Origin of the sequence: Polaribacter sp. 11A2H, assembly GCF_011379025.1 — a bacterium.
Classification (GTDB): domain Bacteria; phylum Bacteroidota; class Bacteroidia; order Flavobacteriales; family Flavobacteriaceae; genus Polaribacter.
Genome location: NZ_WTLD01000010.1, coordinates 59,709 through 117,379, shown reverse-complemented (window position 1 = coordinate 117,379; position 57,671 = coordinate 59,709). Strand labels below are relative to the sequence as shown.

The 57,671-nt window shown below is 31.0% G+C and carries 41 protein-coding genes (1 of these 41 only partly in view); 19 read left to right on the top strand and 22 right to left on the bottom strand.

Features of this window, described 5'->3' with window-relative positions; translation table 11 throughout:
• The 6 genes from GQS58_RS13255 to GQS58_RS13230 form a co-directional block, all read right to left on the bottom strand.
• Window positions 1-514: the 5' portion of an anthranilate synthase component I family protein gene (locus GQS58_RS13255; RefSeq protein WP_166386676.1), read on the bottom strand. It extends 878 nt beyond the left edge of the window; only the first 514 of its 1,392 coding nucleotides appear in the window; its start codon is at window positions 512-514; its stop codon lies off the left edge, out of view.
• Window positions 515-913: 399 nt separating this feature from the next.
• Window positions 914-1,459, bottom strand: coding sequence for a hypothetical protein (locus GQS58_RS13250; protein ID WP_166386674.1), 546 nt, complete (start codon window positions 1,457-1,459; stop codon window positions 914-916).
• Window positions 1,460-1,468: 9 nt separating this feature from the next.
• Window positions 1,469-2,662, bottom strand: coding sequence for an ImmA/IrrE family metallo-endopeptidase (locus tag GQS58_RS13245; RefSeq protein WP_166386672.1), 1,194 nt, complete (start codon window positions 2,660-2,662; stop codon window positions 1,469-1,471).
• A gap of 214 nt (window positions 2,663-2,876) precedes the next feature.
• Entirely contained in the window at window positions 2,877-6,212 is a 3,336-nt protein-coding gene (gene gatB/aspS / locus GQS58_RS13240; RefSeq protein WP_166386670.1) for a bifunctional amidotransferase subunit GatB/aspartate--tRNA ligase AspS, read from the bottom strand.
• Window positions 6,212-7,612 (bottom strand): amidase family protein, encoded by a 1,401-nt coding sequence (locus GQS58_RS13235; protein ID WP_166386653.1) that lies wholly within the window; start codon window positions 7,610-7,612, stop codon window positions 6,212-6,214. Before GQS58_RS13235 ends, gatB/aspS begins: the two co-directional genes overlap by 1 nt.
• 2 nt (window positions 7,613-7,614) lie before the next feature.
• A complete protein-coding gene (locus GQS58_RS13230; RefSeq protein WP_166386651.1) occupies window positions 7,615-7,881 on the bottom strand; it encodes a hypothetical protein in 267 nt (88 codons plus the stop codon).
• Between the two features lie 882 nt (window positions 7,882-8,763).
• On the opposite strand from GQS58_RS13230, the gene gyrB reads away from it, so the two are divergent.
• The 4 genes from gyrB (at window position 8,764) to recQ (ending at window position 15,425) form a co-directional block, all read left to right on the top strand.
• The gene (gyrB, locus tag GQS58_RS13225) at window positions 8,764-10,701 is read left to right on the top strand and encodes a DNA topoisomerase (ATP-hydrolyzing) subunit B (RefSeq protein WP_166386649.1); all 1,938 of its coding nucleotides are present in this window, start codon (window positions 8,764-8,766) and stop codon (window positions 10,699-10,701) included.
• Window positions 10,702-10,920: 219 nt separating this feature from the next.
• Complete coding sequence (locus GQS58_RS13220; RefSeq protein WP_166386647.1) at window positions 10,921-11,958, top strand: DUF6588 family protein; 1,038 nt, start codon at window positions 10,921-10,923, stop codon at window positions 11,956-11,958.
• 257 nt (window positions 11,959-12,215) lie between these two features.
• Window positions 12,216-13,142 (top strand): malate dehydrogenase, encoded by a 927-nt coding sequence (gene mdh, locus GQS58_RS13215; RefSeq protein ID WP_166386645.1) that lies wholly within the window; start codon window positions 12,216-12,218, stop codon window positions 13,140-13,142.
• A 171-nt stretch (window positions 13,143-13,313) separates the two neighbouring features.
• On the top strand, window positions 13,314-15,425 hold the full coding sequence (gene recQ / locus GQS58_RS13210; RefSeq protein WP_166386643.1) for a DNA helicase RecQ: 2,112 nt from the start codon (window positions 13,314-13,316) through the stop codon (window positions 15,423-15,425).
• A 114-nt stretch (window positions 15,426-15,539) separates the two neighbouring features.
• Here recQ and GQS58_RS13205 read toward each other — a convergent pair whose 3' ends face one another.
• On the bottom strand, window positions 15,540-17,216 hold the full coding sequence (locus GQS58_RS13205; protein ID WP_166386641.1) for a formate--tetrahydrofolate ligase: 1,677 nt from the start codon (window positions 17,214-17,216) through the stop codon (window positions 15,540-15,542).
• A 191-nt stretch (window positions 17,217-17,407) separates the two neighbouring features.
• Here GQS58_RS13205 and GQS58_RS13200 point away from each other — a divergent pair, with 191 nt between their 5' ends.
• From GQS58_RS13200 to obgE, 4 genes are all read left to right on the top strand, one after another.
• On the top strand, window positions 17,408-18,010 hold the full coding sequence (locus GQS58_RS13200) for a hypothetical protein (protein ID WP_166386639.1): 603 nt from the start codon (window positions 17,408-17,410) through the stop codon (window positions 18,008-18,010).
• A 155-nt stretch (window positions 18,011-18,165) separates the two neighbouring features.
• Window positions 18,166-21,141, top strand: a complete 2,976-nt coding sequence (gene secDF / locus GQS58_RS13195) for a protein translocase subunit SecDF (RefSeq protein WP_166386637.1) — start codon at window positions 18,166-18,168, stop codon at window positions 21,139-21,141.
• A gap of 98 nt (window positions 21,142-21,239) precedes the next feature.
• The gene (locus GQS58_RS13190; protein ID WP_166386635.1) at window positions 21,240-22,358 is read left to right on the top strand and encodes an adenylate kinase; all 1,119 of its coding nucleotides are present in this window, start codon (window positions 21,240-21,242) and stop codon (window positions 22,356-22,358) included.
• 97 nt (window positions 22,359-22,455) lie between these two features.
• Entirely contained in the window at window positions 22,456-23,445 is a 990-nt protein-coding gene (gene obgE, locus GQS58_RS13185) for a GTPase ObgE (RefSeq protein ID WP_166386633.1), read from the top strand.
• Window positions 23,446-23,839: 394 nt separating this feature from the next.
• On the opposite strand, the gene GQS58_RS13180 is transcribed toward obgE, so the two are convergent.
• From GQS58_RS13180 to GQS58_RS13170, 3 genes are all read right to left on the bottom strand, one after another.
• Complete coding sequence (locus GQS58_RS13180; protein WP_240914617.1) at window positions 23,840-24,286, bottom strand: hypothetical protein; 447 nt, start codon at window positions 24,284-24,286, stop codon at window positions 23,840-23,842.
• Between the two features lie 178 nt (window positions 24,287-24,464).
• Window positions 24,465-25,868 carry a M56 family metallopeptidase gene (locus GQS58_RS13175; RefSeq protein ID WP_166386629.1) on the bottom strand — a complete coding sequence of 468 codons (1,404 nt, stop codon included), beginning with the start codon at window positions 25,866-25,868 and terminating at the stop codon, window positions 24,465-24,467.
• Window positions 25,869-26,028: 160 nt separating this feature from the next.
• Window positions 26,029-26,391 carry a BlaI/MecI/CopY family transcriptional regulator gene (locus GQS58_RS13170; protein ID WP_166386627.1) on the bottom strand — a complete coding sequence of 121 codons (363 nt, stop codon included), beginning with the start codon at window positions 26,389-26,391 and terminating at the stop codon, window positions 26,029-26,031.
• A gap of 166 nt (window positions 26,392-26,557) precedes the next feature.
• Between GQS58_RS13170 and GQS58_RS13165 the strand changes: the two genes are divergently transcribed.
• The 9 genes from GQS58_RS13165 to GQS58_RS13125 all read left to right on the top strand — a co-directional run bounded on the left by GQS58_RS13165 (window position 26,558) and on the right by GQS58_RS13125 (window position 37,541).
• Window positions 26,558-27,058 carry a DUF456 domain-containing protein gene (locus tag GQS58_RS13165; protein ID WP_166386625.1) on the top strand — a complete coding sequence of 167 codons (501 nt, stop codon included), beginning with the start codon at window positions 26,558-26,560 and terminating at the stop codon, window positions 27,056-27,058.
• Between the two features lie 509 nt (window positions 27,059-27,567).
• Complete coding sequence (gene lysS / locus GQS58_RS13160; RefSeq protein WP_166386623.1) at window positions 27,568-29,262, top strand: lysine--tRNA ligase; 1,695 nt, start codon at window positions 27,568-27,570, stop codon at window positions 29,260-29,262.
• A gap of 521 nt (window positions 29,263-29,783) precedes the next feature.
• Window positions 29,784-30,674 carry a fructose bisphosphate aldolase gene (locus GQS58_RS13155; protein WP_166386621.1) on the top strand — a complete coding sequence of 297 codons (891 nt, stop codon included), beginning with the start codon at window positions 29,784-29,786 and terminating at the stop codon, window positions 30,672-30,674.
• Window positions 30,675-31,080: 406 nt separating this feature from the next.
• Window positions 31,081-31,575, top strand: coding sequence for an antitoxin Xre/MbcA/ParS toxin-binding domain-containing protein (locus tag GQS58_RS13150; protein WP_166386619.1), 495 nt, complete (start codon window positions 31,081-31,083; stop codon window positions 31,573-31,575).
• The gene (locus GQS58_RS13145; protein ID WP_166386617.1) at window positions 31,575-32,033 is read left to right on the top strand and encodes an RES family NAD+ phosphorylase; all 459 of its coding nucleotides are present in this window, start codon (window positions 31,575-31,577) and stop codon (window positions 32,031-32,033) included. Before GQS58_RS13150 ends, GQS58_RS13145 begins: the two co-directional genes overlap by 1 nt.
• Before the next feature lie 278 nt (window positions 32,034-32,311).
• Entirely contained in the window at window positions 32,312-33,229 is a 918-nt protein-coding gene (locus GQS58_RS13140) for a glutaminase (RefSeq protein ID WP_166386615.1), read from the top strand.
• A gap of 113 nt (window positions 33,230-33,342) precedes the next feature.
• The gene (locus GQS58_RS13135; protein WP_166386613.1) at window positions 33,343-34,254 is read left to right on the top strand and encodes an SMP-30/gluconolactonase/LRE family protein; all 912 of its coding nucleotides are present in this window, start codon (window positions 33,343-33,345) and stop codon (window positions 34,252-34,254) included.
• A gap of 193 nt (window positions 34,255-34,447) precedes the next feature.
• Complete coding sequence (pulA, locus tag GQS58_RS13130) at window positions 34,448-36,709, top strand: type I pullulanase (RefSeq protein ID WP_166386611.1); 2,262 nt, start codon at window positions 34,448-34,450, stop codon at window positions 36,707-36,709.
• A 130-nt stretch (window positions 36,710-36,839) separates the two neighbouring features.
• The gene (locus GQS58_RS13125; RefSeq protein WP_166386609.1) at window positions 36,840-37,541 is read left to right on the top strand and encodes a hypothetical protein; all 702 of its coding nucleotides are present in this window, start codon (window positions 36,840-36,842) and stop codon (window positions 37,539-37,541) included.
• 148 nt (window positions 37,542-37,689) lie between these two features.
• Here the strand turns inward: GQS58_RS13125 and rsmG are convergent, their stop codons facing one another.
• On the bottom strand, window positions 37,690-38,319 hold the full coding sequence (rsmG, locus tag GQS58_RS13120) for a 16S rRNA (guanine(527)-N(7))-methyltransferase RsmG (protein ID WP_166386606.1): 630 nt from the start codon (window positions 38,317-38,319) through the stop codon (window positions 37,690-37,692).
• 121 nt (window positions 38,320-38,440) lie between these two features.
• Here rsmG and GQS58_RS13115 point away from each other — a divergent pair, with 121 nt between their 5' ends.
• Together GQS58_RS13115 and GQS58_RS13110 are read left to right on the top strand one after the other, a co-directional pair.
• The gene (locus GQS58_RS13115) at window positions 38,441-39,532 is read left to right on the top strand and encodes a fatty acid desaturase family protein (RefSeq protein WP_166386604.1); all 1,092 of its coding nucleotides are present in this window, start codon (window positions 38,441-38,443) and stop codon (window positions 39,530-39,532) included.
• 26 nt (window positions 39,533-39,558) lie between these two features.
• Window positions 39,559-40,746: a pyridoxal phosphate-dependent aminotransferase gene (locus tag GQS58_RS13110; protein WP_205860434.1), complete on the top strand. Its 1,188-nt coding sequence runs from the start codon at window positions 39,559-39,561 to the stop codon at window positions 40,744-40,746.
• A 557-nt stretch (window positions 40,747-41,303) separates the two neighbouring features.
• On the opposite strand, the gene GQS58_RS13105 is transcribed toward GQS58_RS13110, so the two are convergent.
• The 11 genes from GQS58_RS13105 to GQS58_RS13055 all read right to left on the bottom strand — a co-directional run.
• Window positions 41,304-43,952 (bottom strand): T9SS type A sorting domain-containing protein, encoded by a 2,649-nt coding sequence (locus GQS58_RS13105; protein ID WP_166386602.1) that lies wholly within the window; start codon window positions 43,950-43,952, stop codon window positions 41,304-41,306.
• A 187-nt stretch (window positions 43,953-44,139) separates the two neighbouring features.
• A complete protein-coding gene (ftsZ, locus tag GQS58_RS13100; protein ID WP_166386600.1) occupies window positions 44,140-45,993 on the bottom strand; it encodes a cell division protein FtsZ in 1,854 nt (617 codons plus the stop codon).
• Between the two features lie 64 nt (window positions 45,994-46,057).
• Window positions 46,058-47,413 (bottom strand): cell division protein FtsA, encoded by a 1,356-nt coding sequence (gene ftsA, locus GQS58_RS13095; RefSeq protein WP_166386598.1) that lies wholly within the window; start codon window positions 47,411-47,413, stop codon window positions 46,058-46,060.
• A 6-nt stretch (window positions 47,414-47,419) separates the two neighbouring features.
• Window positions 47,420-48,145 (bottom strand): cell division protein FtsQ/DivIB, encoded by a 726-nt coding sequence (locus GQS58_RS13090; protein WP_166386596.1) that lies wholly within the window; start codon window positions 48,143-48,145, stop codon window positions 47,420-47,422.
• A complete protein-coding gene (gene murC / locus GQS58_RS13085) occupies window positions 48,135-49,517 on the bottom strand; it encodes a UDP-N-acetylmuramate--L-alanine ligase (protein ID WP_317168388.1) in 1,383 nt (460 codons plus the stop codon). Before murC ends, GQS58_RS13090 begins: the two co-directional genes overlap by 11 nt.
• A gap of 110 nt (window positions 49,518-49,627) precedes the next feature.
• Window positions 49,628-50,728 (bottom strand): undecaprenyldiphospho-muramoylpentapeptide beta-N-acetylglucosaminyltransferase, encoded by a 1,101-nt coding sequence (gene murG / locus GQS58_RS13080; RefSeq protein WP_166386594.1) that lies wholly within the window; start codon window positions 50,726-50,728, stop codon window positions 49,628-49,630.
• On the bottom strand, window positions 50,712-51,896 hold the full coding sequence (locus tag GQS58_RS13075) for an FtsW/RodA/SpoVE family cell cycle protein (protein WP_166386592.1): 1,185 nt from the start codon (window positions 51,894-51,896) through the stop codon (window positions 50,712-50,714). The genes murG and GQS58_RS13075 overlap by 17 nt, the downstream gene beginning before the upstream one ends.
• A 79-nt stretch (window positions 51,897-51,975) precedes the next feature.
• Window positions 51,976-53,310 carry a UDP-N-acetylmuramoyl-L-alanine--D-glutamate ligase gene (gene murD, locus GQS58_RS13070; protein ID WP_166386590.1) on the bottom strand — a complete coding sequence of 445 codons (1,335 nt, stop codon included), beginning with the start codon at window positions 53,308-53,310 and terminating at the stop codon, window positions 51,976-51,978.
• Window positions 53,311-54,537 (bottom strand): phospho-N-acetylmuramoyl-pentapeptide-transferase, encoded by a 1,227-nt coding sequence (gene mraY, locus GQS58_RS13065; RefSeq protein WP_166386588.1) that lies wholly within the window; start codon window positions 54,535-54,537, stop codon window positions 53,311-53,313.
• 2 nt (window positions 54,538-54,539) lie between these two features.
• A complete protein-coding gene (locus tag GQS58_RS13060; protein WP_166386698.1) occupies window positions 54,540-56,006 on the bottom strand; it encodes a UDP-N-acetylmuramoyl-L-alanyl-D-glutamate--2,6-diaminopimelate ligase in 1,467 nt (488 codons plus the stop codon).
• A gap of 1 nt (window position 56,007) precedes the next feature.
• On the bottom strand, window positions 56,008-57,671 hold a 1,664-nt coding region (locus GQS58_RS13055), incomplete at its 5' end, for a penicillin-binding protein (RefSeq protein WP_240914616.1).

The window sequence follows — 57,671 nt, the reverse complement described above, 5'->3', positions numbered from 1 at the left end:
GTATGCGAGATTCAGTTCCTTCTTCTATGTTTTCTATCAGTGTCATTTCATCATTAAAATGATTGATAACAATAACAAAACGATAAAAACTGTATTGCATTTCTGGTATTGCAGAAGGTGCTTTCTTATTTGTGAATTTTATATTCTCGAAATACTGAACTGAATCAAACGTTGTGTACCCGTATAATCCGTTGTAGCCTTTTAACTCGGCAGGACAATCTAATTCTAAAGTATTCTTGAAATTATCATATAATTCATAGAAGTTTTTATTGATAGGTTGCTCGTCAATTTGTGTTCCTTTGTGAGAAACTGTAAACTGATAATCATCTACTTTCATCGTTACAATTGGCTCTACGGCAATAAAAGAAAAACTTTCTTCTTTACTGTGATAATCGGAACCTTCTAACAAAAGCGTGTTAGCAAATTTATCTCTAAAACGTAAGTACAGCCCTACTGGAGTAACTGTATCTGCCATTTTTGTTTTATGAATTGTCTTAAATTGTAATTTTTTCATTTTACTTTTTATCTGGTCGAGCGCAGTCGAGACTTTTTTCGAACCTCTCGACTGCGCTCGAGGGGACATTTCTCTTATTTTTTTTCTTTGAATGATTAAAAAATCATCATAAAAAAAGGCTTATCGTGAGATAAGCCTTTTTTAATATATTGTATACATATAGGTTTCTTCTCACTTATGATATAAGAGAGTTCCACCAACCTGTATTTATTGTATTATTTTTCATTGTGAAACAAAAGTAAGATAGATTTTTAAAATAGGCAATGTTTAGATTGATTTTTATTTGGAATTTGTTAAAGTATCTATTTATATTAATAGTTTAATTTTAAAAAAATAGTTCATATATTTCATTTAAAAATCATTGATTTAATAAAAATATGCTTAATAATTTTTATGAAATTATTTCTCACTTAATTTAAACATAGCCTTAGCTACATTTAAAGCTGACTTATCATATTCCTCATGTCCATAACTATGTTTTTCGTTTAATTCATAAAATGATCGGTAAATATCAAATGGATTCTGTGATTTGGCAACCCAAGTAACAATAATATCAAGAATTTCATTCATAACAGGTTGAAAAGTCATTCTACCATCTCCTCCTCTAATGCCATTATTATCGGATTTACGTTTACCTAAATTTAAAAAAATATTTTTTTCATCGTATATGATATCTCGAACTTCCTTGAATTCTTTTCCTTTTGGAAGATAAGCCATTAATAAATTTCTAATTCCCTTATAATAAATATTATATTTCTCTTCTGGGTTTTCAAATTCTTTTCCAATTAACTCTCTCAATTCATCGACTTCCACAAGTTTTCCTTTCTCTGAATCAATAGACAATTGCTTTCCTACTTTTTCATTTGCTTTTTGTAACAACTCTAATCTTTCTATATCTGATTCAGAAAGTTCTACTTGCTTTTTCACTTTTTTATTCTCTTCCATATACCTATTTTAATTAATTTCTAAAATATGCTTTATTCTTTCCCCTACTAATTTTATACTTTCATCATTCCATGACAAAGGGCTCAATTTGCTTAAAGCTTCTTTATAATCTGGATAGAATTTATTAAAAGCACCATAATATTTTTTATCATATAAATTATCCTGATACCAAGTAAAAAATGAATAAACAACAGAAACATGAATTTCGTTTTCAATTGCAAATTTCGAAACTAAATAAGGATTATTTATATAATTTTTTATGTATATAAATTTTTCTTTTGGCATAAAAAAATCTCTAGCGAAAGAATCCGCTTTATCTTCTATTAAAAATAAATCAGCATCTCCAGATAAGTGAAAACTATTTGTTTTAATCAAATCGAAATCGAATAATACATGATGCAACTCATGCAAAAGAGTGAACCAAATTGTCGGGTAACTTTTATTAAAATCAGTAAGAACAATACAAGGTTTTTCATTAATAATAAACGTTCCTCCTCTTACTTGTGTTGTAGCTAGATAATCTTGAAACACAACAGTTACACCAATATTATATAATGCTTTACAAACAGTGAATAACCCGTTTTTTACATCTTGAGAATATGGTTTTATTTTTATAATTAAATCTTTTAATCTATTTCTATCATAATCGTTAGGATTATCAATAACCTTGAAAGTCTGATATGCTGACTTAACCCAAAAATCTTTCATCTTATCTGAAAAATTTCTTTTTGCGCTACTATATAAAGGTTTGTTAAGCTCTAATTGATAATCTTCAATAGAATTAAACCCAAAAAAAGATAAAATTTTGTAAACTAACTTATCGGGTTCATCTTTAACATTAAAAAAACCAAACTTAGTCAAAGTTTTTACATCAAAATTATCTAATAAAAACGTTGCTTTCCTTGCATTATCAATAGAACGTATATTTTCAGGGCTTTGATTACTTAAAACAGTTTCAATAAATTTATTGATAGGTATACCTAAAAACTCTGCGATTTTTACTATATGTATTAAATTAGGCTGCTTAGCACTACCATTTATTATCTGTTCAAAAACATCTTTATCAATTTTCAATAACCTTAAAGCCTTAGTTTTACTAATCTTATAAGATTCTAATTTATCATCAAACATTTCTCTAATATCCAAGCGGCTATCATTTGAAAAAATTGATTTTAATAAGTCATCGATATCTGAGTTAATCATAAAAAAAAGAGTATTTACTCTGCAAATATACAATTAAAATCGACTAAAACTAAAAATAAAGGGTAATTACCCTCAACAAAAATAAATGCATTTCTTTAAAACTAATATCTATAAAAACAGAAGGCTATTTAACCAAAAAAAAATCTCGCTTTCGCGAGATTTTTATATATAAAGCTAAACCTACAAGTTTTTAAAAACCTGTAGGTAAATTAAATTATTTCCTCATAATCTTTACATTCATCTCCTCCACTTTCTTATCACTTAAAATTGAAGGCGCATTAAATAATAAATCTTCAGAAGATCCTGTTTTAGGAAAAGCCATTACCTCTCTAATAGACGCTTTCTTCTCTAAAATCATCATTAAACGATCTACTCCCCAAGCAATTCCTCCGTGAGGTGGCGCTCCGTATTGGAAAGCTTTATACATCGTTCCAACACTTTTTAACATTCCTTCTTTATCATAACCCATATTTTTATAGGTTGCTTCTAAAATTTCGGCTTTGTGAGCACGAACAGAACCTCCACCAATTTCATAACCGTTTAAGATTAAATCGTATTGCTGCGCGATGATTGTACCTATCTCCTCACCTTCTCCAGTCATGTGCTTTTCTAAATCGTAGATTGCTGGCATAGAAAAAGGATTGTGAGTAAACGTCCAACGTCCTTCGTCTGTTTTTTCAAACATTGGAAAATCTACTACCCAAGCTGGTCTTAATTCTTTCGGATTGATCAACTTTAAAATACGTCCCATTTCTTGACGAACAGCATCTAATGCTTTGTTAGCGGTTGCATAATCTGCTGCTGAGAAAAAGACAACATCACCAACTTGTGCGTCAGTTGCTTTTATAATATTAGCCGCAATCTCTTCACCTAAAAACTTAATAATTGGCGATTGTAACTCATTTTCATTTACAAAAATATAAGCCAAACCTCCCAAGCCATTTTGCTGAGCAATACTTGTTAAACTCTCAATCTGACCTTTAGAAATTCTTTTTCCTCCTTGTTCTTCTGCAGAAACTTTAATACATTTTACAATTCCGCCGTCTTCAATTGGTTTACTAAAAACTTGGAATGTGGTATCTTTTACAATCTCGGTAATATCTTGCATTTGCAATCCATATCTTAAATCTGGTCTATCACAACCATATTTATCCATCGCATCTTTATACGTAATTACTTCAAACGGACGTAAAGTCCATTTTTTACCGTATATTTTTTGCACAATTTCATTAAACATTTTAGTGTTTAAATCGATAATTTGCTGCATACTTGCGTACGCCATTTCAATATCTAATTGTGTAAATTCTGGCTGTCTGTCTCCACGAGAATCTTCATCTCTAAAACAACGTGCAATCTGGAAATATTTTTCAAATCCACCAACCATTAACATTTGTTTAAATTGTTGCGGAGCTTGTGGTAATGTATAGAAAGAACCTGCTTGTTTACGTGTTGGCACAATAAATTCTCTTGCTCCTTCGTCTGTTCCGGCAGTTAAAATTGGCGTTTCTATTTCTAAAAACTCTTCTTCGTCTAAAATATCACGCATTAGCTTGATTACCCTATGACGATTTACAATTGCCTTACGAACCTCATCATTTCTATGATCTAAAAACTTGTATTGAAAACGAGTCGTTTCGTTCGTTTTCATGGCTCTTTTTATTTCAAAAGGAAGCGTTTTAGATAAATTTAAAATTTCTAATGCAGCTGTTTCTAATTCTAATTTTCCAGTTCTTAAACCTGCATTGTAGTCACTTTCATTACGTTGTACAACTTTACCGGTAACAGAAATAACAGATTCTGATTTTAATTTTACAAGTTCATCTAAATTAGGAAATGTTTCTTTACTTAAACGTACTTGAAAAACTTGGTTGCTAGAATCGCGTAAATCAATAAAAATTAATTCCCCATGATCCCTAACACTTGCAACCCAACCAGACAACGTAACTTCTTCATTTATTGAATCTTCTGATAATTCAGAGATTTTATGAGTTCTGTAGTTTTCCTTTATAATAATAGGAACTTTCGGCAATTCTTCTTCCGTTTTTGACTTTTCGCTATTAGCTACTTGCTTTTCTTCACTATTAGCTGTTGGCTCTTTAGTAACCGTTAATGACTCATTACTTATAGCATTTAAAATTCCAGTACGAATTACTTTTCCTGAAGCTCCTTTACCTATAATTGCAATTACTTTACCAACCAGAATACCAGCTTTACCTTGGTTTCCTGCTTTAATATCGTTAGCAATTGTTTCGTTGTCAGAAACTACTTTTAAAATAGCTTCTTCAATTTGTGCTTCTGAAATAGTATTCGCTTTAAAATAAGCTGTATAATCGAATTTAGCATCTTCTAACAACGATTTTATTGCGTTTTGCGCTAAAACAATCGTTACTTTATCTTCTTTTAATAAAGAGAAAATAGTACTTAAATCACCAATATTTTCAATACTTGTATATTCTTCTGGCTTAATATTATTTGTTAACGTTTTGGCTACAAAAGAAGCATCGTTAATTTTATTATTGATAGCTACAAATACTGCAGAACGTAAAGAATCTGCTGTAAAAAACTTTGCATCTTGTGGTAAAACGCCTCCATTTATCAAAATAGATTCTACTGCAAAAGGCAAAGAACTAACATCTACATCAATACTTTCTACTACTTTTTTAATGTTGACAAAAGGTAAATCTGGTTCAGATATAAAACGATAATCTGCTTCAAATTCCTTTTTACGCATGGTTTTGGTTTGCTTTAAATCTGCATCCCATAAAACCGTAGTTTGGTCTGGTCTAAACGCTTTATTTTCTACGTAATAATTTAATTGCTTTTCAATTTCTTCCTTTAAAGCATCTACCATAAACTTAAAAGAATTTAAGTTTTTGATTTCTGTTCTTGGGTTTAAATCTGCACTATTTATTTTTCTAAGTGATACAGAAACATCAGATTTAAACTCCCCTTTTTCAAGATTTGCTTCAGATATTTTTAAATTCTGAACAATTCTTTGAATATATTGTGCATAGGTTGATGCATCTTCTATATGACGAATACAAGGATCTGTTACAATCTCGATTAACGGAACACCTGCTTTGTTAAAATCGACTAAAGAAACTTTCTTTTCGTGCATCAATTTTGCAGCATCTTCCTCAATATGAGTTTGTGTTAAACTTACTGTAAACTGAGTTCCATCATTTCTATAACAAGAAACTTCTCCATCAGGAATTACAGGATTATGAAACTGTGTAATTTGAATATTCTTTGGGTTATCTGGATACTCATAATGTTTACGATCCCAAGAGATCACTTCATTAGAAAAAGTAGATTTTACCGCTTTTCCAAAATAAATAGCTTTTGTAATTGCTTCTTTATTAATAGAAGGCAAAACCCCCATTTGTCCGGTACAAACCGAACATATATTTTGATTTGGTTTTTCTATTTCTTGATTTGCACAAGAACAGAATAACTTTGATTTTGTATTTAATCGAACGTGTGTTTCAATACCGATTACTAACTCTAAGTCGTGCTTTTTAATAAGCTCATTTAATTGTTCCAGTTCCATTATATCGTATCTTTTAAGAAGTTAGCAAACTTCAAAACAAGTTCGTCATTATTTTTTGCTGCCGTAATTTGTAATCCTGTTTCTGTTCCTTGTGGCACTGTTAATGTTGGCAATTGCCCTAAACTAAAACCTACCGTATACGCATCTGACAAATACATTGCCAACGGATCTTTTAAACTATCACCTATTTTTGGTGGCGAATTTGGTGTTACAGGTGATAAAATAATATCAACTACTTTAAAATCTTTTTCAAAATTAGCTACAATTTTGTCTCTAACGTTTAATCCTTTTAAATAGATTTCATCAGAAAAACCTTGCGATAATACTTGATTTCCACCAACAATTCTACGTTTAGATTCTTCAGAAAAGTTTTCCGATCGTGTAATAGAATACGTATCTTTTAAATTATCGCCTTCTATTCTGTTTCCGTAATTGGTACCATCTAATCTAGAAAGATTTGATGCCGTTTCTGCCATTGCCAATGTATAATACGTAGAAACTAAGGTATCAGATTCAAAGAAATCTAATTCTTTAACTTCAATTCCTTTGGCTTTTATTTTTTCTATCGATGCTAAGAAATCTGCTTTTACTTTTGCATCAATTGCATCATTTTCGATGAAATTTTTAAAATAACCAACGGTTTTTATTGCATCAGCATTTAAAATAGTTTCTTCTGATATTACTTCTGATGGATAGGTAGTTTGGTCTTTAATATCTTTACCACTCATCACATTTAAAACAATTCGAATGTCTTCGATTGATTTTGCAATCGGCCCAACACAATCTGTAGATGATGCGTATGCCATTAATCCGAATCTAGAAATTCTTCCGTAGGTTGGTTTTAATCCGTATATTTTATTATAGCCTGCCGGTTGACGAACAGAACCTCCTGTGTCTCCACCAATTGAAAATACCGTAAAGTCTTTAGCAACATTTACTGCAGAACCTCCACTTGAACCTCCAGAAACTAAATCTGTATTGATTGCATTTTTAACAGCTCCGAAAATGGTGTTTTCTGATGAAGAACCATGTCCAAAAGAATCACAATTTTCTTTTACTAACGGAATAGCACCTGCATCAAATAATTTCTGAATGGCAGTTGCTGTATATGGCGATTTGTATTTTTTTAATAAATCTGAACTCGCCGTTGTTAAGGTTCCTTGCACCATGTACACATCTTTAATTCCGAATGGAATTCCCTCTAACAAACCAATTTCTTGTCCGTCGGCAATTTTAGCATCTACTTTTGCAGCCAGTTCTAACGCTAACGTATCTAAAAGTGAATTGACGGTATTGTGGGTGTTCGATTTTAATAAATCTAATCTTTCTTGCACTAATTTTGTACACGAAATTTCTTTGTTCACCAATTGCTGATGAATTTTACGTATTTGCGATTCCATAATTATTCTTCTATCACTTTAGAAACTACTAAAAATCCGTTTTTCTCTTTCGGGAAGTTTTCGATGATGATTTGTTTTTCCGCTTGCGGACTATCAATAACCACATCTTCTCTTAAATCATCTAAAGACACCGCATTATTATGATTGGTATTAAAAGTAGAATTTGATGTATTTGCCTTTTTAATTACTTCAAATAACTGATTCACCGATTCCGATGGTTTTGCTCCTTTAATGCTAGACAAAATGTCTACCGTCATTATTTTGCTCATGTTTTTAATTTTTAGATTCAAAAAAAAGCCTTCCAAAATTTGGAAGGCTTTATTTATATATTTCTAAACAACAACCTTCCTATCCTAACAATTAGGATTATTGAAATTACGATTGTTATTATTGTTTGTCATTTTTGTTATACTGATGACAAATATATACAGAAAAAATGGTACAAAAACCTCTTTTTTACGTTTTTATATAGCTGTTGAAGTATTTGTAAAATATTGATTGTTAATTACAGATACAATAAATTAAACTCAAAAAGCTCTCTTTAAATTAAAAAATTAGCGATACCTTAAATTTCTGCAACTCTATTTTATATTGGCTTTAGTAAAATTTTAATGCTAATTATAAAATTAATTTAAAAAGTAATCCTTTTTAAAAGACCTGTCTAGCTTTTAAAATAGAAGTTCAGAATACTTTTTTTAAACTTATATTTAACCACAGATTAATAAGGTTTTAGATAATATCGACTTTAGCCAAAAAATAATTTCTCCCTACAGGAGTTTTGATGCCTTATTCTTATTTTAGAATTTACCTTTAAAATTTAGTCTATTAGTTATATTATTCTCAAAAATATCTTGCTGAAATTAGCGTTTTTTAAACAATGAATAGCGAATCAAAAAAATCAAAACAAAAGCTTTAAGCTATTTTAAATAATTCTAATTTCAAGAACAAAACAAAAAACATCAAAATTAAATATAAAACCTATTTTAAGCGATTTAAAGCACTTTTTTAAAATTAACAAATATTCATATTTTTAAACGATAGTTACTAAAAAGCTTTTAAAACAACTTTATTAATTGTAAATTTGAGATTGTGAATTTCGCTTTTCAAAGCTGAATTTCATCAATCTAAAAAACATTAATTTACTTTATATAATGAGCGAAGAAATTAAAAAAGAATATGATGCGTCCAGTATTCAGGCACTGGAAGGGATGGAACATGTAAGAATGCGTCCTTCCATGTATATTGGAGACGTTGGCGTACGTGGTTTACACCATTTAGTATACGAGGTTGTAGATAACTCTATTGATGAAGCAATGGGAGGTTATTGTGACACTATTGACGTTACTATAAACGAAGATAATTCTGTTACAACTAAAGATAACGGACGTGGAATTCCTGTTGGAATGCACGAAAAAGAAGGCGTTTCTGCTTTACAAGTAGTAATGACAAAGATTGGTGCTGGTGGTAAATTCGACAAAGATTCTTATAAAGTTTCTGGTGGTTTACACGGTGTTGGTGTTTCTTGTGTAAACGCACTTTCTGATCTTTTAGTAGCTACAGTGCATAAAGATGGTAAGGTTTGGAGACAAGAATACTCTCAAGGTAAGGCATTATACCCTGTTAAAACTATTGGAGAAACAGACTTTAACGGTACAATTGTTACTTTCTTACCAGATAAAACAATTTTTAAACAAACTACCGAATTTAGTTACGATACGTTAGCAACTCGTATGCGTGAATTATCTTTCTTGAATAAAGGAATTACAATTACTTTAACAGATAGACGTGAAACGGATGATGAAGGAAACTTTATTTCTGAAATTTTTCATTCTGATGAAGGTTTACCAGAATTTATAAAATATTTAGATTCTACGCGCGAGCAATTAACATCGCAAGTAATTTCTATGGAAGGTGAGAAAAACGGAATTCCTGTAGAAGTTGCCATGGTTTATAATACTTCTTATGCAGAAAATTTACATTCTTATGTAAACAACATTAACACGCATGAGGGAGGAACGCATTTATCTGGTTTTAGACGTGGTTTAACAGGTACCTTAAAAAAGTATGCTGACGAATCTGGTTTATTAAAAAATGTAAAATTTGATATTGCTGGAGATGATTTCCGTGAGGGATTAACAGCAATTGTTTCTGTAAAAGTTGCAGAACCACAGTTTGAAGGGCAAACAAAAACAAAATTAGGAAACAGAGAAGTAACTTCGGCTGTATCTCAAGCAGTTTCAGAAATGTTAACTGACTATTTAGAGGAAAATCCTAATGACGCAAAAACAATTGTTCAGAAAGTAATTTTAGCAGCAACCGCAAGACACGCAGCACGTAAAGCCAGAGAAATGGTACAACGTAAAACGGTAATGTCTATTGGTGGTTTACCTGGTAAATTATCTGACTGTTCTGAAACAGACCCAGCACAATGTGAAATTTTCTTAGTTGAGGGAGATTCGGCAGGTGGAACGGCAAAACAAGGTAGAGATAGAAATTTTCAAGCAATTTTACCACTACGTGGAAAGATTTTGAACGTGGAAAAAGCAATGCAACATAAAGTTTTTGAAAACGAAGAGATCAAAAATATGTTTACAGCTTTAGGTGTTTCTATTGGTACAGAAGAAGATCCAAGAGCTTTAAATTTATCTAAAGTGCGTTACCATAAAGTAGTTATTATGTGTGATGCCGATGTAGATGGTTCGCATATTGCTACCTTAATATTAACGTTCTTTTTTAGATACATGAAAGAAATGGTAGAGCAAGGTTATATTTACATTGCTACTCCTCCTTTATATCTAGTTAAAAAAGGTCAGAAAAGAGAATATGCTTGGGATGACAATCAGCGTGATATTATTGCACAAAACATGGGTGGTTCTGTAAGTATACAGCGTTACAAAGGTCTTGGGGAAATGAACGCAGACCAACTTTGGGATACAACAATGAATCCTGAATTTAGAACACTACGTAAAGTTGTAATTGATAGTCCTGCAGAAGCAGACAGAGTTTTCTCTATGTTAATGGGAGACGAGGTTCCGCCACGTAGAGACTTTATAGAAAGAAATGCTAAATACGCAAACATAGACGTATAAGATTTCAATCTAGATAATTTTATATCATACACATTTCTAGCAATAGAAATGTGTATTTTTTTTTACTTTAAATTACATATACTTCTATACATTTTTCACTTACTTATATATAGTGATTTCCCCCTTTTTAGTACTTAAAAGTTTGTTTATTGATAAAATTATTTATTTTAGCAATCACTTTAACATAATTTTAACCAATAATAACACCCAAACAGACCAATGAAAAAGAGCATTTTAATTTTTATCGGCGTATTCGCCTTTACACTTAACACAAAAGCACAAGATGGTTTTGAATCTATCTTACTAGCAGAAAAAGCCGATTCACAAAAATTAATGCAAGCCTATTTTGCACCTGCAATGGAAGGTTTTATCAACGCCATGAATAACGGATGGTACCACACTGCCGAAGTACATAAGACTTTTGGTTTTGATATTGCAGTAGGAGCAAGTTCTGCAATGATTCCTTCGGAAAAAGAACTTTTTAACATTTCTGCTTTAGGATTAACCTCTGTAACCTCTAGCTCACCAACAGCATCTACTTTTGCTGGACCAAACCAAACAACATCTATGACAGTTAACACAACTGTTAATGGTAAAAATGTTACGGCAAACTTCGATTCACCAGGAGGAGCATTAGAAGACCTACCTGCTAAAGGCGTACCTGCACCTATAGCACAAGTAACCATAGGTTTACCTTGGAAACTAGAAGCAATGGTTAGAGTGTTACCTAAAATCAATATCGGAGAAGACGATGGTTCTGTAAACATGTTAGGTTTAGGTCTTAAAAAAGAAATTACAAGTTGGTTTGGACCAATAGACAAATTACCACTACACGTATCGTTATTAGCAGCTTACACAACCATGGACGTAGACTATGGAATTGGAGATTATGACTCAGATAACCTTGAAATTAGAAATGGGTTAACTCAGTTTAAATTAAAAGCATTTACAGCACAAGCAATTGCCTCTTTAAACTTTCCTATTATAAACATTTACGGAGGTATTGGATATAATAGCGGTAGCTCTACTTATAAAATGAATGGTACATTTACAGGTATCTATGAAACAGGACAACCAGCACCAAACGACACCGTTAAAGAATCTTTAAATGTTCCTACGAACTTAGATTTTGAGTCAAGAGGTTTTACATCTACAATAGGCGCTAGATTAAGCTTAGGATTCTTCAAAATATTTGGTAGTTATTCAATTCAAGAATACAACACAGCTAGTTTAGGTATTGCAATTAGTATCAGATAAAAAACGCACTAAAATTAACTTACAAAGCTACCGCATTAGACGGTCTAAAAATAAAATAAAATGTAAAATTTACACTATAAAAATACCATCTATTTTTTTAGGTATCTCATTTATTTTCAGATAAAAAAAATCGAAATCCTTTTCGTAAAAAGACACTTTTTTAGAGTGTCTTTTTACTTTTTTAGAACCAAAATCTTAAGTAATTTTCGTACTTTTGTTAGAGAACAAAATGATTATAAATCTTAAAAATAATATATATGAAAGTTTCAGTAGTAGGAGCTGGTGCAGTAGGCGCAAGTTGTGCAGAATACATCGCTATTAAGGATTTTGCATCCGAAGTTGTTATATTAGACATTAAAGAAGGTTTTGCAGAAGGTAAAGCAATGGATTTAATGCAAACTGCTTCTTTAAATAGTTTTGACACAAAAATTACAGGAAGTACAAATGACTATTCTAAAACAGCTAATTCTGATGTTTGTGTAATTACCTCTGGTATTCCACGTAAACCAGGAATGACTCGTGAAGAATTAATTGGTATAAACGCAGGAATTGTAAAAACAGTTTCAACAAACTTAATAGAACACTCTCCAAACACAATTATCATTGTGGTTTCTAACCCAATGGATACAATGACTTATTTAGTTCATAAAACTACTGGGTTACCAAAAAATAAAATTATTGGAATGGGTGGTGCTTTAGATTCTGCTCGTTTTAAATACAGATTAGCAGAAGCTTTAGGTGCTCCTATTTCTGATGTTGACGGTATGGTAATTGGCGGTCACTCAGACACTGGTATGGTTCCTTTAACTCGTTTAGCAACTCGTAACTCTGTTCCTGTTTCAGAATTTATTTCTGAAGAAAGATTAGAACAAGTTTTACAAGACACTAAAGTTGGTGGTGCAACCTTAACTGGTTTATTAGGCACTTCTGCTTGGTACGCTCCAGGTGCAGCAGTTTCTGCAATGGTACAAGCAATTGCTTGTGATACTAAAAAAATATTCCCTTGTTCTTCTTTATTAGAAGGTGAATTCGGTTTAAATGATTTATGTATTGGAGTTCCTGTTGTTTTAGGTAAAAACGGAATTGAAAGCATTGTAGAAATTAAATTATCTGATGCTGAAAAAACTCAAATTCAAGCTTCTGCAAAAGGAGTAAAAGCTACTAACGCTTTGTTAGAATTGTAATAAATAGTCTTATAGACTTTTACAACAAACTATAGTCATTAAAGCCTCAAAGAATATCTTTGAGGCTTTTTTTTTACAGCTATACTTCTACCCCATCTTTTCTAGGAAACCAAATAGATATAACTTTACAAATATCTAAACCCGTATATTTGATCTCTAATTGTTGAAAAAGTGAAAAATCAAACTCATACCCTTTTAAAAAACGTTTACGGTTACGACAACTTTCGACCTTTACAGGAAGAAATAATTAATAGAACCATAGACGGTAAAGACAGTTTTGTATTAATGCCTACTGGAGGAGGAAAATCAATTTGTTTCCAAATTCCTGCATTGATTTTTGATGGAATTACCATTGTAGTTTCTCCATTGATTTCATTAATGAAAGACCAAGTACAAGCATTAAAATCTAACGGAATAAAAGCTGATTTCTTTAACAGCTCCATTTCTCCGCAAGAAGAAAACGATGTAATTGGTAGAGCAATGAATGGAGAATTACAGCTTTTGTATTTATCCCCAGAAAAATTAATATCCGTAAGCAATACTTGGCTAAAAGAATTAAACATAAAATTAGTCGCTATTGATGAAGCACACTGTGTTAGTATGTGGGGACACGATTTTAGACCCGAGTACACACAACTAAAAGTCTTTAGAAACTCTTTACCGAAAGTACCTTTTATGGCCTTAACCGCTACTGCGGATAAATCTGCTAGAAAAGATATTGAAGAACAATTGGGTTTAACAAACTCTAAATTATTTATTTCTTCTTTTGACAGAAAAAACTTAAGCATAGAAGTTAAAGGTCAAGTTCCGAAACAAAAAAAGCTACAAGAAATTGGTAATTTTATAGAGCGAAGAAAAGAACAGAGTGGTATTATTTACTGTTTGAGTAGAAAAAACACCGAAGAAGTAGCCGGTTACCTGAAGCAAAGAGGTCATTCTGTAGCATTTTATCACGCCGGAATGAATAATGAAGAAAGAGAAAAAACACAAACGGATTTTATAAATGACGACACCAAAATAATTGTAGCTACGATTGCCTTTGGAATGGGTATTGACAAATCGAATGTTCGATTTGTAATTCATTATAATTTACCTAAAAACTTAGAAGGCTATTATCAAGAAATAGGAAGAGCAGGAAGGGACGGTTTGCCATCAGAAACTATCCTCTACTACAACATGAGAGATTTTGTACTATACAGCCAATTTGCAGATGGTGGTGCAAATAGCGATATGCAAAAAGAAAAACTAAACAGAATGCTTCAATTTGCAGAAGCTAAATCATGTAGAAGAAAAATATTATTATCTTATTTTGGAGAGCATCTCACAGAAAATTGTGGAAATTGTGATGTTTGCGAAAATCCTCCTAAAGATTTTGAAGGTACTGTTATAACTCAAAAAGCACTTTCTGGAATTGCAAGAATGAAAGAAAAAGACGGAATTACTATGTTAATTAATGTCTTAAGAGGAAGTAACAATGCAGATATCCATTCCAAACAATATTTTAATCTAAAAACGTACGGAATAGGAAAAGATGTTAGTTTTTTTGATTGGCGGGATTATGTAATTCAAATGGCAAATCAAGGTTTGATAGAAATTATGTATAGCGAAAATTCTGCCTTAAAAATATCACCCATCGGGTGGGAAGTTTTAAAAGGAGAAAAAACCATACGACTAACAACACCTCTAACTTCTGATGATAAAAAGAAGAAAGCAAAAACCGTAAAAACAACTATTGAAGGTGAAGCAAATAAAGACTTATTCACAGAACTCAAAAAAATAAGATATTCCATCGCTAAAGAAGAAAACATGCCAGCGTACATCATTTTTAATGACAAAACATTAAAATTAATGGCAAGTGAACTTCCAACAACCGAAAATGAATTTTTAGCTATTTCTGGTGTTGGAATGAACAAAATGGAAAAGTATGGTGACGAATTTATGAACGTAATTCGTAAATTTAAAAGCGTGGCAAAACCTAGAAAAGTCAGCACCATTCAAAAAACTTTTGATTTATTTAAAGAAGGTTTAAAACCTGCAGAAATTGCAGAAAAAAGAAATTTATCTATCACAACTATTTTTTCACACCTTTCTCAATTGTATATGGAGGGAAAAGAGGTGGAATTAGAAAAACTTGTGGACGCAAAAGTTGTAGATAAAGTACGAATTGCTTTTGACGAGTTAGAAAGAAAAATAGAATTGAAACCCATTTTCGAAAAACTAGATGAGCAAGTTTCTTATGGAGAAATAAGGTTAAGTATTACTCTCATTTTAAAAAATGAATAAAAAACACCATTATTATCTGCAGAATTTAGCTAAAGCAATATAAAAATCAAAAATCATTCCTGTTGATAAACCCACATGCTATAAAAAATTACAGAATTAAAATTTAATTAATTTTTAAGACAACCCAGAAATAACACCATTATTATCAATAGTCATATTTTCTGATGCAGGAATTGCAGGTAACCCAGGCATTCGCATCATTTTACCAAGAATAGGAATTACAAATTGTGCTCCTGCAGCGATTTCTATTTCTCTAACAGTTACCGTAAATCCCTCTGGTCTGCCAATTAACGAAGCATTATCTGAAAAAGATTTCTGCGTCTTCGCCATACAAATGGCAAAATCATTAAAACCTAACCGATCAATTCTTTTTAAATTTAATTGTGCCAACTTGCTATATTCAACAGCTACAGCCCCATACATTTCTTTGGCAATAATTTCAATCTTATCTTTTATTGGCGACTTCCAATTATACAATGGTTTGTACTGACTTGCTTTATACTCAACAACATTTACAACGGCTTTAGCTAAATCTATCATTCCTTCTCCTCCTTTTTCCCATCCTTTCGATAAAACGGCTTCGACCCCTAAACTGGCACATTTTCTAATAACAAAATTCACCTCTTTAATAGAATCTGTCGTAAAAGAATTAATAGCCACAACCGGTTCAATATTAAATTTTCTAATATTCTCTATGTGTTTCTCTAAATTTTTAAACCCTTCTGCAACTTTACTTATATCGGAAATATGATATTCATCTGGTTTTGCGCCTCCGTGATGACGCAAAGCTCTAATAGTAGCCACTAAAACCACACATTTAGGATTCAGTTTTGCAAATATAGACTTGATATTCAAGAATTTCTCTGCACCTAAATCTGCACCAAAACCAGCTTCTGTAACCACATAATTAGCCAAAGACAAGCCCATTTTAGTTGCAATAATTGTATTTGTTCCTTGAGCAATATTTGCAAAAGGACCTCCATGAATAATAGCAGGGTTTTCTTCTAAAGTCTGCACTAAATTAGGTTTTATAGCATCCTTTAACAAAATTGTCATAGCATTTTCTGCCTTTAAATCACGCGCAAAAATGGGTTTATTATCAAAAGTAAATCCGATAAAAATATCACCCAAACGTTTTTTTAAATTTTCTAAATTAGAAGCCATACATAAAATAGCCATCACTTCAGAAGCAGGTGTAATATTAAAACCATCTTGTCTAGGCACTCCGTTCGCGGTTCCTCCTAAACCAATAGTTATGTCTCGCAATGCTCTATCATTCATATCGATCACTCTTTTCCATAGAATAGTTCTAGGATCGATATTTAAATTATTTGTTTTACTTTGAATGTTATTATCAATAATAGCAGCCAAAAAATTATTAGCTTTTTCTACAGCATTAAAATCGCCCGTAAAATGCAAATTAATATCTTCCATAGGTACTACTTGAGAATAGCCACCTCCAGCTGCACCACCTTTCATACCAAAAACTGGCCCTAAAGAAGGTTCTCTTAAAACAACCATTGCTTGTTTTCCTATTTTATTAAGACCTTCTGTTAAACCTATAGATACCGTAGTTTTACCTTCACCAGCAGGAGTTGGCGTTAAGGCAGTTACTAAGACTAAATTATTTTTTCGCACTTTTTCATCATCAATCAGATACAAAGGAAGCTTCGCTTTGTATTTTCCATACATTTCCAAATCATCTTCATCAATGTTTAATTTCTGAGCAATATGTTTTATATGTTGTAATGTTTTTGCCTGCGCTATCTGAATGTCTGATGTATATGCCATAAATACATTTTAAATCTATTTTTTTTAACCAATTGAATGAATAAATATAAGGAATTTTAAACATCCAAAATATGACAATTATCTTGTGTTCAAAAAAAGGGTATTATTAAATTGAAACACTTATTTCTCATAATAAGATTAGAATATTTATTACAAGACGATAAAGCAAACTTTTTTTATATATTTGACACATGAGAACAAAATGGTACATTAGTACTTTATTCTTACTATTTATATGTTTTGGAGCATTTCATGAAGAGGTAACCATACCTAATCAAGAAATAGTGCTTGAATTTGTTGATGTTAAAATCGATAAAAAAGATATTCAAAACACCATTGCTGATGTAAAAGAAAAATTACTAAAAATTGGTGTTTCAAATATTAAAATAGATGAAACAGACAGCGGAACCTTAAAAATTTCTTACTATAGTACTATACATATTGATAATATTAAGAAAAAACTGGCTAAAGAACATGCATTAGTTTTAAATCAAAATTCTAATCATAAAGAAAAAAACAGAACTTCTTCTAAGTACCATATTGATATTCATGAAATAACAAACAAAACTGATATTTCTAATTCTGACTTCCATTTTGTAATTGAAATTAAATATAATTTAGACAAAATTACAAATTACAACTCTTTTGCTTTTCTTAAAAAAATAGACCAAAACAAAGAAAATCAACTCTTTAAAACTACTTACAGTGTTTACAAAAACTATCCTTTTATTAAGGATAGATCCTCTTACAACGAACCCGAAGTTAGAGCAGGCCCCAAAAGCTTTCATGTATAACAAATGTAATCATTTACATTTTTGTATATCTTCTTTAAAATCATGAGTACCAAACTCATAATTACAAAAAACAATCAACAAAAATAATTGTCAGATTTTGCGAGAAACTATATATTTGCTCGTTTTTAAAAATTTGATAATAAAATACATATAAAATGCAGAATAAAGGACTTATAAAGTTATTTGCTATCCTTTTTGGGTTAGTAAGTTTATACCAATTATCATTTACATTTTTAGCCACTAAGGTTGAAGATGACGCTGTAGCTTACGCAGAGAGCAAAGGTGATAATATTAATGCAAGACAAAAAGCTACTTTTGAGAGAAAGTACTTAGACAGTGTTGCAAACAAAGAGATTATTAATTTAGGTGTTGCCTCTTACAGCTACAATGATGTAAAAGACAAAGAAATGAATCTTGGTCTAGATTTAAAAGGTGGTATTAATGCTATTTTACAAGTATCTGTAAAAGAAGTTTTAAGAAGCTTAGCTAACGATTCTAAAAACGTTGCTTTTAACCAAGCATTAGACGCTGCAGATGAAGCTCAAAAAAGTAGTAATGCTACTTATTTAGACTTATTTTTTGAAGAGTTTGAAAAAGTTGCTGGAGACACTAAATTAAGCGACCCTTCTATTTTTGGAACAAAAGCTTTAAGCGATAAAATTACTTTTAACGAAGCAAATGCTACGGTAAAAGAAACTTTACAAAAAGAAATTAACAGTTCTATTGGTACTGCTTTTGAAGTATTAAGAAGTAGAATTGATAAATTTGGTGTTACACAACCTAACATTCAAAGAATTGGAAATTCTGGTAGAATTCAAATTGAATTACCAGGAGCAAAAGATATTGAGCGTGTTACTCGTTTAATTACTAGTAAAGCAGAATTACAGTTTTGGGAAGTATACACCAATGCAGAAGTTCAAAACTTCTTTTTCTCTGCAAATGCTAAAGTTGCAGAACTTTTAAAAGACAACACAGTTATAGAGAAAGTTATAGACTCTACAAAAACAGATGATATTGATGATTTATTAGGAGAAACAGTAGATTCTACAGCTGTTAATCAAAAAAATCTTTTCACTTATTTATTTCCTAACGTAGCACAATCTCAACAACAAGTTAGTTCTTTAGTAGGACAAGCTAGAGTGTTAGATACTGCAATGGTAAATGATTTATTAAGTAGAAAAGACGTAAAAGCTTTATTGCCTAACGAATTAAAGTATGTTAAATTCTTATGGGATTATAAATCTAACAAAGGTACAGATGGAAGTGATCTAATTGGATTATATGCCATTAAAGGAAGTCGTAATGGTAATGCAAATATTGAGGGTGATGTTATTTTAGATGCTTCTCAAGTATTTGACCAATTAAATAAGCCAGAAGTTAGTATGACGATGAATAGTTCTGGTACTAAACAATGGGCTAAAATGACTACCGAAAACCAAGGTAAATTTGTTGCTGTTGTTTTAGATAACTATGTATATACTGCTCCTTCTGTAAATACACCAATTACAGGTGGTAGAACTTCTATCTCAGGTGGAAGTATGACTATTACAGAAGCAGAAGATATTGCAACTGTATTAAAAGCGGGTAAATTACCTGCAGCTGCAAGAATTATTCAAGCAGAAGTTGTTGGACCATCTTTAGGTCAAGAATCTATAGATCACAGTATCCAATCTTTTGGACTAGCTATTTTATTAGTATTAGTTTGGATGATGTTATACTATGGTAAAGCTGGTTTATATGCAGACATCGCTTTAGCGGTAAACATCTTATTTATCTTCGGAATATTAGCTTCTTTCAACGCCGTGTTGACATTGCCTGGTATTGCAGGTATTATCTTAACCATTGGTATGTCTGTAGATGCAAACGTTATTATCTTTGAAAGGATTAAGGAAAGTTTATCAATTAAAAAAGGATTAAAACAATCTGTAGGAGAAGGATTCTCTATAAAAGGAGCTTTATCTGCAATTATAGATGCAAATATTACAACGCTTTTAACAGGTATTATCTTGTATGTTTTTGGTACAGGACCAATTAAAGGTTTTGCGTTAACATTAATGATTGGTATTGCAACATCTTTATTTACAGCTGTATTTATTACCCGTTTATTAATTGATAGATCTGTTAATAAAGGAGCTAACATAACGTTTAACACCTCTATCTCTAAAGGATGGTTCCAAAATATAAATATTGAATTCTTAAAGAAACGTAAAATTGCTTACATTGTTTCTGGAGCAATAATTATTGCAGGTATTATTTCTATTTTCTCAGTAGGGTTAAAGCAAGGTGTAGATTTTAAAGGAGGACGTTCTTACGTTGTTCGTTTCGATCAAAGCATGAATGCTACAGAAGTAGCTTCTACATTAAAAGATGCTTTTGGTACGGCACCAGAAGTAAAAACATATGGTTCTGATCGTCAATTAAAAATAACAACTGTTTATAAAATTGATGAAGACGGACAAGATGTAGATGACCAAGTGCAAAGTGCATTATTTACAGGGTTAAAATCTTATTTAGGAACAACTACTTACCAAGACTTTAAACCAGGTTTCGAAAAAGAAGGATCTGGAGTAATGAGTTATATGAAAGTAGAACCAACAATTGCAGATGATATTAAAACATCAGCATTATATGCAGTATTTGGCTCTTTACTAGTAGTTTTCTTATACATATTATTACGTTTTAGAAAAGTTTCTTTCTCAATAGGTGCTGTAGTTGCAGTATTCCATGACGTATTAATAGTATTAAGTGTATTCTCTATCACATACAGCTTTATGCCTTTTGATATGGAAATAGGCCAATCGTTTATTGCTGCAATTCTAACAGTAGTGGGATACTCACTGAATGATACCGTGGTAATTTTTGATAGAATTAGAGAATTTACAGGAACACACCCTAATTGGAAATACAGCGAAGTTGTAGACAAAGGACTGAGTTCTACTTTAGGTAGAACCATAAACACATCTTTAACAACATTATTAGTAATGTTAGCAATCTTCTTATTTGGAGGAGATTCTATTAAAGGATTTATGTTTGCCTTAATTATTGGTGTAGTAGTAGGTACTTACTCTTCATTATTTGTGGCAACACCAATTATGTATGACACTTCTAAAAAAGAAGAAAAAAATAATTAAATTTATTTCTAGATATATTGAAACCGTTTTTAATTTGTAACTATCAGATTAAAAACGGTTTTTTTCATTGAACAAATAGCAATTAAAATTACAACCTAATGAGTATTATAAAACTTCAAGATCTATATTTTAAACCCTTTATTAATAAGGAAGAAATTGCAGTAATCGTAAAGCAATTAGCCATTCAAGTAAAAGCAGACTTACCAAAAGGTGAAGTTCCTATTTTTATAGGAATTTTAAATGGATGTTTTTTATTTGCAGCAGATTTTATTAGAGAGTTTAATGGAGATTGTGAAATTTCTTTTGTAAAATTAGCTTCTTATGAAGGAACGTCTTCTACTGAAAATGTAAAACAATTAGTAGGTATTAATGAAGATTTATCAGGAAGAACTGTAATTATATTAGAAGATATTATAGATACAGGAAACACGCTTCAAGAAATTTATAATATCTTTAGAGATAAAAATTTAAAACAATTAAAAATTGCAACGTTATTTTTTAAACCAGACGTATTTAGAAAAGAACTTCCAATAGATTATATCGGAAAAAATATTGAAGATAAATTTATTGTTGGTTACGGATTAGATTATAATGGTTTAGGTAGAAATTACCCAGCAATTTATCAATTATCAACACAACCTAAAATGAAAAATATCGTATTATTTGGCCCTCCAGGTGCAGGAAAAGGAACACAAGCAGATTTTTTAAAAGACATGTACAACTTAGTACATATCTCTACAGGAGATGTATTCCGTTTTAACATTAAAAATAAAACAGAATTAGGTTTGTTAGCTAAAAAATATATGGATGAAGGAGATTTAGTTCCGGATGAAGTAACCATAAATATGCTAAAAGCAGAAGTTGAAAAAAATACTGATGCAAATGGCTTTATTTTTGATGGTTTTCCAAGAACAGAATCTCAAGCAGAAGCTTTAGATATTTTTTTAGCTGAAAAAGGTGAACAAATAAACGGAATGGTAGCTTTAGAAGTTCCGGAAGATGCTTTAGTAACTCGTTTATTAGAAAGAGGAAAAACAAGCGGTAGAACAGATGATACTGATGAAAGTAAAATTAGAAACCGTTTTAACGAATACAATACAAAAACAGCTGTTTTAAAAGATTATTTTGACGCTCAAAATAAATACTACGGCGTTAATGGTTTGGGTTCTATTGAAGAAATTACACAAAGAATTGCAAAAGTATTTGATACACTTTAAAATGTGTAACTGTGTAATTGTTTAACTGAGTAACCTTTAAACGTATATTACATAGGGCAATTAAACATTTAAACATTTACACGATTAAACAACAATTATGACTGAAGGAAATTTTGTCGATTACATAAAAATATACGCTTCTTCTGGTAAAGGCGGACAAGGTTCTATGCACTTACATAGAGAAAAGTATATTACCAAAGGTGGACCTGACGGTGGAGATGGTGGACGTGGAGGACACATTATTTTACGAGGTGATAAAAACATGTGGACCTTGTTTCACTTAAAATTTAAACGTCACTTTAGAGCCGAAGGAGGTGGTGGCGGAAGTGCCAGTAGAAGTTCTGGTGCAGATGCAGATGATATTTATATTGATGTACCTTTAGGTACCATCATTAAAGATGCAGATACAGATGAAGTTATTGTAGAAATTACAGAACATCAAAAAGAAGTAGTTTTATTACGTGGAGGAAAAGGAGGACTAGGAAACTGGAACTTTAAATCTTCTACCAACCAAACACCAAGATACGCACAACCAGGAATGGATGGTTTTGATGGTTGGTTTAGAATGGAATTAAAACTATTAGCAGATGTTGGTTTGGTTGGTTTCCCTAATGCAGGAAAGTCTACTTTATTATCTGTATTAACCTCTGCAAAACCAAAAATTGCAGATTATGCTTTTACTACTTTAAAACCAAATTTAGGAATTGTAGAACACAGAAATCATCAAACATTTGTAATTGCAGATATTCCTGGAATTATAGAAGGTGCAGCAGAAGGAAAAGGTTTAGGACATCGTTTTTTACGTCATATAGAACGTAATTCGGCGTTATTATTCTTAGTTCCTGCAGATAGTAATGACATTAATAAAGAATACGAAATTCTTTTAAATGAGCTAAAACTACACAATCCAGAATTGTTAGATAAAGACCGTTTATTGGCTATTTCTAAAACAGATATGTTAGATGAGGAGTTAGAAGCAGAAATAAAAGCAGATTTACCAAAAGGTGTCGAGGCTATATTTATATCTTCTGTTGCTCAAAAAGGCTTACAAGAATTGAAAGATAAACTTTGGAAAATGTTGAATTAGGCAACGCAATTGCCTTTTGTCATTCAATATTTATTAAAAATAGAAACTCAAACATTCAATTGTTTGAGTTTTTTTTATGCTTGATAAAAGGAAAAAAATGATGATGTGCAGTTTTGTCATTTCGAACGGAGAGAGAAATAACATAAAGTTTGATTAGCTTTTTGTTATCACTGTTATGAGATTTCTCCTAACGTCGAAATGACAATTATTGTTGCTTTGTTTTGTGGTAGCCCAGTTATGGAATGTCTAAATAATTCGAAATGAAATAACACGATTGTATTTTTCAGCGTCCAGTTTTGTCATTTCGAACCTTTTCGGGAGAAATCTCATAAAGTTGCTCTTTATTACTTTAGCTCCCTTATGTAATTTCTCCTTTTCGAATGGCAGGAATTAATTATTCTGTTAACTGAATTCTAATCGGCAATCTATATTTAGTAGTAACCGGAATTCCACGTTTGTTTGCTGGGTATATTTTTGGAAGTTTTTCTACACTCGCTTTTAGTAAACTATCTAATTCTGGTAATTCTTCTTTAAGCTTTTCAGAAGCCTGAATAGTATCTAAGCTAAAAATTCCTTCAGAATTAATTAGTACATCTACATAGACAATTTCATTAATAGAATCCTTAACAGCCAACGGATGTTGTTGCAACTCCTCTCCTATCTTCTGATGAATGGTTGTTCTAAAACAATCCATTTTTTCTTGTTTATCAATGATAGCATCACATTCTTTAAAAGACGGAAAAGTATCTACAGAAGAAAAATCTACAATCGTATCTAAAGCTACACTATTATTGCTTTTTGGAGGGCAAAATAAATCACACGAAGTGATAAAAACCATCATTATTAAAAAAGATAAAAACCTTAAATACATACTTTTAATTAAAATGTGAATTTACAAAACTTTAACGACTTTTATTCTAAAGATTTAACACACAGAAAAGAACCTATTAAAGCAAGAAAAAGCCGGAGTTTTTAACTCCGACTTTAACCATTTTAAATAAAAATACAATTTTCTTATTCTAAACTTTTTTCTCTACTAATACTACAAACGGAATTGAATATTTTACTCCTACTTTTTTACCATCTTGTTCTCCTGGAATCATTTTAGGTAAAGACTTCATTACCCTAATAACCTCTGCTTTAATTTTTGGATGTGGAGCTCTTGCCGCAATATCTACAACATTCCCTTCACTATCTATTTTAAAGCCAACAAAAACTCTTTTTCTACCAGCATCTAAACCAAGTGTATTTACCATATCTGCATCAAAATATTTCCCGAAATGTTTTTGAACACCTTTAGAAAAACATTTTTTATCTCCAGATTCACAGCCAGGGAAAGTAGGTGCTTTGTCAATTATCATAAAAGAAACAAAATTACCATCTCTCTCAGCTTTTACTCTTTCATCAACTTTATCATATAGTTTCTTTTTCAGAAATTTATTAGATTTTAAATTAAATGCTATTTCATCATTTAACTTACTAATGGAATCCTTTAAATTTTGATTTTCTAAAGCAACATTTTTTAAATTTTCTTGTGCAATTTTTTCAGATTCAGTTAGTCGATTTACTGTAGTTTTTGACGCACAAGAAGTATAAAAAAGCATACTTGCTAAGACTGGAATCAAGACCAAATATTTTAATTGATTCATTTTTTTAGATTGTGTTTTCTTCATCATAATAATTCTTTTTTTAATTAAAGTTTTTTTATAAAATTGATTGACAAACGCTATGTTTTCAACTTGAAAAAAGTTGGATAATAAATTATTTATATACATTTCTTTTGTAGCTGATTTTGCAGCCACTTCATCAGAGATATATTCGTGTAGTAAAGTGATTCTTTTCTGATAGAAATAAATCATTGGGTTAAACCACATCGCAATTTTTAAAAACTCAAAAAATAATAAATCGAGTGAATGTTTTTGTTTACTGTGTACAAATTCGTGAGCAATAATTTGTTTTTGTTGAGAATCTGGAATTTCTTTTCCTAAAAATATAAAATTAAAAAATGAAAATGCTTTGGTTTCTTTAGGTAGTAAAACTAGAGAATAAGACGGCTTTTTAACAATTTCATTTTTCCTGATTAAGTTGATAATTTTAAAAAACTTAATTAAAAATAAGATTGAAAAAAGAGTAACTCCAATCCAAAATAAAGTACTTACATAATTCTCAGATTGAAACATTGTCGTTTTCTCTATAACTTTTTCTGGTGATAAAACGATTTCTGGTAAATAGATAATAAATTCTTGCGGAACTGCTTTTTGAAACGTTGGTATTTTTATAAATGGCAACACAAAAGAGCAAATTGGTGTAGCTAACAAATACCATCTGTTCTTAGTAAAAAATGTTTCTTTACTGAGGAAGAAATCATAAATAACCAAGAAGAATACTTGAAATAATATAACTTGTAAAATGTAATTGATCATAGTTTTTGATTTTAAAAATATTCTCTATACAATTCCACCCAAAAGTGGAATCACTAGTACTGGCAGCAAATGAAAACTGAGACTGTCTACTGAATACTTTTATTATTCATAATAATTGAGACTGCCAACTGAGACTGCCAACTGAATACTGAATTACTGCCTACTCTTTTTTATTCACTTCTTTTAAAATAGCTTCTAATTCAGAAACATCCATTTTATTTTCTTTTACAAAAAAGGAAACCATACTTTTAAACGAACCGTCGAAATAACCATTCATTAATTTGTGTAAACTTTGGTTGCTGTAGGTTTCTTTTTCAATTACCGGAAAATATAAAAAACCCCTTCCAACTGGTTTATGACCTACAAATTCTTTAGTTTCTAAAATCCTAATAATAGTAGAAACGGTGTTATATGCCGGTTTCGGTTCGGGTAATTTATCTATGACTTCTTTTACGGAAGCTTCTTTTAAATCCCAAAGTACTTGCATAATTTGTTCTTCTGCTTTTGTTAATTGTTTGCTCATAATTTCAACTAAGTTTATAGTTCAAAAATACAAATATAACTAAATATTTAGTTTGAACTAATTTTTTAGTTGATAATTATTGTAACAAACCTAATTTGTAATCGTCTAATTGTTAGAAAACTGCCACTATTATTGATTTTAAAGCAGTATAATTATTTTAAAAACTATGGATATATTTTTATTACTTCTAGGCTTTCTTTTTGTTTGTCTAGGAATTATTGGCTCATTTTTACCGGTTTTACCAGGTCCTTTAACAAGTTGGTTGGGATTACTTTTATTACATTTTACTAAGATTATTCCGATGGATTGGACTTTCTTAGGTATTACTTTAGGACTAGCCATTCTAATTTGGATTCTCGATTATTTTATTCCTGCTATGGGAACAAAACGTTTTGGCGGAACTAAATATGGAGTCTATGGAACTACAATCGGATTAATTGTTGGCTTGCTCTCTCCTATTCCGTTTGGTATGTTGATTGGTACTTTTTTAGGTGCGCTAATTGGGGAATTGCTTTATGATAGTAAAGACACAAACCGAGCTTTAAAAGCTTCTTTTGGGGCATTTATTGGGTTTTTAGCTTCTACGACGATTAAATTCTCTATTTCTGTTATTTATTTTGTGCTGTTTGTTGTTCAGTTTTGGGAGTTTAAAGAAAACTTCTTTTAAAAATTGAACACATAGAAACATAGAAAACATAGATACAGAATAAAAATCACTCCAGTACTATAAGCCAGCAAACAAGTCTAGCCCAGATTGAAGTGGCATCCTTTTTTCTGTCAGTTCGAGTGAATTTTGAAGAATGAAAAATTTGTATCGAGAACAGAAGAAAAAAGATATAACGGAAAGCTGGAAATAGCTACAAAAAAGTAAAATATAAAATTGAAGTAAGAATGCCACATCACATAAGTAAAAATACTTAACAGTGACTAAAAAGCAAAAAAAAAGCGTCCCGTTTCAGGGAAGCTTTCCATTGGTTAACAAAACCACGACACTTTTACTAAAGTGCCAAAACAACACAACTAATGCTGCCCTAACAAAAAGCAGCCGACAAATATACGATGTTTTTTAATATTCTCAAATAAAGATGTTGTTTTTTATTTTATTCTCAATTGTCTATTAATTCATTTGATTGTATCTTTGCTCACTTAAATAAACATCAGAAAACTAAACAGCAAATGCAATTATCAGAACAAGAAGTTGTACGTAGAGAAAAGCTTGTAAAATTACGCGCTTTAGGCATCAATCCGTATCCTGCAGATTTATATCCTTTAGATTCTAATTCTAAGGAAATAAAAAAAGATTATGTTGAAGGGAAAAAGGTAATTATTGCTGGTAGATTAATGTCTATCAACATACAAGGAAAGGCTTCTTTTGCGCAATTGCAAGATGGAGAAGGTAGAATACAAGTGTATTTTAACAGAGATGAAATTTGTACGGGTGAAGATAAAACCTTGTACAATGATGTTTTTAAAAAATTACTAGATTTAGGTGATTTTGTAGGGATTGAAGGCGAATTATTTACCACTAAAGTGGGAGAAAAAACAGTGCGTGTTAAGAACTTTACCTTATTAAGTAAATCTTTAAAACCATTGCCTTTACCTAAGGTAAAAGATGGTGTTACTTATGATGCTTTTACAGATCCAGAATTAAGATACAGACAACGATATGCCGATTTAGTGGTAAACCCTCATGTAAAAGAGGTGTTTATTAAAAGAACTAAATTGTTTAATGCCATGCGTTCTTTCTTTAATGATGCTGGTTATTTTGAAGTTGAAACTCCGGTTTTACAACCAATTCCTGGTGGTGCAGCGGCAAGACCTTTTATGACACATCATAACTCGTTAGACATTCCGTTATATATGAGAATTGCTAATGAATTGTACTTAAAAAGACTAATTGTTGGTGGTTTTGATGGTGTCTATGAATTCTCTAAAAACTTTAGAAATGAAGGAATGGACAGAACTCATAATCCTGAATTTACAGCCATGGAAATCTATGTTTCTTACAAAGATTACAATTGGATGATGGATTTTTCTGAAAAACTTTTAGAGCATTGTGCAATAGCTGTAAACGGAACTTCTGAAGCTACTTTTGGTGAACACCAAATAGATTTTAAAGCACCGTACGCAAGAGTAACAATGGCAGATTCTATTAAACATTTTACTGGTTTTGACATTACTGGAAAAACAGAAGATGAAATTAGAACGGCTGCAAAAGGCATGAATATTCCTGTTGATGAAACCATGGGAAAAGGAAAATTAATTGATGAAATTTTTGGTGAAAAATGTGAAGCAAATTACATTCAGCCTACTTTTATTACCGATTATCCGAAAGAAATGTCTCCTCTTTGTAAAGAACACAGAGACAACCCAGAATTAACGGAGCGTTTTGAATTAATGGTTTGTGGTAAAGAAATTGCAAATGCATATTCTGAATTAAATGACCCAATTGACCAACGTGAGCGTTTTGAGCACCAACTTAAATTGGCTCAGAAAGGTGATGATGAAGCAACGGAGTTTATTGATGAAGATTTCTTAAGAGCATTAGAATACGGAATGCCACCAACGTCTGGAATGGGAATTGGAATGGACCGTTTAATTATGTTTTTAACCAACAATCAATCGATACAAGAAGTACTTTTCTTCCCTCAAATGAGACCAGAAAAGAAAACTGTAGCTGTTGAATTGAATGATGATGAAAAAGCAGTTTTAGCTATTATTACAAAAGCAGAAAAGATTGAGTTAAATGACTTAAAAGTAAAATCTGGCTTGTCTAACAAAAAATGGGATAAAACCATTAAAGGTTTAACGAAACATAAAGTAGCTAAAGTTTCTAAAACAGACGAAGGTTTGTTTGTAGAGATTGTATAATAATGCTTTGATAAGACTTGTCATTCTGAACTTGTTTCAGAATCTCATATTTTAGTTATAAATTATGAGATTTCTCAATAGACAAAACCGTCTCATTTCGAAATGACAAATAAATTACACAAAAGGAATTACAGCAATGTAGTTCCTTTTTTTATTGCTCTTTTTTATAAGGATTTTCTAATACGTGTGTAAATACAAATTACCTAAGTTAACAACAGAGAATGGCATTTGTGCTAGCAAGGCTAGAACATTAGCCGTTATTTAATAAATTTAATTTGAATAAAATTATTTACATTTTAAAAAAATAGCATCTAGTATAATTCTATTACGCTCATCAATTCAAACACCTCTAAGATACTCATTATCAAAATAACATAATACTTTCAGTAAAAAAAAACAGCTAATTATTAGATAAAATTTAACGTTTTTTTTATGTTCTATTTGTTGTTGAATAAATTAACTTTTTAGACCTTTATGTGAACAAAAAACTATTTTTTTTTAATTCAAAAAATTATAATGTCATGTACACATTTCAAGAGCAATTAAAAAGTATTAAAGAAGGTAAAGGGTTTATTGCCGCTTTAGATCAGAGTGGTGGAAGTACACCAAAAGCACTATTAGGTTACGGTATTGCAGAAGATCAATATAAAGATAAAACAGAGATGTTCCAACTCATTCATGATATGCGTACTCGAGTAATTTCTGATAAAAACTTTACTCAAAATAAAATTTTAGGTGTTATTCTTTTTGAAAAAACAATGAATGGTTTAATAGATAAAAAGCCTGTACCTTCTTATTTATTAGAAAAAAATATTGTCACTTTTTTAAAAATTGATAAAGGATTAGAAAATCTTAAAGAGGGTGCTAAATTAATGAAACCCATACCTAACATGAAGTCTCGTTTATCTGAAGCTAAAAAATTAGGCATATTCGGTACAAAAATGCGTTCTGTAGTTTATGAAAACAATTTAAACGGAATTAGAGATATTGTAAAACAACAATTTGCCTTTGGTTTAGATATTCTTGAATGCGGTTTGATTCCTATTCTAGAACCAGAAGTGGATATTCATGCGAAAGACAAAATTGAAATTGAAGCTCTTTTAAAGCAAAATATTCTTTTAGAATTAGATAAGTTAGACGAAAATAAATCTGTTATTTTAAAATTAACATTACCAACAGTTCCAGATTTTTATAAAGGCCTAGTAAACCACCCTAAAGTTATTAGAGTATTTGCACTTTCTGGAGGTTATGATATAGAAACAGCAAACATCTTATTAGCTAAGAATAAAGGCGTAATAGCTAGTTTTTCTAGAGCCCTTTTAAACAATCTAAAATTTCAACAAAGTACAGATGAGTTTTCATTGGCTTTAGACAGTGCTATAGACAGTATTTATAAAGCTTCAATTACTTAAAAAACGCTTATAAATAAACTGGCCGTTATTTATACTAAAAATTCAAATTATTCAATTACCACTGCTTTATCGCTGATTAAACTTCTTTTGAAAACAGGTAAAACATCAAAAGTAAATTGAAATTAAATTAAAGTAGGTTCTATTAAAAATAGTCAAATGAAGAGCAATTTTTAGGTAAAAATATTGAGATTTCTCAATCAACAAAAAAGTCTCATTTCTAAATAACATCGATAAATAAAAAGGAATTACAATAATGTAGTTCCTTTTTTTTTAGTTACAATAATTTATATTTAATTGAAAATGAAAGATTAAGATCAATAAACCCTTCTAATTTTAACATAATATTTATAATTACCCTTAAAAACCAAGACAAAAGTCGTATATTTGAGGTCAAATGGATACTATTATGGATTATAAAGAAAACTCATCAGATTTTACTATTGTAAACGAAGCAATAAGTAGTTATGTATTAAATTCTCCTTTTAGCTTCAATAAAGAAAATATTACATTTTCAGAATTTTTTGATAACAAAATGCTTATTATTCAGGTTATTAAAAGTGGTTTACCTTTTAAAATATTCAATGCTATAAAAAGCATCATTCCTTTTACAGAAGAAGATTGGGCAAACTATTTAAATATTTCTACAAAATCTTTACAAAGATATAGTAACGATGCAAATTTCGTTTTTAAACCAATTCATACAGAAAAAATTATAGAAATAGCAGAAGTAAACAACCTTGGTAAAGAAGTTTTCAATTCTACAGAGCAATTTTATTTGTGGTTAAATACACCGTCTTATGCTCTTAATAATTTAAAACCAGCAGAACTTATAAAAGATTCTTACGGTAAAGAATTAGTAATGGAAGAATTAAATAGAATAGAGCATGGAATTTTTGCCTAATGAAGCTATTTAGATTATCTAAACGAAAATATGCAACAGCATTTAATGGAAAAGGAGCTGCCAAATCTAATAATAGATGGAACTCTAAAAGAACTGAAATTATTTACACCGCAGAAAGTAGAGCACTAGCCATGGCAGAAGTTGCTGTACATTTAACAATTGCTACTTTACCCAAAGATTATGTAATGATTACAATACTTGTTCCGGACATTGTTTCCATACAAAAAATTGATGCAAAAAAACTTTCAGAAAATTGGAACAGTAATCCGTCTAATTCTAACACAAAAAAAATTGGAGATAACTTTATAGATGCTATGGAGGCATGTATTTTAAAAGTCCCTTCTGCCGTAGTACAAGGAGATTTTAATTATTTGATAAATCCTTATCATAAAGAATTTAAAAAAATTAAAATAATAGAAATAACAGACTTTCCTTTTGATAATAGAATATTTCAATAATAAAAAACAGCCAAAAAAAAACAATTTTTCCGTAAGCAGTAAATGTATCAAAATGATTCAAAAGATTATAAAAAAATAAGCATTATCATTGTCAACTTGTTTCAGCATCTCATTTTTAGAATCATGATTTTTTAATGAACAAAAAGTCTCATTTTAAAATGACACAAATATATAAGAAGGAATTACAGCCATGTAGTTCCTTTTTATTGGTTTGTACTTTTGTTGTTCGTTTTAAATTTTTAGAATAAGTTTGCGATGCCTAATATCATAAAAAAACAATGGAAAATTATAAGGAAGTAATTGAATGCGTTTATGCAGATCTTAAAAATATTGATGATAATGGTAAAGTAGCCAACTATATTCCGGAATTGGCTTTTGTAGATGGAAATAGTTTTGGTATAAGTATAACAAACATTAAAAATGAAAATTTTGGAATTGGAGATTTTGAAACAAAATTTTCTATACAAAGTATTTCTAAAGTGCTAACACTAAGCTTAGCTTACAAGTTTGAAGGTTTAAAGTTATGGGAAAGAGTAGATGTAGAACCCTCTGGAAATCCATTTAACTCTTTATTACAATTAGAAGCAGATTTAGGAAAACCCAGAAATCCATTTATAAACGCTGGAGCCATTGTAATTTGCGATATTTTGGTAAGTCATCTTAAAAACCCAAAAGCAGATTTTTTAAATTTTTGCAGAGAAATCTCTAACAACCCTACATTAAATTACAATGAAAAAGTAGCCGAATCTGAAACTATTACAGGCTTTAGAAATATAGCACTATGTAATTTTATAAAATCTTTTGGTAACATTAAAAATAATGTTGATGAAGTTTTAGATCTCTATTTTCATACTTGTTCTTTAGAAATGACTTGCAAAGAACTTTCGCAAATATTTTTATTTTTAACTGTTGATAATTTTACTACCGCAAAAGGAGAAAGAGTAATAACAGAGAGCCAAACTAAAAGAATTAATGCGATTATGCTTACTTGTGGTTTTTATGATGAATCTGGTGAGTTTGCTTTTCGTGTTGGATTGCCAGGTAAAAGTGGTGTTGGAGGCGGCATTGTAGCCATTCATCCAGATAAATATTGTATTGTTATTTGGAGTCCGAAATTGAATAAAAAAGGAAATTCTTATAAAGGAATGTTGTTTTTAGAAAAATTCACCTCAAAAACAGCTTCTTCAATTTTTTAGAAAAATTAGAATAATACTATTTTATAATTAGATAAAAACAGCTATTTAAAGGGTAATAAATACTCTTTTTTAGCTTTACTTCCTTACTATTTTCGTAATTCTAAAAACGTCTTATGAAATCAAGAATCTTATCACTTCTACTTATCATTGCTTTTTCTTACCAAAGCAAAGCACAAACGCCTGTAAAATTAAGTACAAATCAATTTCGATTTATTGAAGGTCCGGCTTGGGATGGTGCTGAATTTATTTATTTTTCCGATATTCCTGATAAAAAAGTATACAAATACTCTGTAACCAACAATACGTTTGCACTTGCTTTTGATAATAAAACAGATGGTTGCAATGGATTGATGTTTGACCAAGATTATAATTTAGTAGTCTGCGGATTTAGAGCAGGAAATATTGTTAGAAGAAAAGTAGATGGAACTTTAATTGAAACCTTATTTACAGAATATAAAGGAAAACGTTTTGACAACCCAAATGAGGTTTGTATCGATAAAAAAGGTGGAATTTACTTTACAGATCCAACAAGAAGAACCCCACCTTTTCAGACAAAGAGAAGAGTATATTACATCACTCCAGAAGGAAAACTAACTGTGGCAACCGAATCAGGATTCACATTCCCAAATGGACTCTTAATTTCTAATGATGGAAAACATCTTTTTGTAAACGATTCTGATACGCATGATATTTATAAGTTTAACATTAACCAAACAGACGGAACAATTACAAACAAAACCGTTTTTACTAGTTTAACCAACGCTAATGATGGTGAACCAAAATCTCAAGCAGACGGAATGGCTTTAGACACAGAAGGAAACTTATATGTATGTTCTAAATTAACAATTCAAATTTTCAATAAACAAGGAACTAAAACGGGGTCTATCTTATTTCCAGAACAAACCACCAATTGTACTTTTGGAAAACCTGATAAAAAAACGTTATTTATAACTGCCACTAAAAATTTATACAGCATTAATTTAACAAAAACAGGTTTTCAACATCCTTTCGATTTACCTGAATAACCTGTTTATTTCCTAACCAGTAACTTCCCTCCAAGGATAAGAGGTATGCTTGTGAAACAACTATTTTTAATTACGATGCAAGCCTCAGATAATTAAACCATTAGCCATCTCTCTACGAATAAATATTTTTAATAATTCCGTTGCATATTACAATAAAAATGAAGAACTTTCCAGTACTTTCAATCAGAATGAAATGGAAAAGGACCTACATAATTTTTCTTCTTTTGAAGAATACCCAACAACAGATAAAAGTCTTTGGTTAGACTACTCTAAAGAAGAAACAATTTTTAAAATTTGGTCTCCTAGAGCAACTGCAGTAAAGCTAAACCTCTATAAAACCGGAAATGATTCTGAAGTTTTTGAAACGTTAGATCTAATTGCTGAAAAAAATGGCCTTTGGCAAAAAAAGGTTCAACGAGATTTAAACGGAACTTATTATACATATCAAACTTATATTGATGATCATTGGTTAACCGAAACTCCTGGAATTTATGCAAAAGCAGTGGGTGTAAACGGTAACAGAGCCATGGTTTTTAATGCGGATGAAACAAATCCTAGAAATTGGAATAAAGACACCTACGTAGAATTAAACGTACCAAATAGTGCCATCATTTATGAATTACATATTCGGAATATTACCATTCAAAAAGAAGCGAATTCATCGTATCCTGGTAAATATTTAGGATTAGTAGAAAAGGGCGTAAAAAGTACTCAAAATGTTCCTACTGCAATCGATCACATCAAAAGATTAGGAATTACACATGTACATTTACTCCCCACCTTTGATCAATATTCTATTGATGAAACTCATTTAGAAACTCCTCAATTCAATTGGGGCTACGATCCCCAAAACTACAACGTCCCGGAAGGTTCTTTTTCTACAAATCCTTTTAAAGCAGAAGTTAGGATTAAAGAATTTAAAACCATGGTACAAGCATTTCATGATGCCGGAATTGGAGTTGTTTTAGATGTTGTATATAATCATACTGGCGTAAAAGAAACTTCTAATTTTAATTTAGAAAACCCAGGTTATTATTATCGTTTTAATAACGATGGTAGTTATTCTAACGCTTCTGGTTGTGGTAACGAAACTTCTTCTGAAAGAAAAATGACGCAAAAATTTATGCTTGAGTCTGTAAAATATTGGACAGAAGAATATCATTTAGATGGTTTTCGTTTCGATTTAATGGCCATTCATGATATTGAAACCATGAATTTAATAGCAGAAGAAGTTAAAAAGATAAACCCAAATGCACTTATTTATGGTGAAGGTTGGGTTGGTGGAGACTCTCCGCTTCCAGAAGAAAAGCGCGCCTTAAAAAAACACATTCCTCAAATGCCAAAAATTGCTGCTTTTTGTGATGATATTAGAGATGCAATAAAAGGGGGCGTTTTTGAAGACAATAGCACCGGTTTTGTTAATGGTGCAAAGTTTACAGAAGAATCTATTAAATGTGGCATTGTAGGTGCTATAGAGCATCCTCAATTAAATTATCAATACGTTAATTATTCAAATAAAGCTTGGGCGCAACAACCTTGGCAAGCTATTAATTATGTTTCTTGTCATGATAATTATACGCTATACGACAAATTAAAAGTGTCTAGACCAGATGCTTCTTTAGATGAAATTAAAGCAATGCATAAATTGTCTACAGCCATTGTTCTTACATCCCAAGGAACACCTTTTTTACATGAGGGATCAGAAATAATGAGTACCAAAAAAGGAGATCATAATTCATACAAATCTCCAGATGCCATCAATGAAATAGATTGGAATTTAAAAGTACTAAATGCAGATGTTTTAGCATACTATAAAAACCTTATCAAGTTAAGAAAAAAACATCCTGCTTTTAGAATGCCAACAGCAAAAGAGGTGCAAGATAATTTAAAATTTAAAAAAATAGATGATGGTTTGGTTTCTTATCAGCTAAAAAACAATGCAAATAAGGATACCTGGTCAAAAATATTGGTCATTTTTAACAGACAAAACTATGACATAAACTATGAGTTAGACCAATCTTGGAAAATTGCAGTCTTAAAAGATTCTTTTGATTTTGAAGGAACAGAAAATGTTACAGATAATGTAATTGTTCCTGCAATTTCTATGATGGTTTTGTTTCAGAAAAAAATAAATACACAAGAAAAATATTATAAAAAGCAACTATTAGGTTTGGTAGAAAAACTTTTTATTGAAACTGGTGATGCTAAAAGTCGTTTTATTAATTGTGAAGCCCAAATTGAAACAACATATATTGCATCTAAAAATAAATATACGCCAAAAGAAGCTATTGAATTTTGGGATAAAATGTGGGATGAATTAAATACAAAAGAAGCCCTTTTTAACAAATCTATAGAACTAAAATCTTCTTTCTTAATGACCGTTAAATCCAAAAGAAATGCTTCCTTAGAAAAATATTTATTATTTTTTCTGGAAGAATTAGCTAGGTTAAATTAAAAAATCACTGCTTTATAATTCTTAATTAAACATCCTTTTAGTTTGTTTCTAAAAGAAAAAAATAGATTTTTGTATTCTACGGATTTAAGTTATTTATAAATATCATATCCGTATAAAGTAAGAAACTATTATGATCAATTCTCCTCATTCTGAGCATCAAATTAAATCTGTTACTAATTTTAAAGAGTTACTTTCCATTCCTTTTCAGGGAAATGTAAATGCCCTTTGTTGGACTCGTGAATTAAAAGGTGATTTTTCTGAAATTGTAAAAAAGGTTGCACTTAGTGGTAATATGATAGAACTTCTTCCTGAAGAACTTCTAGATCTTCAGTTAAGTAAACAAGGTCAAATTGCTAGAGAAATTCTTTTAAATGACTATAAAACACTACAAAATAACGGAAAATCTCCTACTCTAAACATTATAAAAAATTATGAGAGAGATGATGCTTTTCCTTTTTTCCCTACAGATGTTTACTCTTTTCATATAGATCGTTCTCCCATACCTGCAGATACTTTTTTGTGCACATATCATGGCGCTTCTAGTGCTATTTTACCAAATTCTCAAGGCACACAAAAAATATTAATTCCAGAAATACGAGCGGAACTCAAAAAACTATATGGAGAGGAATCTGAAGCTGGTTTTGAATCCTTTTTAAGTGAATTTTTCTTTGACTTACATTATCAAGCCAAGCCTAATGCACAGCCTATTAATTTAGGTATTGGTCATTTATGGAAACTAGCAATTGATCATCCTGAAAGCAAAGTACTACCTTGTTTGCACCGTGCTCCAGAAGAAAAAAATGGAGAACATCGATTAATGATGATCTGTTAACAGGAAAACAATTAGAAAAAACAATATAGAAAAGTATATCCTTTTTTAAATATAAATTGAATTAAATAGAAAAGATGCACTCATTGGTGCATCTTTTCTATTTAAATATTCTTTTAATAAGAAGAGTTCTATTAGGTTAATTTAAAGACTACCCTTTAAACTTCATCCCTAAATGCACTATTTTTTTAGTTTCATAAAAGTCTTCTTCAAAAAAATCTGGTAAATCATAAATCGTCGCAGACGTATATAATTTTAATTCTTCAGATAAATCACCACCTTTTAAATATAAAATTCCGTTTTTTAAATCGTGATTTTGCTTTTTAGAAATTCTACCTTTCGTCCAGCCCACAAACGTTTCCATTTGTGCTACTGCTCTACTTACAATAAAATCATAAGTATCTTTTACCTCTTCTACTCTTCCGTTTGTAGTTTTTACGTTTTCTAAACCTAAACCAGCTACAACTTCATTTACTACTTTTATCTTTTTACCAATAGAATCTACCAAATGAAACTGTGTTTCTGGAAATAAAATTGCTAATGGAATACCAGGAAAACCTCCACCAGTACCAACATCCATCACTTTAGAACCTGGTTTAAATTGCACCACTTTTGCTATTGCTAAAGAATGTAATACATGGCGTAAATACAGTTCGTCTATATCTTTTCTAGAAACAACATTTATTTTTAAATTCCAATCTTGGTATAATTCTTGAAGTTTAGAAAACTGTTCTATTTGGGTTGTGGTTAAGTCCTTAAAATACTTGAGTATAATTTCCATTAATAAATATATTTGAATTGCAAAAATAGTTATTTGTATTGGAACAATTCTAAACAAAATATGCCGTTTATTATAAAACTCCATTTCAAAAAGTATATTTTTGCATATTATAAACATAAAAATGAAAACAATAAATTTTTCTAGAGTAGATAAAGCTAAATTCTTTAGAACTCTAAACAAACGAGTAAATACATATTTTAAAGAAAACGAATTACAAAAAACAGGAAACTGGAAATTGTACACCAAAGCAATTGTTATGTTTTCTCTTTTCTTGGTTCCTTTTATTTTAATTTTAACAGTCTCGATGCCGCAATGGCTAATGGCACTTTTAATGGTAGTAACCGGAATAGGAATGGCCGGTGTTGGTATGAATGTGATGCATGATGCAAATCACGATTCTTTTTCTAAAAGGAAATGGGTAAATAAATTAATGGGAAGCAGTATCTATATACTTGCCGGAAACGTGTATAACTGGAAAGTACAACACAATGTTTTACACCATACCTATACAAATGTAGAAGGGCATGATGAAGATATAGATGCAGGACGAATTATTCGTTTTTCTCAACATTCTTCATGGTTACCAATTCATAAAATTCAGAAATATTATTCTATCTTCTTGTACGGATTGTTAACCATAAACTGGGCAATTACTACAGATATTAAGCAAATGCATCGTTATTTAAAACGTAAATTATCTTATGGTAAATTTCCAAACCCTGCTACAGAATGGACTAAGTTAGTCATTTCTAAAGTTGTATATTACGCACTTTGGATTGTTTTACCTTTATTAGTTTTAGACATTGCATGGTGGAAAGTTTTAATTGGCTTTTTTGTAATGCATTATACTGCTGGTATGATTTTGAGTTTGGTTTTTCAATTAGCACACATTGTACCAAATACAGAAATGCCACTTCCAGATAAAGACGGTAATTTAGAACACACTTGGGCAGTCCACCAATTATACACAACATCTAACTTTGCCCCTACTAATTCATTGGTAAACTTCTATACAGGTGGTTTAAATCATCAAGTTGAACATCATATTTTCCCGCATATTTCTCATGTACATTATAATAAATTAGCTAAAATTGTAAAAGAAACTGCCAAGGAATTTAATTTACCTTATAATGAATACGCTACTATGCGTAAAGCCGTTATAGAACATTTTAGACATTTGGGAGCTTTGGGTAAAAACCCAGAAATAGCATAAGTAACACAACAACAACTAACAGTAAAATGAAAAATCCATTATCGGACAGAATTAACAGTTTACCTGTATCTCAAACCTTAGCAATGGCTGCTAAAACAAGAGAATTAAGAGCAGAAGGAAAAGATATTATTGGTTTAAGTTTGGGAGAACCAGATTTTAATACACCAGATTTTATTAAAGACGCTGCCATTGAAGCTATCAATCAAAATTACAATTCGTATTCTCCAGTAGATGGGTATGCAGATTTAAAAGAAGCTATTTGTGTAAAGTTTAAACGTGACAATGATTTAGTTTATAAACCAAGTCAAGTTGTTGTTTCTACAGGAGCAAAACAATCTATTGCAAACATTGCACAAGTATTATTAAACCCAGGAGATGAAGTTTTATTACCAGCTCCTTATTGGGTAAGTTACTCTGCAATTGCAATTTTATGCGAGGCAACGTATGTAGAAATCCCTTCTTCTATAGAGAATGATTTTAAAATCACTCCAGAACAGTTAGAAGCTTCTATTACACCTAAAACAAAAATGATTTTCTTTAACTCACCAAACAACCCAAGTGGAACTATTTATAGTGAAGCAGAATACAGAGCGTTGGCAGCAGTTTTAGAAAAACACCCACAGATTTTTATCTTATCAGATGAAATCTATGAACATATCAATTACGATTCTAAACCATTTAGTTTTGCAGCAATTGAAAGCATGTACGACAGAACCATTACCGTAAATGGTTTGGCAAAAGCATTTGCTATGACAGGTTGGAGAATTGGTTATATTGGTGCTCCAGAATGGATTGCTAAAGCATGTACTAAAATGCAAGGTCAAATTACTTCTGGTACAAATTGTATTGCTCAAAGAGCTGCAATTACAGCCGTTTTAGCTCCAGTTTCTAAAATTCAATATATGGTAGATGAGTTTAAAACTCGTAGAGATATCATTATTGGTTTATTAAGAGAAATAGACGGCTTTAAAGTAAACGTTCCTGAAGGAGCTTTTTACGTTTTTCCAGATGTTTCTGCATTCTTTGGTAAAACAATTAACGGTTATAAAATTGAAAACGCAAGCGATTTTTCTTTATTCATTTTAGAAAGAGCAAATGTAGCAACTGTAACGGGTGAAGCTTTTGGTACGCCAAACTGTATCCGTTTATCTTATGCCGCTTCAGAATTACAAATTAGAGAAGCAGTAAAAAGAATTAAAGAAGCGTTAAGCTAATCTTTAAAACATATATTTATATTAAAATCCATCTTTAATTAGATGGATTTTTTTTGTTTGGGCGTGCCCTAAAGGTCAGGCTTTTCGCACTCGCTTTTTTGTAAAAACAAAAAGAGCTCAAACAATTGCTTCAATCCTTCACGCAAACCTATATAACAAATTATCAATTAATTACAAAATACATCTTTCTTTAAACAAAATAAATAAAACTAAAAAACCACATCTACCGAAAGACGTGGTTTTAACAAACATTGGGGGACAACTAGGGGATATATTTTTATTCTTTTATAATAAGCTTCTTGTAATATAAGTCAAAGATATTATTAATTAGCATTAAAAATCTTTATATCAGCCCATTAACTTTAAACCTTAGACTACCTGTAACTTTATTACGTTTAATAAAATTCTTTATTCCATTTAAAGAACAACCAAATACACTTTTATTCATATAATTACCAAAACAAGAGACCACTTACGTAAGATATATAATAATAAATATCCCATAATTATTTTCTAATTATGGGATATTATAGGAATTACAATAATAAAAAATCGACTTATTTCATCACTAATTTAACTATTTTATAATTTCTAAAATCATTTCTTATTTTTATAAAATAAATACCAGATTTTAAACCTTCCCTTAACATAGATACCCTATTGTTTCCAATTATTGTTTGCGTTTTAATTTCTCTAATTAAAGAACCAGTTATATTATAAACTTCAATTTTAGTTGTTGCATTTGTTTCTGAATAAAAACTTAACTCCGAGCTATATTTCATTGGGTTAGGTACTAATAACACTTCATTTTCAGCAATAACATTAGTGTCAACCGCTAACGGTCGTGCTGTAAATTGTATGTCTTTTAAATTTAGTTGTTTTTCTAACACTGTAGTTCCATCAGAAGACATTGTAAACACAATATTTACGATATCAGATAAATCCATACTGCCACCTAATGCAGAAACAAAATGAGAAAAAGGAATGGCATAATGACTCTCTGTATCGTTTAATTTTACAGTAGTTCTAAATTGGTTTTCCCAAGCACCTATACTTTCTTTAACAATTGTTATTTCTACATCTCCCGTTCCTTTTGCATCTAATTCCAACGTAGAAAACCTAGATAAATCTACAGCTGTAAACCTAGGTGTTAAAGATCTAAAAGCAGAAACATACGCACTTGTAGTTGCTTTTAAAGCAATATTTCTTTCTACTCTATAACCACTTCCTGTATAAATATTCTCATTTTGTGTTATTGCAAACTCACTAACGGTTGTTCCTTCTGGAGAATCATCTTTTCCCCAAACACCATCTGACATAAATAAATCATCTGGCGTTAAATTGTATTCATTTTCTATTCTAAAACCAATATCAAAAATATTTCCAGTTTCTATAACTAAAGATTCTAAGTAATTACCTTTTAAATCTATTTTGTCATTAAAATACTCTGTAGCTGAAGTTTCAGTTCTTTTAAAACCAGCATCTATTACCACACTTTTACTTCTTCTAACATTAATTAGCTCTAGTTCTAAAGTACCATTAACATACTTCCCTTTTTTAACAAATACAGGTGGCGGAGAAGATGTTTCATAATCTAAAATAGGCTTCTGAATTTCAAACAAAGCCAAAGCTTCTTCTCCTAAAGTTAACAAGTCATCTACACTATTAGACCAGATTTGAAAATTATAATAAGTAGCACCTGCTTGGTATTTATCAATATTCCAATGACTATCTATTTCAAAATTTTTATCACCATTAATCAATCTTCCAGAAAAACTTAACACAAACTCTTTAGTTCCATTACTATTCTTTATAATTGACTTAATAAAGTGTACCCCATCGCCTTCTTGCTCTTCTTCTCCTTCTTCACTTTCTTGTTGAAAAAGTTCTATGGTAGAAACAGACAATAATTCTGCTCCTAACAATCTATCACAAATAAACTTCGTGTGTTCATACACTCCATTTTCTGTTTTAGTAGCCAAGACAACTGCAATCGTTTCTCCATCTTTTACATAATCTACAGAGTAAAGTTCGGTAGCATTTGTAATTGCTATTAAATCTAATGGAGACGATTCTACTGTTGTTGTACCAGCAATTACGTCTAAAGGAATTAAATCTTTTAAATCGAAGTTTATGCTTTTAGCGGCAGACTTCTTATATTTTTTACTTTTTATAACTTTTTTAGCTTTTAATTTATCAAACTTATAATTCCCCTTTTTCCTTAAATAGTTTCTTTGATTGATTTGCTGAGAAAGACGGTCATTACTTTCTAAACCACCATCATTACCACTAGAAACTTGTGGTGCTAATACAGGACAAACAGCTACTCCAGAACACGCTGGATCATCACAATCTATCAATCCATCTCCATCATCATCTAATCCGTTAGAACAATCTTCTTGAGGTACAGGAGCTGTAGGGCACCTTGCTCCATCATTAGAACTACTTGAAGGTCCGTAAGCAAAAAGGTTAGAGTCTAACTGACTTCCTGATTCTAGTGTTTGTACACTTTGAATAACATATACAGTACCCGTTTGATTGGCAGAAACATAAAAACGCCCTGACTTATCAAAATAAACAGCACCATACGTATAGTTTAAACCGGCTAAAATTGGTACTTCTCCTAAATTAATTACTTCTCCTGTAGTAGCATTAATTCTATATAATATATTGGTCTTTTTTTCTACCGTATATAAATGACCATCTACAGAGTTAAAAGCCCAATCATGAACACTAATATTTTTTGACAAGGTTTCACTACTAATATATTTTGTATAGTTCTCCGATTCCGGATTTAAATCTATTTTATAATAACTTGTTCCACCTCCTTTTAAATAGTAGATTCCTTCTGAACTAACATCACCTACATATCTACTAGAATTTGGTAACTCATCTACATAAAAAGTTTCTACATTAAAGTTTTTACCAATTCTTACAATTGTTTTTGCAGGTGTACTTAATGATCCCCAAATGTATCCATCTGCAGGATTATACCCTACTGCGTTAATAGATCCAGGGGTAATATCTTCTTTTACAATATAAGAACTTCCCGAAGCTAAATCTAAAGCATAAATATCATTCCTTTGAAATAAATATGCATTATAATCACAATTAAAAGGTTCTTCTTGTGCTTTTAAAGAAAGCGTAGTTATTATAACCAATAAAAAGGTTATTAACTTAAAATGTTTAGGTAGTTTTGATTCCATCTGTCAGTATTTTTAACAAAAGTATTTTATTTTAAAAAAAAATACTCTTTTGGGGGGTTAATGGCGCTAAAGTGTAGACCAACACTAATATATGAAAAGATAAAGGTTTAACCAAAACTTAATTATATTATAAAAGCCACATTAAAAATGTGGCTTTTATAGATATTTTAAATAAAATAAGGAATACTTAGTCTACATTGTCATGTAAAAAAGAATTATTAGATTTAAAACTAATTTCATCGGTATTCTTTTGAATAGATGTTTTTGTACTACTAATAGGACTATTTGTATCTAAATTTATCCCTAACCTTTTATAAGCTGGCTGACGCTCAATTTCATCAATGTTCTTATTCATTTGATCATTGAATTTATAATTGAAACCTTTCATTGTTTTACGTCTCTCTTCAGCTCTCTTTTGCAATTCAGTAATTGTTAAATCTAAAGGAGAAACTTCTTCACTTTGCGTTTCTATTTGGTTTACTTGTGCCTGAGGAGTTCTTGTTTTTAATTCAAAATTAATTTCCTCTTCAGCAACTTTTCGCTCTACCATACCAGAACTTTTACCTATGGTTGGTTGTGCATCAAAATCTTCTAAAACATAACGCTTTTCTACCACTTTTCTCTCAAAAACAACCTCTTCTGCCTGTATCTCTTCAACCTCCTTAACTTTTGGAGTTTCTACTTGTGCCTGTGGTTTTAAAGGTAAATCAAATAATAAATTAGGTTCAACTGCTTTTAGTTCTTCTACAACTGGTATTTCTTGAACTGGAGTTATGTCTGTAATAACAAAATCATCTTCAGAGGCAACTTCTACTTCAACATCATCATAAACAACTGCCATATTTACAATTTCATTGGTAGTTTTAACCAAGTTTGTTTTTGGCACCACTACTTCCTCTTCTAAAGAATGAACTACTTTTTCCTCTACAGCACTTGTTAGTGGCTCGTTTAAAGAAGGCGCTTTTGTAATTGTTTTTTCACTAAAATCATAGGTAGCTTTTTGCTCATCTTCAAGGGTGTGCACAATTTTTTTTACTTCCGTATTTGTAATTGTACTTTGTTGATCTGCAGCAAAACCTGTAGCAACAATAGTAACAGCAATTGCATCACCTAATTCTTCATCTTCTCCAATACCCATAATAATATTGGCATCATAACCGGCTTCATCTTGTATATAATCGTTTATTTCACCAATTTCATCTAAAGTTACCTCATTAGTACCAGATACAATTAACAACAATACATTCTTTGCTCCTGTAATTTTATTATCATTTAATAAAGGAGAATCTAATGCTTTAATAATAGCTGTTTTAGCTCTAGTCTGACCTTCTTCTTTTGCAGAACCCATAATTGCAGTTCCACTATTAGAAAGTACAGTTTTAGCATCATGTAAATCTATATTTTGTTTATAGTGATGCGTAATTACCTCTGCAATTCCACGAGAAGCTGTAGATAAAACCTCATCTGCTTTAGAGAAACCAGCTTTAAAACCAAGGTTTCCGTAAACTTCACGAAGTTTATTATTGTTTATAACAATTAGAGAATCAACATTTTGGCGCAATTGATCAATTCCTAACTGAGCTTGTTTAGCACGTCTTCTACCTTCAAAGGCAAAAGGCATCGTAACAATACCTACAGTAAGCACATCCATATCTTTTGCAATTTTTGCAATAATAGGAGCTGCTCCTGTACCAGTACCACCCCCCATACCAGCAGTAATAAATACCATTTTGGTTTGGGTATTTAGCATTTGCTGAATTTCTTGCATACTTTCTTTAGCTGCTTGTGCACCCACTTCTGGATTTGCACCTGCACCTAAACCAGAAGTTAAACTTACTCCTAATTGAATTTTATTAGGAACAGGACTGTTTTCTAAAGCCTGTGCATCTGTATTACAGATTACAAAGTCTACTCCTTTAATTTGTTGTGTAAACATGTGGTTTACTGCGTTGCTACCGCCTCCACCAACTCCAATTACTTTAATTGTGTTAGATTGTGTCTTAGGCATGTCAAATGAAATGTTATCGAATTCTGCGCTCATAATAACCGATATATTGTTTATTATTATTTTTTTGATTTTTGTTCTCTTTTCTTAATCTCAATCTTTATTCTGCGTTGTCCAAAAAATCTTTTAAACTTTCTGTAAACTTTTCAAAAAACGACTTCTTTTTTGGTTTAGGTCTTGGAACTGGTTCCGGTTCTCGTTCCTCTTCAATGGGTTCTTCTGCTTTAGTCTCAATTGAATCTTGTACCACAGGTTGTTCTACCTCAGGTTCTTCTATAACCTCAACAACAGGTTTTTGTTTTTCTAAACCTTCCATTAATAGACCAACAGTTGTCGCAAAAGCCGGACTAGATAAAAGTTCATCAGATTCTCCTGCCAAATGTTCATTAGGATATCCAATTCTTGCATCCATACCTGTAATATACTCTACCAACTGGCGTAAGTGCTTTAATTGTGCCCCTCCACCTGTTAACACAATACCTGCAATTAGTTTTCCTTTTGCAGTTTCATGTCCATAATTTTTTATCTCTAAATATACATGCTCAATAATTTCTTGAACTCTTGCATGTATAATTCTTGATAAATTTTTTAAAGTAATTTCTTTAGGCTCTCTACCTCTTAAACCTGGTATAGATACTATTTCTGTTTCTTTATTTTCTCCTGGCCATGCAGAACCAAACTTTATTTTTAATAATTCTGCTTGCTTCTCTATAATAGAACAGCCTTCTTTTATATCTTCTGTAATTACATTTCCTCCAAAAGGAATTACAGCTGTATGTCTAATAATTCCATCTTTAAAAATAGCTAAATCTGTTGTTCCTCCTCCAATATCAATCAATGCAACTCCTGCTTCTTTTTCTTCCTGACTTAACACTGCATTTGCAGATGCCAAAGGTTCTAAGGTTATTTCACTTAAACCTAAACCTGCACTTTTAACACAACGCCCAATATTTCTAATAGAAGAAACTTGCCCAACAACTACATGAAAATTCGCTTCTAAACGACCTCCATACATACCTATTGGCTCTTTAATATCTGCCTGAGAATCTACTTTATATTCTTGCGGTAAAACATGAATAATTTCTTCTCCTGGCAACATTACTAATTTATGAACCTGGTTTATTAAGTCATCAATATCATTTTCATCAATTACCTCATCTGCATTATTTCTTGTAATATAATCACTGTGATGTAAACTACGAATATGTTGTCCAGCAATACCTACAACAACTTCATGAATCTTAACACCAGAAACACTTTCTGCCTCTTCTACTGCTTGCTGAATAGACTGTATGGTTTGCGTAATATTACTTACAACCCCACGTTTAACACCTAAACTTTTAGCTTTACCGATTCCTATAACTTCAATCTTGCCATATTCATTCTTACGACCAATCATTGCTGCGATTTTGGTTGTACCAATATCTAAACCAATTGCTATTTTATTGTTCTCCATTTTGATTTATTTTGCGCACACAACTTGGTTGTGATATTTTAAATTAATCGTTTTGTATTCTTCAATCGTTTTATCTTCAAATGTCTTGTTATAAAACGCTTTTAACTTCTTAAATTTCACATCAATTTCAGATAATTTTCCAAAATCAATTTTATAATTTCCACTTCTCACGGAAAATTGATACTCACCATCGTCAAATTTCTCTATTCCCACGACTTCTTTTCGCAAAAAATCATCCTCTAAAATAAAGGATATTAAAGGTAATATTTCTTTAACTTCCTCCTCTTTTTTAACACCAGAAACCAGCATTACTCTTGCTGAAAAATTACTCGATAAAGGTATTTTTACACCTTGTTTATCAACATAATAAGAATCTTTTTTATTTATAATTCTTGCAACAGGTGTACGCTGTTTTATGATTGTTTTTAGGGTGCCCGATATGGTTAAAAATACTGCTGCATTTTCAACATAAGGGTTTTCAGAAACCGTTTTTTCCAAACTGTATAAATTTATCACAGATTTCGCTTGGTTTTTCACAGTTGTATCATTTTGTATTAACAATTTATCAACCATAGAATGTGTTAAAAATTGATTGTCTCCAGCCTCAAATTCTATAATAATATCTGTTACTTTTTTATTCGAATTTCTTTTTTTAGAAAAACTAGACAAAAAGGCCAAACCTCCTATTAACAAAAGGAATGCTATGTATTTAAAAAACTTCTTAAACTTCATTTCCTATTGCTTTTAAAAGTTCATTACTTACCTCATCAACCATCATACCAATATCACCCGCACCTAACATTACAACTACTTTTGCTGATGAATTTTTAATATCTTTTATTAAATTATTTTTTTTAGTCAGTTTTTTATTCTTACAAACAACTTTATTTAATAACCATTCAGAGTCTACTCCGGCAATTGGTTCTTCTCTTGCAGGATAAATATCTAGCAATAAAACCTCATCGAATTTTGATAATGCAGATGCAAAATCTTCAATAAAATCTTTTGTTCTAGAAAACAAATGTGGCTGAAAAACAACCAACACTTTTTCGTTAGGGTACATTTCTCTAACAGAACTCTCTACAGCATTTATTGCTGTTGGATGATGTGCATAATCATCAATCAATACAAAATCATTTGTTTTGATTTTATACGAAAATCTTCGTTTTACTCCTTTAAAAGTTGATAATCGTTCTTTAATTACCGATAACGAAATTCCATAAACATCTGCCATAGCTATTGCCGCCAATGCATTCATCACATTATGCTGACCTGGTAAATGAAATTCAATATTTTTTATTTCTGATGAAGGTGTTTTCACATCAAAAATATATTTACCGCTTTCTATTTTTAAATTGAATGCGACATAATCTGCAGCTTCATTAACAGCATACGTCAAGCCCTCTAAAGGCAAGCCTTTTGCAACAATTAACGTGTTTTCTACTTTGTTCGTAAACTCAACAAACGATTCGTTTAAAGCTTCTGAGTCTCCATAAATATCTAAATGATCTGCATCCATAGAGGTTACACATGCAATATTAGGACTCAGTTTTAAGAAAGATCGATCAAACTCATCTGCTTCTACAACGCTTACTTTATCATCCCCTAAAATTAGGTTAGAATTATAGTTTTCTGCAATTCCACCTAAAAAGGAAGTCGCATTAGCTGTATTCATAATATGACCTAAAATAGCAGAAGTCGTAGTTTTACCATGTGTCCCCGCAACCGCTAAACAGAAAGTTGTTTCCGTTATTTTCCCTAAAATTTCAGCTCTTTTTAAAACTGTAAAGCCATTATCTAAAAAATAACTTAGTTCAGCATGATTTTTAGAAACGGCAGGCGTATACACTACCAACGTTTTTTTACTATCTAAAAATGAAATAGGAATATTTTTTACAGCATCTTCAAAATGAATTTCAGCACCCAAATCTTCTAAATCTAAAGTAATTTGAGTTGCAGTTTTATCATAACCAGCCACACTTTTCCCATTAGACGCAAAGTAACGAGCAATTGCACTCATTCCTATGCCTCCAATTCCGACAAAATAAATATAAGCCCATCCTAAATCCTTCCCAAAGGGAAGGACTTGCTCACTGTTATGTATTTTTCTATTTATCAATTTTACTATTTAAATATTTATATCTCTTTATTTTCAAATTTTCACTTCGCTTTCTCTCACAGATTTCACAATCATATTTCTTCCCATTGGGAAGATTAAGATGGGCTATTTAATAATTTTTCTACTTCATTAACAATAGCTGTTGTTGCTCCTGGAAGCGCTAATTCTTTTATATTTTCAGATAAATTACTTTGTTTTCCTTTATCTTTTAATAATGTTTCAAAAACGATTGGAAATGATTCCAATTCACTTTCCTTCAACAAAATTGCACCATGTTTATCTGCAATTGACTTTGCATTTTTTGTTTGATGATCTTCCGACACATTTGGTGAAGGAATAAACAATACCGGCTTACCCACAATACACAATTCTGAAACCGAACTTGCGCCTGCTCTAGAAATAATAATATCCGATGCAGCGTAGGCAAAATCCATTCTATTTACAAACTGATGTACTTGAATATTTTCTGTTTCGTTGTATTTTTTATATTCTTCAAAATATAATTTACCACATTGCCAAATAACCTGAACCCCTTGTTTTTTAAAGAATTCTAGATTAGCTTCCACCAATTGATTAATTTTTCTTGCTCCTAAACTACCTCCTAAAACTAAAATAGTTTTTTGCTCTTTTTCTAATTTAAAAAACAGTTTTCCTTCGGCTGTTTTAGAATGAATAGATAATAAATCTTGACGAACAGGGTTTCCTGTTTTTACAATTTTATCAGCAGGAAAAAAACGTTCTAAATTATCATAAGCAACACAAATTTTGTGCGCTTTTTTACTTAATAATTTATTGGTAATTCCAGGAAACGAATTCTGTTCTTGTATTAAAGTCGGAATTCCCTTTCTATTAGCCATTATTAAAGTTGGCCCACTTGCAAAACCACCTGTACCAATTGCTACATCTGGTTTAAATTTTCTAATAATCTTAGAAGCATTCCATAAACTACTGATCAACTTAAAAGGAAAAGACAAATTGTCTATAGTTAACCTTCTTTGTATTCCAGAAATCCACAATCCTTTTATTTCATATCCCGCTTGCGGAACTTTTTCCATTTCCATTTTATCCTTTGCGCCTACAAATAAAAATTTTGCATTTGGGTAACGCAACTTTAATTCGTTTGCAATAGCAATAGCAGGATAAATGTGCCCTCCTGTACCTCCTCCAGAGATTAATATATTAATCGAGTGTTTCATGAAGTATGTTTAAAGGGTTATCATCTAAAATATCTTCTTCTGTTTCTTCTTTGGAAGCACTTACACTTAAAATCATCCCTAATGCAAAACAGGTCATCCAAATAGAAGTACCACCACTACTAATTAGCGGTAAAGTTTGCCCCGTTACCGGGAATAAATTAGTTGCAACTGCCATATTTATGGAAGCTTGAAAAATGATTGGAAGTCCAACTCCCAACACTAACAACGTGCCAAAAATTGTAGTTGTTTTTCTAATGACTACAAAAATTCTAAACAGTAAAATAAAATAGATGGATACTATTAAAAATCCACCAACTAAGCCATATTCTTCTACAATTATTGCAAAAATAAAATCTGATGTAGATTGTGGTAAAAAATTCTTTTGAACACTTTTACCCGGACCAACACCAAATGTTTCCCCCATAGCAATTGCTATTTTTGCTTTCTCTACTTGATATTGCTCCTTGCCGTCATCATCAGAAAAACTAGCGATTCTGTTTTCCCAAGTTTGCACTCTATTTGGCATTAAATCTGGAAATGCTTTGGCTGCTAAAATAAAAATTAACAACAAACCAATTCCTGCTCCTATTATAAATCCTAAGTACTTAACTGGATAACCACCAATAAAAGTTACAATTAAAATCATGGTAAAAATAATGGCTGTTGTAGAAAAGTTTGCTGGTAAAATTAAAACTAAAACAACTGCAACTGGCAACCACAATTGCCACAAGCTATCTTTAAAACCAATTGTGTTATCCTTATTTTTAGACAAATACCTTGCTACATAAACCATTAACACTAAACCTGCCAAAGTAGAGGTTTGAAAACCAATTCCACCAATACTAATCCATCTACTTGCATTTGCTCCCCCAATTGTTGTACCCTGAGACAGCGTATAAATCAATAAAAAGACAATTACAGGAAGCATGATAACTGAGCCACCAGAGAAAAATCGATAAGGCACTTTGTGAACTCCGTAAATAATAGCAAAACCCATTATTAACAACACAATATGCTTTATCAAATACCCAAAAGAAGAACCAGAACCAACAACATACTCCAAGTTTGTGCTTGCGCTATAAACTGGCATAAATGAGAATATTGCCAAAATAGCAACAATTGCCCAAATGGTTTTATCTCCTTTTATATATTGAAAAATGGTTTTCATTAAATAGTACTTAAATTTCTAAAATATTAAACTTTACCTTATAATTAAACGCATAAATAATTACACGAATAAACAATTTTTATAAACTTCTTACTGCCTTCTTAAATTGACGACCTCTATCTTCATAATTATCAAACAAATCGAAACTTGCACATGCTGGCGACAATAAAACAGCTTCTCCACTTTCTGCTAATTTGTGAGATACTTTTACAGCTTCTTCTGCCCCTGCAGTTTCTACTATAATATCTACCACATTACCAAAAGTGTTTTTAATTTTATCGTTATCAATACCTAAGCAAACAATTGCTTTTACTTTTTCTCTTACCAAAGGCAACAAATCATTATAATCGTTCCCTTTATCTACACCACCAACAATCCAAACAGTGGTTTTCTCCATGCATTCTAACGCATAATACGTTGCGTTTACATTAGTAGCTTTAGAATCATTTATATACTCTACGCCTCTAACTTTTGCTACATTTTCTAAGCGATGCTCTGCTCCTTCAAAATCTTCTAAACTCTCTATTATAACTTGCTTTCTAGCTTTTAACAATTGAGCTGCCATAGTAGCTGCCATAGCATTTTTTGTATTGTGTTTTCCTTTTACTGATAAAGTTGATAACGGCATGTTAATTTTGTCTTTATTTATATTGATAATAATATTGTTGTCTTTGATATACGCTCCATACTCTAATTCTTTTTCAAGCGAAAACGGAACTAATTTCGCGCTTGTTTTATGTTCTTTTAACCAATTATTGATTGCCTCATCATCTGCATCATAAATTAAATAATCGGTTGCTGTCTGATTCTTTGTGATTCTAAATTTTGAATCTATATATTTATTAAAATCGTATTCGTACCTATCTAAATGATCTGGTGTAATGTTTGTTAAAATTGCAATATGACTATTAAAATTTTCTATTCCGTCTAACTGAAAACTACTTAACTCTAACACATAGTTTTCATAAGACTCTTCAGCAACTTGTTGCGCAAAACTGTCTCCAATATTACCTGCAACACCTACATTTAATCCTGCTTTTTTTAAAATATGATGCAGTAATAATGTTGTGGTTGTTTTTCCATTAGAACCTGTAATACCAACAATAGTTGCGGCTGTAAACTGCGCTGCAAATTCAATTTCTGAAACAACAGGAATTGAATTTTCTTTTAATTGCAGAATTAAAGCAACCGTATCTGGAATTCCAGGACTTTTCATCACTACATCAGCATTTAAAATTTTGCTTTCTGTATGTTGATTTTCCTCAAAATCGATCTCGTTATTTAAAAGAACTTCTTTATACTCTTTTGCTATTTTATTTTTATCTGAAACAAAGACCTCGTATCCTTTTTGTTTTCCTAAAAGCGCTGTACCAACACCACTTTCTCCACCACCAAGAATTACAAGCCTTTTCATTTATCTTAATTTTAAAGTAACAATTGTAAATACTGCTAGCAAGATTCCAATAATCCAAAAACGGACTACAATTTTACTTTCGTGATAGTTTGATTTTTGATAATGATGATGTAAAGGCGCCATTTTAAAAATTCTTCTTCCTTCTCCAAATTTCTTTTTGGTATACTTAAACCAAGAAACCTGCATAATTACCGAAAGGTTTTCTATCACAAATATTCCTGCTAAAATTGGCAACAATAATTCCTTACGAATAGCAATTGCAATAACTGCTATAATTCCACCAATTGTTAAACTCCCCGTATCTCCCATAAAAACCTGAGCAGGAAACGTGTTGTACCACAGAAAACCAATTAATGCTCCTGCAAACGCCAATATAAAAACAGTCATTTCACCAGAGTCTGGTATATACATAACGTCTAAGTAATCTGCAAAAATGATATTACCAGAAACCCATGCAAACACTGCTAAGGTTAACACTATTATGGCAGATGAACCGGTAGCTAAACCATCAATTCCATCTGTTAAATTTGCACCATTTGAAATTCCTGTTACAATAAAAACAGTTACAAAAATGAAAACAATCCATCCATACTTCTCGTATCCATCACCTAAAAAACTGAAGGCTTTTGAATACTCTAATTCATTATCTTTAAAAAATGGCACTGTAGTTTTAGTAGATTTATGCGCTTCTCCAAAAACAATTTTTCGTCCATCTTTATTTACTATTTGCTGCTCTTTTGGTAATTGCTCCTTTATGGTAACTCCATCATTAAAATATAACATAGAACCTACAATAACACCTAAACCAACCTGACCTAAGACTTTAAACTTACCGCTTAAACCACCTTTATCTTTTTTGAAAACTTTTATATAATCGTCTAAAAAACCAATTAACCCCATCCAAACGGTAGTAATAATTAATAAAATCACATAGACATTATCTAATTTAGCCAATAATAAAACCGGAATTAAAGTTGCTAAAATGATAATAACACCCCCCATTGTTGGCGTACCAGTTTTTTGTTTCTGCCCGTCTAAACCTAAATCTCTTACCGTTTCTCCTACTTGCTGGTTTCTTAAAAAATCTATAATTCTTCTACCATAAATTGTTGAAATTAATAATGATAAAATAAAAGCTCCCGCTGCTCTAAATGTGATAAACTGAAACAATCCAGCACCAGGGAAATCCATTATATTTTTTAAATATTCAAATAAATAATATAGCATTCTTAATTATTTTTTAATTGCTTGAAACAGTTCTTTACTTCTTCTAAATCATCAAAATGAGCTCTCACTCCATTAATTTCTTGATAATTTTCATGTCCTTTTCCTGCTATTAGTATAATATCTCCACTTTCAGAAAACTTACACGCAGTTTTTATTGCCTGTCTTCTGTCTAAAATTGACAATGTTTTTTTATAATTTTCAGCAGCAATACCTACTTCCATTTCATCTAAAATAGTCTGTGCGTTTTCCGTTCTAGGATTGTCTGATGTAAAAATCGCCTGACTACTTAACTGAGAAGCAATATGTGCCATTTTTGGTCTTTTAGTAACATCTCTGTCGCCACCACAACCAACAACTGTTATCAGTTTTTCATTACCAGTTCTAATATCATTAATGGTTTCTAGTACATTTTTTAAAGCATCTGGCGTATGTGCATAATCTACAATTGCCGTAACTCCATCTTCTGATATAACATACTCAAAACGACCACTTACATTTTCTAACTGACTGATAATTGTTAAAATTTCTAATTTCTCTAATCCTAACAATTCTGCTGTTGCAAAAATTGCTAATAAGTTAGATGCGTTAAACTGACCGATTAACTTAGTCCAAACTTCTGTTTCATTTATTTTTAAAAGTGTACCCGAAAACTGCTTTTCTAAAATCTTAGCCTTATAATCTGCTAATGTTTTTAAAGCATAAGTCACTTTTTTTGCTTTCGTATTTTGCAACATAAAGTCGCCATTTTTATCATCGATATTGGTAAGCGCAAATGCAGCTTTAGGTAATGAATCGAAAAACTTTTTCTTTACATCTCTGTATTCTGCAAACGTTTTATGATAATCTAAATGATCGTGCGATAGGTTTGTAAAAATTCCACCAGCAAACGTTAATCCCTCTGTTCTTTCCTGATGAATTCCATGAGAACTCACTTCCATAAAACAATAATCTACACCTGCATCAATCATTTTATCTAAATAACTGTTGATAGTCACAGAATCTGGAGTTGTATGCGTTGCTTTAAACTCAACATCATCAACCAAAATTTTTACTGTTGAAAGCAAACCTACTTTATAACCTGCTTTTTTAAATAATTGATACAAAAGTGATGCGATCGTAGTTTTTCCATTTGTACCCGTAACACCTACTAAAGGCATCTTTTTTGACGGATTTTCATAAAAATTAGACGCCATTATCGCCAAAGCAACATTCGCATCTGCTACCTGAATATATGTAATTCCTGTTTTTTTATCCGCAGGAAAATCTTCACAAATAATTGCTATTGCACCTAAATTAATTGCTTTATCAATATATAAATGACCATCTACTGAAACTCCTTTTTGAGCAATAAAAACATCATTCTTTTCAATCTTCCTAGAATCGAAAACAACAGCATTTATCTCAATATCTGTACCTCCAAATACTTGATCAATAGCAACCTGATATAATATGTCTTTTAAATTCTTCAGTTTATGAAAGTTTTAAAATAATGGTTCGTCCTTTAACTAATTTCTCTCCTTTTCTTAGTGATTGAGACTTCACTTTACCAACACCTGTAAACTGTACCTTTAATCCGATGTTTTCTAACAAAGCCAAAGCATCCATACCAGACATTCCTCTAACATCTGGAACCTCTTGATACTCCTTATTTATTTCTTTATCAAAATCTAAATACTCTTTATCTATAGCTGCAAATTCTATTTTATCATCCACAGATTGATTATCTATAGGAGTTGTTGTATAAATCTTCTGTGCAATTTCCTTAAAAACAGGTCCAGCAACTGTTGCACCATAATAACCTTTCTTTTTCTTCGGATCATGAATAACCACAATACAAGAGTATTTTGGATTATCAGCAGGAAAAAAACCAGCAAAAGAAGCTACATAACGTTTACTTGAATAAAAACCGCCTTCCCACTCACCTTTACTATTTTTAGTTCTAGGAACGTATTTTTTAGCAGTACCTGTTTTACCTGCCATAGAAAAATTAGGAGAATAAATACCTCTACCAGTACCTTTTTCTACCACGTTTTCCAACACTTTTTTCAACTTACTTAAAGTTTCATCAGAAGCTATTTTCGGATTTAAAACCTCTGTTTTAAAAACCTTTTCAACCTTATCTTCTTTTCTTAATTCTTTTACAAATCTTGGCTTTACCATTACACCATTGTTTGCAATAGCATTATAAAACATTAACGTTTGCATTGGTGTTATAGAAATACCATATCCCCAAGACATCCATTCTAATGAAATTTTACTCCATTCTTTATCTTTTGGATTTGGTATGTAAGGTTTCCCTTCTCCTTTTATCTGAAAACCAATTGGTTTTGTAAAACCATATTCAGCTACCTTATCATAAAACCTTTGAGGATTTTTATCATAATATTTCTGAATCACTTTTACCACACCAACATTAGAAGAAACCTCTAAAATTCGTCCAACAGAAATCTTTCCATAACCACCGTGATGAGAATCTTCTACTTTTCTTCCATTTATAAAAATTCTACCTTTTTCTGTATCTATAACCGTAGACGTATCTACAACCTTATCATCTAACGCAATCATCATGCTCGCTAACTTAAAAGTAGAACCAGGCTCATGACTTTCCCAAACGGCATAATTTCTTTTCTCGTAATACGTTCCTTTAGAAGTTCTTCCTAAATTAGAAATTGCTTTAATCTCTCCAGTCGCAGTTTCCATAACCACCGCACAACCATGTTCTGCTTCAAAATACTCTAACTTATCTAACAAAGCATGATGCGTAATATCCTGAATATTAACATCTATGGTTGTTATAATATCATGTCCATCAACTGGCTCTCTTTCATTTACATCATTTATTGGTTTCCACTGATTTTTAGCAATTTTCTGCTTCCATCTTAAACCATTTTGACCTTGCATATAATCTGCAAAAGCACCTTCTATCCCCGCCTCACCTCTAAAATCATCATACCCAATAGTACGTTCTGCAATTTTACCAATAGGATGTGCTCTTACCGTTTTGTGCTCCGCAATAAAACCACCGCTATAAACACCTTTATTAAAAATAGGAAATTCTTTAACCTTCAAATAATCTGTATACCCTACATTTCTAGCAATTAACAAATACCTGTTTCTTCTCTTTTTTTTTTTTT

Excerpts from the sequence above, each read along its gene's own strand:
- ftsA (WP_166386598.1), bottom strand. The coding sequence starts at position 47,413 with ATGGAGAACAATAAAATAGCAATTGGTTTAGATATTGGTACAACCAAA.
- pulA (WP_166386611.1), top strand. The coding sequence starts at position 34,448 with ATGGAAAAGGACCTACATAATTTTTCTTCTTTTGAAGAATACCCAACA.
- GQS58_RS13190 (WP_166386635.1), top strand. The coding sequence starts at position 21,240 with ATGAGTATTATAAAACTTCAAGATCTATATTTTAAACCCTTTATTAAT.
- obgE (WP_166386633.1), top strand. The coding sequence starts at position 22,456 with ATGACTGAAGGAAATTTTGTCGATTACATAAAAATATACGCTTCTTCT.
- GQS58_RS13170 (WP_166386627.1), bottom strand. The coding sequence starts at position 26,391 with ATGAGCAAACAATTAACAAAAGCAGAAGAACAAATTATGCAAGTACTT.
- mraY (WP_166386588.1), bottom strand. The coding sequence starts at position 54,537 with ATGCTATATTATTTATTTGAATATTTAAAAAATATAATGGATTTCCCT.
- GQS58_RS13110 (WP_205860434.1), top strand. The coding sequence starts at position 39,559 with ATGAAAAATCCATTATCGGACAGAATTAACAGTTTACCTGTATCTCAA.
- GQS58_RS13220 (WP_166386647.1), top strand. The coding sequence starts at position 10,921 with ATGAAAAAGAGCATTTTAATTTTTATCGGCGTATTCGCCTTTACACTT.
- GQS58_RS13090 (WP_166386596.1), bottom strand. The coding sequence starts at position 48,145 with ATGAAGTTTAAGAAGTTTTTTAAATACATAGCATTCCTTTTGTTAATA.
- rsmG (WP_166386606.1), bottom strand. The coding sequence starts at position 38,319 with ATGGAAATTATACTCAAGTATTTTAAGGACTTAACCACAACCCAAATA.
- GQS58_RS13175 (WP_166386629.1), bottom strand. The coding sequence starts at position 25,868 with ATGATCAATTACATTTTACAAGTTATATTATTTCAAGTATTCTTCTTG.
- mdh (WP_166386645.1), top strand. The coding sequence starts at position 12,216 with ATGAAAGTTTCAGTAGTAGGAGCTGGTGCAGTAGGCGCAAGTTGTGCA.
- GQS58_RS13105 (WP_166386602.1), bottom strand. The coding sequence starts at position 43,952 with ATGGAATCAAAACTACCTAAACATTTTAAGTTAATAACCTTTTTATTG.
- GQS58_RS13135 (WP_166386613.1), top strand. The coding sequence starts at position 33,343 with ATGAAATCAAGAATCTTATCACTTCTACTTATCATTGCTTTTTCTTAC.
- GQS58_RS13205 (WP_166386641.1), bottom strand. The coding sequence starts at position 17,216 with ATGGCATATACATCAGACATTCAGATAGCGCAGGCAAAAACATTACAA.
- GQS58_RS13145 (WP_166386617.1), top strand. The coding sequence starts at position 31,575 with ATGAAGCTATTTAGATTATCTAAACGAAAATATGCAACAGCATTTAAT.
- GQS58_RS13150 (WP_166386619.1), top strand. The coding sequence starts at position 31,081 with ATGGATTATAAAGAAAACTCATCAGATTTTACTATTGTAAACGAAGCA.
- GQS58_RS13235 (WP_166386653.1), bottom strand. The coding sequence starts at position 7,612 with ATGGAATCGCAAATACGTAAAATTCATCAGCAATTGGTGAACAAAGAA.
- GQS58_RS13230 (WP_166386651.1), bottom strand. The coding sequence starts at position 7,881 with ATGAGCAAAATAATGACGGTAGACATTTTGTCTAGCATTAAAGGAGCA.
- gatB/aspS (WP_166386670.1), bottom strand. The coding sequence starts at position 6,212 with ATGGAACTGGAACAATTAAATGAGCTTATTAAAAAGCACGACTTAGAG.
- GQS58_RS13140 (WP_166386615.1), top strand. The coding sequence starts at position 32,312 with ATGGAAAATTATAAGGAAGTAATTGAATGCGTTTATGCAGATCTTAAA.
- GQS58_RS13180 (WP_240914617.1), bottom strand. The coding sequence starts at position 24,286 with ATGATGGTTTTTATCACTTCGTGTGATTTATTTTGCCCTCCAAAAAGC.
- GQS58_RS13165 (WP_166386625.1), top strand. The coding sequence starts at position 26,558 with ATGGATATATTTTTATTACTTCTAGGCTTTCTTTTTGTTTGTCTAGGA.
- GQS58_RS13155 (WP_166386621.1), top strand. The coding sequence starts at position 29,784 with ATGTACACATTTCAAGAGCAATTAAAAAGTATTAAAGAAGGTAAAGGG.
- GQS58_RS13245 (WP_166386672.1), bottom strand. The coding sequence starts at position 2,662 with ATGATTAACTCAGATATCGATGACTTATTAAAATCAATTTTTTCAAAT.
- GQS58_RS13115 (WP_166386604.1), top strand. The coding sequence starts at position 38,441 with ATGAAAACAATAAATTTTTCTAGAGTAGATAAAGCTAAATTCTTTAGA.
- ftsZ (WP_166386600.1), bottom strand. The coding sequence starts at position 45,993 with ATGAGCGCAGAATTCGATAACATTTCATTTGACATGCCTAAGACACAA.
- lysS (WP_166386623.1), top strand. The coding sequence starts at position 27,568 with ATGCAATTATCAGAACAAGAAGTTGTACGTAGAGAAAAGCTTGTAAAA.
- murD (WP_166386590.1), bottom strand. The coding sequence starts at position 53,310 with ATGAAAAGGCTTGTAATTCTTGGTGGTGGAGAAAGTGGTGTTGGTACA.
- GQS58_RS13075 (WP_166386592.1), bottom strand. The coding sequence starts at position 51,896 with ATGAAAACCATTTTTCAATATATAAAAGGAGATAAAACCATTTGGGCA.
- gyrB (WP_166386649.1), top strand. The coding sequence starts at position 8,764 with ATGAGCGAAGAAATTAAAAAAGAATATGATGCGTCCAGTATTCAGGCA.
- secDF (WP_166386637.1), top strand. The coding sequence starts at position 18,166 with ATGCAGAATAAAGGACTTATAAAGTTATTTGCTATCCTTTTTGGGTTA.
- murG (WP_166386594.1), bottom strand. The coding sequence starts at position 50,728 with ATGAAACACTCGATTAATATATTAATCTCTGGAGGAGGTACAGGAGGG.
- GQS58_RS13200 (WP_166386639.1), top strand. The coding sequence starts at position 17,408 with ATGAGAACAAAATGGTACATTAGTACTTTATTCTTACTATTTATATGT.
- GQS58_RS13125 (WP_166386609.1), top strand. The coding sequence starts at position 36,840 with ATGATCAATTCTCCTCATTCTGAGCATCAAATTAAATCTGTTACTAAT.
- GQS58_RS13250 (WP_166386674.1), bottom strand. The coding sequence starts at position 1,459 with ATGGAAGAGAATAAAAAAGTGAAAAAGCAAGTAGAACTTTCTGAATCA.